This is a genomic window from Salinimicrobium maris, from assembly GCF_049680855.1.
In the GTDB taxonomy this organism is placed as follows: Bacteria; Bacteroidota; Bacteroidia; order Flavobacteriales; family Flavobacteriaceae; genus Salinimicrobium.
Map to the genome: position 1 here is coordinate 57,672 of NZ_JBMPGS010000005.1, position 57,671 is coordinate 115,342.

The window sequence follows — 57,671 nt, forward strand, 5'->3', positions numbered from 1 at the left end:
TTTATATTTCAAATAATATAAGTTGCCCTGCTGCTCCTGGTGGATCACTTCTTCATCGGAAAGTGTAGTTTTCGCCTCTGGATCCCAGTTCACCATTCGATAGCCGCGATAGATCATCCCTTTGTTGTAAAGATCTACAAACACCTTGATTACCGAGGCCGACATGTTTTCATCCATGGTGAATTTTGTACGATCCCAATCGCAGGAAGCACCAAGCTTTTTTAGCTGTTCAAGGATAATTCCGCCGTGCTTATGCGTCCACTCCCATGCGTGTTCCAGAAATTCCTCCCGGCTAAGGCTGTTCTTATCAATACCTTCACTCTTCAACTTCGCTACCACTTTCGCTTCCGTAGCAATAGAAGCATGGTCTGTTCCCGGCACCCAGCAGGCATTATATCCCTTTAACCTGGCTCGTCTAATTAAAACATCCTGAATGGTATTATTGAGCATATGCCCCATGTGCAGTACACCCGTTACGTTTGGCGGCGGAATCACGATCGTATACGGCTCTCTTTCATCAACTTCTGAATGAAAATAGCCATTTTCCATCCAGTATTTATACCATTTATCTTCAACTTCCTGAGCGATGTATTTTGATGCTGTAGCCATTCTTTGGTGCGATTTTTGAATAATTTGAGCAAAAGTAATTATAACTGCAGGATTAAAAAAGGCAATGAATTCAAAACTATTAATTTGCCCCTTTAAAGAAACCAACTATCTTTACAATCCTGTAAAAACCAAAAAAGTATGAAAAAATTAGTAGCAATTGCCATTTTTATTTTTGCCGGTTTCGCCGTTCAGGCACAGGAGACTGCAAAAATGGAATTTAAGTCTGAAGTAATAGACTATGGCGAAATAGAAAAAGGAAGCGACGGGTTACGGACATTTCAATTTACCAACACCGGAGATATACCTCTAGTGATCACCAATGTGCGTTCCAGCTGTGGCTGTACAGTTCCAAAGAAGCCTGAAGAACCCATACAACCCGGGAAAACCGGCGAGATCCAGGTAAAATACAATACTACAATAGTTGGCCCTATTAGAAAAACCATTACTGTATACTCCAACGCTGAAGAGCCTGCAAAATCTCTTAAGATCAAAGGAACCGTGGTAGAAACTAACGGGTAAGATTAGAAACTATACAGATTGCAGCTGCCTGAAGGTTGAGAAACTTTCAGGCAGCTTTTTTATTTCAGGCTCATCTTGTTACAGCATAGAGTTTAGAATAGCTTCCAAAAATGCCATTTTAGAAACTTTTTTCTGCAATTCATAGGCTTCAAAAACAACAATGTGCCAGCTCAAAAAGTGCCGGAAATAGCCTTTTAGCTTAGTTTATTTTTGCAACTTTGCAGCTCTAAAAAACAGTATTTATGCCGAGTATTTCACAAAAGGGGCAGGCAATGCCGGAATCCCCTATAAGAAAATTAGTTCCTTACGCGGAAGCAGCTATTAAAAAAGGACGCACCATATATCAATTGAACATTGGTCAACCAGATATTAAAACTCCGCCGAAAGCCATTGCAGCTGTCAAGAATAATGACATTGAAGTGTTATCTTACAGCCACTCGGCCGGTTTTGAGAGTTACCGTGAAAAACTTGCTGAATATTATACTAAGCATGACATCAATGTTTCTGCCAATGAATTGATTATAACCACCGGTGGTTCTGAAGCATTGCTGTTTACAATGGGAAGCATTTGCGATGCCGGTGATGAAGTCATTATTCCGGAACCATTTTACGCGAATTACAACGGTTTTGCAACCTCATCGGGAGTGAAAGTTGTGCCCGTAAAATCGAAGTTTGAAGAAGGATTTGCCCTTCCTCCTATTTCTGAATTCGAGGACCTCATCACACCAAGAACGAAAGCAATCCTCATTTGTAACCCCGGAAATCCAACCGGATATCTTTATACACAGGAAGAAATTCAGCAGCTGGCAGAGATCGTAAAGAAACATGACCTTTTTCTTGTTGCTGACGAAGTTTACCGCGAATTCGCTTACGAAGGGGCTAAACATTATTCGGTAATGAGCATTCCGGGCCTTGAGCAACATGCCATTATGATTGATTCTGTTTCCAAGAGGTACAGCATGTGTGGCGCTCGAATTGGGTGTCTTGCTTCCAAAAATAAAGAGGTGATGACTACGGCCATGAAGTTTGCACAGGCAAGACTTAGCCCGCCTACCTTTGCGCAAATTGCCAGTGAAGCTGCCTTAGATACTCCGCAATCTTATTTTGATGAAGTAAATGAAGAATATACTTCCCGAAGAAATACGCTAATCGCCGGTCTCGAAGAAATTGAAGGAGTACGCGTGGCAAAACCAATGGGAGCATTTTATTGTATTGCAGAACTTCCCATTCAGGACGCCGAAGATTTCGCAAAATGGCTGCTCGAAAGTTTTCAATTGAACAATGAAACTGTAATGGTAGCTCCTGCCGCAGGATTTTATTCTACTCCCAATACCGGCATGAACCAGGTAAGGATCGCTTACGTGCTTAAGGAAGAAGATCTTTTACGAGCTATTGAAATTATTAAGGCAGCGTTGATAGAATACAAGGGCTAATGCAAAGCTTTTCCAATAAATCTCTAAAAGAACATAATACTTTTGGCATAGATGTGAAGGCAAAGACCTTCATTTCTATAACAACTGTTGAAGAATTAAAAGCTGTTCTTAAAAAACAATATGCTTCGGAAGTTTTTATCCTTGGAGGTGGCAGCAACATGCTGCTCACCAGGGATATCAACAAAACCGTGCTGCACATTAATCTCAAAGGCAAAGAGATTGTAAATGAGACTGAAGAAGAGGTTTATGTAAAAGCCATGGCCGGAGAAACCTGGCATGAATTTGTGCTGTATTGTATCTCCAGGAACTTTGGCGGACTGGAAAATCTTTCCCTTATTCCGGGGAATGTGGGCACGACGCCCATTCAAAATATTGGCGCTTATGGGGTTGAAATAAAAGATACTTTTGAATCCTGTACCGCATTGAATGTACAGACTTTAGAGCTTCAGGAATTCAGCCTTTTTGACTGTGAGTTCGGTTATAGAGATTCAGTTTTTAAAAACGCGCTAAAAGGGCAGTATATTATCACGAGTGTCACCTTTAGACTTACAAAGAAGAATCACAGGTTGAACACGAGTTACGGCCCCATTGAACAGCATTTAGCTGAAAAAGGGGTTCAAGAGCCGCAAATAAAGGACATTTCTGACGCTGTTATTTCAATTAGACAGTCGAAACTTCCCGACCCTAAAGAATTAGGAAACAGCGGAAGCTTTTTTAAGAATCCAGTAATTAGCATGCGCGAATTTGAGGAACTCCAGGAGAATTATCCTGAATTGCCTGGATATAAAATTTCAGAAGATGAAATAAAGGTGCCCGCTGGATGGCTAATTGATAAAGCAGGGCTGAAAGGTTTCAGAAAAGGTGATGCGGGGGTGCATACAAAGCAGGCACTGGTACTGGTGAACTATGGAAATGCAACGGGACAGGATATTCTTAATCTTTCAACGCATATTCAGGAGGAGATTTACCGGCTTTTTAGAATCAGGCTTCAACCTGAAGTAAATATTCTTTAATCCACTAAAAAAGGATTCAAAAATGACATTTTTTGAAGCCTTTTTATTTTTTCCTTTCTCTTTAACTCCTATTGTATTGCAGTCGTGTCTTCAGGAATATCTGTAAGAATCACTTCCTTTTCTACATCTGATGGCAGCAATACGCCGTCAATGATATGCACCACACCATTACTGGCCTCAATATTTTCTTCCAGGATTTTCGCGGTAACTCCTGAAGGTCCTCTAAGTATGATTTCTTTATCTTCCATGGCAGCAATCAGATTTTCACCCTGAGCAGTGGTTAAAACAAAATTACCACTCCCTTGTTCGATCTGTTGTTTTAAAGCATCGGTCGTAAATTCTCCTTCAACAATTAAGAAATAAACCTCGGTACTGTTCTCTACATTTAATACTTCGCTCCCCTGCTCTCTGTAAAGGTAACTGTACGCATTATTATTGGGCGCGAAGATTGTGTAAGCTTTACCTTCTGGCAATTGAACATTTGCTGCGTTTAATCTTAGCGCAAAGGTGGATAGCTCAGGGTTTCCTTCGGTCGTTACTATCACAGTATTCACCATCTCATCCTGGTTTTGTTCAAAAGATTGGGCCTCTGGTTCTTCGTTCATATCCACCTCTTCAGCTTCATTCTTCTTGTTATTATCCTGGCATGACATTACCGCCACAAGGCTTAAAATCATGCTCAATGTTATAATTGTCTTTCCTAATTTCATAGTTTTTAATTATTTGATTATCTGAACTTTAATATAAGATTATTTCCCCTAGACACCTAAAATGAGGTTTTAAACTTACGTTAAAGACAAATCAAAAGAAGAAAGGCTGAAGAAGATTCAGCTTTTTTATCTTTAGAATTCTTTAAACCTATTACTGCACGGTATCTAAGGTTTCCTCCGAAAAATCAATTCTGTCGAGGTCCTGTGGTCTTAAAATTCCATCAATGATATGAACTACCCCGTTTGATGCATTTCGATCTGGCTGCGTGATGGTAGCAGTATTGCCTAATCCATCTTTTAAGACAATTTTTTCACCTTCAATGGAAGCAATTAGTCGCTCCCCCTGCATAGTGATGAGTTCCATATCTCCTCCCACATCATTAATAGCCTGCCTTAGCTCTGCAGCCGGCAGTTCTCTCTCAACCACTAGATAATACATTCTGGCAAGATTCGCTCGCACATTATCGCTGTCCTGATATTCTCCTTTCTCTGCTTCGGCAAGGCCATCGAATGCCACATTTGCCGGCGCAAAAATTGTAAAGGGTCCTTCTCCCTCGCTAAAATCATCAGAAAGCCCGGCTCGTGTCATTCCTGCAGAGAATTCTCTTAAATCCTCTTCCTCGCTGAGTCTTTGATAGACATTATCTTCTACTTCATTTGTTTCTATCTCATCCATCCTCACTCCACCTTCTTCTTCAACCATTTCATTCTTGCTATTTTTATCCTGGCAAGAAGTCAACACAAAAATAGCAAAACAAAAAGTAAAGACATATTTCAAATTTTTCATACCATATTGACTTTAAGTTATTTACAAAAATAACCCGGAATAAAAACCTCTAATAATTCTACACATTAAACTTTCGTTAAAGAGTGCGAAAAGAACTGAAAAATGAAACCCAAACGCTCCGTTCTACTGGTCAGATGTACTACTGGTTGAATTGTTGCCGCTCCTGTTCCCCGTATTATTATTTCCGTTTCCATTAGAATTTTCATCACCTTCCTCCCAGTCCATCTGGTCGTTACGAGTATTCCAGTCCCGCGGGGGATTAGCATTTTTAGTAAGATCTTTAGGATGAAGTACGCGGTCTATAATGTGAACGATTCCGTTTGTAGCGTTCATATCGCTTTCCAGAATTTTTGCCTGCTTTCCGGAAGGATCGGTAACTACTAGATTACCATCTCTCATTGAAACCCTCAAGGTTTCACCCTGCAGGCTGGTAAGTTGCAAAGTCCCGTCAGTGTTTTCCATTTGCTGCTTTAAATCAGCAGCGGTAAGTTTTCCCTTTACCACCAAATAGTGCATTCCCGCACCTGTTTTTTTGATTTCACTGGCATTCTCAAACTGATTTCGCTCATCCTGGGAAAGTTCATCATAAGCAATGTTTGAAGGGGCAAAAATTGTGTAAGGTCCTTCCCCTCTTGAAAAATCATCATCAATACCAGCGCGAGTCATTCCTTCAGAAAAGGTCTTCAAATCTTTATTTCTGGATATCGTGCCTGTAATGGCATTGGTATCCTCCCCCTGAGAGGAAGAACTTGAAGCGTTATCCTCCCCCTGTATCATCAAGTCCTGATCACTTTCTTCTTCGTTGAAGTCTTCCAAATTGACTTCACTGTTCTCCCCGCGGTTATTGTCCTGGCAGGAAGTGTAGGCAAACATTCCAAAGGAACATGCCAGTACCAGCAACGCTCTTCTCGTTTTCATAAATTAAATTTAATTGGTTACTCTATGCAATTTATTTAGAAATAAACATGCCGCCTAGAACAGGCATATAAACTTTAGTTAAACAGTGTAAAGGCTTCATTAATTCCGTAAATATATTGGCCGTCATTTTAGCTTATCCGTTTTAATCCTTATTTTTGCAGAAAATTTGACCTATGAAACTCTTGATAATCACAATAGTACTTTTAGCCCTTGCTTTTGCAGGAATTGCAATTAAAATTTGGGGGAAGAAAGATGGGAAATTTAGTGGCACCTGTGCCAGCCAGAACCCTTACCTCAACAAGGAAGGCGAAGCCTGCAGTTTTTGCGGTAAATTACCCGATGAAGCTAAAGATTGTAACGAACCCCAGGTCGCTAAATAATCCCCTCCCAATATAGATGCTGGTTATTTTTATTGCCCTCCTCAGCGTTGGCCTGCTTAATCTCTGCTATTATTCTGCGTTTTTTAAATTTGCCTTTGCACCTGTCAGGGAAATTAAACCAGCCGCTTCAAAGCCTGTCTCTGTCATCATTTGTGCAAAAAATGAAGCTGAAAACCTTCGGAAATTTGTACCGGCTATTCTCTCCCAGGATCACCCAGATTTTGAAGTAATTCTTATTAATGATGCCTCTTCCGACGACACTCTGGAAGTAATTGAGGAATTTCAGCAGCAGGATTCAAGGGTGAAACTGGTAAATGTTCAGAATAACGAAGCATTTTGGGCGAACAAAAAATATGCGCTTACCCTGGGCATCAAAAAAGCCGTAAATCCTTACCTTCTTTTTACCGATGCCGATTGCCAACCAGAATCAGATCACTGGATCAATGAAATGTCTGCCCATTTTGAAGGGAATAGAAGTATTGTGCTGGGCTATGGGGGATACTTTATCAATAAACGCTCTTTACTAAATAAGATCGTTAGGTTTGAAACCCTGCTTACCGCAATCCAGTATTTCTCTTATGCGAGCTGGGGGCAACCTTACATGGGCGTAGGACGGAATATGGCTTATACTTCAGAAGAATTTTATAAGCAAAGTGGATTTGCCAGTCACCTTCATATTCGAGCTGGAGATGACGATCTTTTTGTAAATGCTGCTGCAAATGCTCAAAATACTGCATTAGCCTATCATCAATCATCGATAACACGTAGTGTTCCAAAAAAGGCATTTAAGGAATGGTTTCTTCAGAAGAGAAGACACGTTTCCATTGCGCGACATTACAAGAAGTACCACCAATTTTTGCTGGGACTTTTTTACGTGAGTCAGTTACTTTTTTGGATCCTCTTTACGCTCACCCTATTCACTACTTTTTGGAAATTTGGCTTAATCGTTCTTGCTGCCAGACTGTTGGTCCAGGGGATCGTATATTATAATTCTGCAAGAAAATTAGGAGAAACTGATGTTTTTTGGATATTTCCCTTTCTTGAGTTGTTCCTCTTATGCGCGCAATTTGGTATCTTTATTTCCAATCTCATCTCAAAACCGACTCATTGGAAGTAAATCCAGATCTCCTGAAAAAGCAGATTGAGAGCGCCCGTAAAGGCAATCAAATGGCTTTCAATTACTTACTGGATCACTTCTGGAATGATGTGTATGGCTTTCAGCTAAAAAGAACAAAGAATGAATATGATGCCGAGGACGTAACTATTCAGACTTTTTCAAGGGCTTTTGATAAAATTACCAGCTTTGACCCTTCCTATTCGTTTAAAACCTGGCTAATTACAATTTCAAAAAACATACACGTTGATCTTATTCGGAAGAAAAATGCTTCCATTCGCGCGAAAACTACCGATGAAGAAGATGCACGGGTTTACCGGATTGCTGACGAAACTCCGTCTATTGAAGATTCCCTGATTACGGAACAAAATCTTGCACAGCTGTTGCGCGACATTAAAAAATTGCAGCCGCATTACCAGGAAGTGATCAACCTTAGGTATTTTCAGGAAATGAGCTATAAAGAAATTGCCAAAAACCTGGACGAGCCTATGAACAACATAAAAGTAAAGTTGTTACGAGCAAAAAAACTACTGGCTCAAATTATCAAAAACAGGACTCCTTAAAAATACCATTTTTGAACCTTTTTATACTGAAACCACAGTATTCATGAAGGTTGGAAAATTATGCTTTTCAGCGAATTATTGTATCTTTGCTGGTAAGAAAATTTTCTATGGAAACACAAACCCTTCCTACTAAAAGAACACCCAAACCCAAATGGTTGCGGGTAAAATTACCTACCGGAAAAAAATATACCGAACTGCGCAGCCTCGTTGATAAATACGACCTGCACACAATTTGTACTTCCGGAAGTTGCCCAAACATGGGGGAATGCTGGGGCGAAGGAACCGCCACTTTTATGATCCTTGGGAATGTATGCACCCGTTCCTGCGGATTTTGCGGTGTTAAAACCGGAAGACCCGAAACCATAGATTGGGACGAGCCCGAGAAGGTAGCACGTTCTATAAAACTCATGCAAATAAAACATGCGGTTATCACCAGTGTAGACCGGGATGATTTGAAAGACATGGGTTCCATTATTTGGGCAGAAACCGTAAAGGCCATTCGAAGAATGAGTCCGGGGACTACGCTTGAAACATTAATTCCTGATTTTCAGGGAGTGGAAAGGAACATTGACCGTATTATAGAAGTCAATCCTGAAATTGTCTCCCACAACATGGAAACCGTCAAAAGATTGACCCGGGAAGTTAGAATCCAGGCAAAATATGAACGCAGCCTGGAGGTTTTAAAATATCTTAAGGAAAGCGGGATTAACAGGACAAAATCGGGCATCATGCTAGGGCTGGGCGAAACAGAAGATGAGGTGATCCAGACGCTTAAAGACCTTCGCGCCGTAGACCTTGACGTGGTAACCATAGGCCAATATCTTCAGCCAAGTAAGCAACACCTGCCGGTAAAAGAATTCATCACCCCAGATCAATTCAAGAAATATGAAACTATAGGTCTTGACCTGGGTTTTAGACATGTGGAAAGTGGGGCTTTGGTAAGATCTTCCTATAAAGCTCAAAAACACCTTACCTAGAGTGAATATTTCAACTTCCGAAGAATTCTTGAAAGATAAAATAAGAGTTGGCATTAATGGCTTTGGGCGCATTGGCCGTAATCTTTTCAGGCTGTTGCTTGACCATCCACATATTGAAGTAACAGCCATTAATGATGTGGCAGATGCCCAAACACTCGCACACCTCTTAAAATATGATAGTATTCACGGTGTGCTTCACAGGGATATATCAACAACCGGGTCAACCATTGTTATCGATGCAATGGAATTTTTGGTTTCTGCTGCCAAACATCCTTCAGAAATCGACTGGTCTGGCAGGAAAGTGGACATTGTGATTGAAAGTACCGGGAAATTTAGAACCCGGGATCTCCTGGAGCCACATCTCCAAAAAGGGGTGATAAAAGTGATTCTTTCTGTCCCGCCACAAGATGATTCCATAAAGATGGTAGTGCAGGGAGTGAATGATCATATACTCGATGGGACGGAAGACATCATTTCAAATGCATCCTGCACCACTAATAATGCCGCACCAATGATGAAAGTGGTTCATGAACTGTGCGAAATTGAACAGGCGTACATAACCACTGTACACTCATATACTACAGATCAAAGCTTGCATGACCAACCACATAAAGACCTAAGGCGTGCCAGGGCGGCTACCCAATCTATTGTTCCTACCACAACAGGTGCAGCCAAAGCCCTTACCAGCATTTTTCCAGAATTGAGCGAAGTAATAGGAGGCTGTGGAATTCGGGTTCCGGTTCCCAATGGCTCTCTAACAGATATGACCCTACGGGTGAAAAGAACCACTTCCATAGAAGAGGTGAATGCAGCTTTTAAAAAAGCTTCAGAAAATTCTCTGAAAAGGTATCTGCAATATACTGAAGATCCCATTGTTTCAATGGATATAAAAGATAATCCACATTCCTGCATTTTTGATGCACAAATGACTTCTGTAATTGGTGGTAATTTTATAAAAATAATTGGCTGGTATGATAATGAAATTGGGTATTCCAGCAGACTAATAGATTTAATTTCCCTTGTTAGTAATAAATAATTATATTTAGCCTCAGTTAGTTAACCCCAATGAAAAATATCAGCATATGTGTTGCGCTTTTTCTCTGCCTTTTTTCTGTTCGTGCAAATCAGGAAAACCCGGTACAGGAAAAGGACGAGATTAATGCCACTATTGAACAATTCCTTAGTAATGCTGAAGAATCTATTAATGAAATGGATTTTGACCGGGCACTTAATCAACTCAACACTGCACTGGAACTTTCTCACAGCATAAACCATCAGAAATATATTGCCCTTTCCAGCAGCCTGCTCGCACAAATGTACTATGTAAGGTATGAAACCGACCAGGCAGCCACAGAGATTCAGCGGGCAGTTTCAATTCAGCGGGAAATAGGAGATGAATTAGGCCTAGCTCACAGTTATGTAACTTACGGGAAGATCTTTCATGTAAAACAGGATACAGATAGGGCCTTACAATATTTTGACCTTGCTGAAGAGCTTTTTGAAAAGAACGAAGATATAGAAGGACTGGGAATTGTAGATATCAACCGTGCTGTTGCCCTTCTTAGAATCCAGGAATTTCAGGAGGCCCGGCAGCTGCTGGAAAGAGCAAAAAAGCGATTAAAAAGCAGTCCAAATCAATACGAAAAATCCAGGGCACTTTATTTTAATGCCCGAGCTAACCAATTGCTTGGCAACCTTGATGTAGCATTAGCGCTTGCAAAGGAATGTCTTTCTCTTTCAAATAAGAACAATTTTGGAAGCATGATCTTGAGTTCAAGAATTCTCATGAGCGATATTTACGCTTTAAAAGGTGACTTTGAAAAATCCTTGAATTTCCTGCGCCTCAGCAACAAAACCAGAGATTCCATTCACAGCCTTAATAAAGAAGCCATTGCCTCAGATGCCTCAGCGAGATATGGACTGGATGCCATGCAGAACAAGTTTAACGAACTAAGCAGACAAAATGAAGCTCACGAACGGTCGTTAAAAGTAAATAAACTCACCACAATTCTTAGCGTGGCGCTTATTACAATACTGTCGTTGTTAACACTTTCTCTTTACAAGAATAATAATTTAAGGGCCAGGGCGAATGATCTTCTTCAAAAAAAGAATTCGGAACTTATAACCGCCAAAGAAAATGCCGAAAAAGCTTCCACTGCCAAAGCTCAATTCCTTTCCACTATTACCCATGAGCTGCGTACTCCTCTGTATGCAGTTACAGGATTAACGCACCTGCTGCTGGAAGAAAGTCCTACAGAAAACCAGAAAGAACATCTAAACTCCCTAAAATTCTCGGGAGAATATCTGCTTTCTCTAATCAATAATATCCTCGACCTGAATAAGCTGGAAGCCAATAAAGTAGAACTTCTGGAAACCTCATTTAATTTAAAGAAAAGGATTTCTGACGTACTCGTGGCACTTAAGAATTCAGCAGAAGACAAGAATACCAAGTTACACCTGGATTTTGAAAATAGTATTCCGAAGAAATTAAAAGGAGATCCGCTCAAGATTTCCCAAATCCTCATCAACCTGATTGGAAATTCCATCAAGTTCACAGAAGAAGGACATATTTGGGTAAGAGTGAAGAAAGTAAGCCAAACCGGAAACCAGGTCGTGCTTAAATTCGAAGTTCAGGACGACGGTGAAGGGATCTCAAAGGAGAAGCAAAAAGCCATTTTTGACAGTTTCACACAAGGCTCTCTTCAGATTAACAGGAAATTTGGTGGCACCGGTCTAGGGCTTTCCATTGTGAAAAACCTCCTCAACCTTATGGATAGTGAAATCCACCTGGAAAGTGAATTGGGAGAAGGTTCCATATTTTACTTCGAAATGCCATTTGAAGCACTTGAGTTAACTCCAACCATTGCCGCAGGAGAGGTTGAAAAGGAACCTGAAAAACTCACCAATGACATTATGCACCACAAGAAGATCCTCGTTGTAGAAGACAACAAAATAAACCAGATGATCACCCGTAAGATCCTGGAAAAGCACCAGGTTAATTGCGATGTGGCAGATAATGGGACCACTGCTATTGAAAAGGTGAAAAACAATGCATTTGATCTCATCTTAATGGATATCCACATGCCGGGAATAAGCGGGATTGAGGCAACCATAGCAATTAGAAAATTTAATGCAGAGATTCCCATTATTGCACTTACAGCAGTAACACTTGATGAAAACCTGGATGAATTCTATCTTAACGGGTTTAATGATATTATTCCGAAGCCTTATAAAACAGAGGAGTTCTTTTTAAAGATCAATAAATATTTAGCACAAACCAAAGCTTCAGTTTAGTTTTGGCACACGCTTTGATGACATTGGTAGAACAGATTATTTGGAAAGAAGAATAGTTTGAATTAGCCAAATAGTAAAAAATGAGACTCTCCACGGTCTCATTTTTTAATTGCCTTACTTTTGATCAATTGATCAAACTTTGTGTGATCATCCAAAAATGCGGTTTTAATAGGCAGATAAAAAAGTTTCGCCTCATCAACCTCCCCTTTTAATCTCATATAATCCTTTTCAGTAGTCAGCAGTAAATTCTGTTCGTTGATCCTTTCAAGTTCTGCGGAAGTAAAATTATGATGATCGGGAAATTCGAGATGCTCAAACTTTAAGTCCAGATCTTTAAGATGATTAACTAGCGGTGCTGGATTTGCAATCCCGGTTACCAGGCAAAACTCTTTGTTTCTAAAGCTTTCAATATCTACACTTGAATCCTGATTCACTGCCTGCTCCCCATAAAGCACTTTTGAAAAATACAATTGTTGCCCCTGCTTAATATCAAGTTTTTCCCTGATCTTATTCCTTTCCCCTTCGGACAAACTCTCAGGACATTTTGTAACCACGATGACCTGCGCACGGTTTGCTCCACTAACAGGTTCTCTTAAATTTCCTGCCGGCAGCACCAGGTCATCACTGTAGAGGTTATGATAAGGAGTCAGCAGGATATTCAAATCTGCGGAAACTTTCCGGTGTTGAAAAGCATCATCCAGAAGAATGACACTTGGCGGCATGTTCAGCTGAAGAAGTATATTAATACCACGACTGCGCTTTTCATCTACCGCCACTATCACGTTAGGAAATTTGGTTTTAAATTGTAAAGGTTCATCCCCGGTTTCAGCAGCAGATTCTTGTCCACTTAAAAGATGAAATCCGCTGGTGGATCTTTTATATCCGCGACTCAATGTTGCAACCTTTAGTTCATCTTTTAGCAATGTAATAAGATACTCTACCATTGGACTTTTCCCTGTACCACCCACGCTCAAATTACCAACACAAATCACCGGAACCTCAAAACTGTGACTGTCGAATAGCCTCCGGTCATAGAAGTTATTACGAAGCCGCATGATACCACCATATAAAAGTGAAACCGGATAGAGTAGTTTTCTTGCTTTGCCCATTTCAGCGAAAGTATAATATTTATCTTTGAAATGGAAAAAAGGTTCAAGGTTTAAGGTTCAAGGCTGTAGGCTGTAAAATCAAGATATTTTCCCGCTGGTCCATTCCTGAAACTAACCATTCAATCACATCCAAACTTATAAACTGGTTTTTGTAAATTGCAGTTCAGGGTTTTTATATTTGGATTTCACTTTCTACACCTCAAGATATGCAGATAAAGGACATCACCAAAGCTATAGAACAATTGGCTCCCCTGCCCTACGCAGAAGGATTTGACAACGTAGGCTTGCTTACCGGTACCATTGACACTGAAGTGACAGGAGTACTGGTCACCTTGGATACACTGGAAACTGTGGTAGACGAAGCAATTGAGAAAAATTGCAACCTCATCGTGAGCTTTCACCCCATCATATTCTCCGGACTCAAAAAGCTAACAGGTTCAAATTATGTGGAACGCACGGTACTAAAAGCGATCAAGAATGACATTGCCATCTACGCTATCCATACCGCGCTAGATAATAGTTTTAATGGCGTAAATGACATGATTTGTGAGCAACTGAATCTCAAGAACAGAAAAATTCTTATCCCGCAGCAGGAGAGTATCAAAAAACTTGTCACTTATGTTCCGAAAAATGAAGCCACCAAAGTAAGAGAAGCTCTTTTCGCTGTAGGAGCAGGCAGTATCGGCAATTACGACCACTGCAGTTTTAATTTGGAGGGACTTGGATCTTTCCGCGGGAATGAAGATTCCAATCCCAGCATTGGCGAAAAAGGAAGCACCCATTTTGAGCAGGAAACTCAGCTGAATATCACCTTTCCAAAGCATCTCCAAAAGCTCATTTTAAAGACACTTTTTGAAAACCATTCTTATGAAGAGGTAGCCTATGAGATCACGACCTTAGAAAATACCAATCAGCATATAGGTATAGGGATGACGGGCGAATTGGAAGAAAGGATGGAAGAAACGGCATTTTTGGAGCTTCTGAAGAAAACTTTTCATACCGGGTGTATAAGACACTCAAAACTGCTGAATAAACCCATTAAAAAAATAGCCGTACTTGGCGGCAGCGGAAGTTTTGCGATTGAACATGCCAAAAAAGCTGATGCCGACATGTACATAACAGCAGATCTTAAGTACCACGATTTCTATAAAGCTGAGGAAAAGCTGGTGCTCGCAGACATTGGGCATTTTGAAAGTGAACAGTTCACAAAAAGCCTCTTAGTTTCTTATCTTAAGAAAAAATTTGCTAATTTTGCAGTCGTTTTATCAAACACAGATACCAATCCTATCAAGTATTTTTAACTATGGCAAAAAAAACCGATGTTACTGTAGAAGAGAAGTTAAGAGCATTGTACGATCTTCAACTAATCGATTCCCGCGTGGATGAAATAAGAAACGTACGAGGTGAACTTCCGCTAGAGGTAGAAGATTTAGAAGATGAAGTAGCCGGTCTTAATACCCGCTTAGACAAGTTAGATGCCGATTTAGAAGTAATCGATAATGACATCGCCGATAAGAAAAACCTTATTGAAGAAGCCAAAGCAGCTATAAAGAAATATACAGAACAACAAAAGAATGTTCGTAACAACCGCGAATTCAATGCCCTTTCTAAAGAAATTGAATTTCAGGAGCTGGAAATAGAACTTGCCGAAAAGCAAATCAAAGAGCACCGTGCTCAAATAGAGCAGAAAAATCAGGTGATCGAAGACACCAAGCAACGTCTTGAAGAGCGTAAAAAACACCTGAACCACAAAAAAGGAGAACTTAACGAGATCCTAGCCGAAACTGAAAAAGAGGAACAGGCACTTATTAAAAAGTCTGAAGAATTTGAACAGCAAATAGAAGAGCGTCTTGTTACTGCTTACAAAAGAATTCGTGGCAGTGTAAAAAATGGATTGGCAGTAGTGCCAATTGAACGTGGCGCATCTGGAGGTTCCTTCTTTACCATTCCGCCGCAGGTGATCATGGAGATCGCAGGTCGCAGAAAAGTGATTACAGATGAGCACAGTGGGCGAATTCTCGTAGATGAAGAACTGGCACAGGAAGAAAGAGAGAAAATGAACGAACTTTTTGCAAGCTTCTAAAAAAGCAGCAAAATTATATTTAAAGAACCCTTCACGATTGTGAAGGGTTTTTTGTTTTCCTCTCCCCCGCCCTCTCCAAAAGAGAGGGAGCTATTTTGTTTCTCTGAAATCTTACAGTCGGATTTGAGATTTAGAATTTGTTCATTTAAGATTTGGAGATTGGAATTTGGAATTAGAGAATTTGAAAATTCTGCTTAACATCTCTTTCACAACAACTTATTTTGTAAGCCTTATCTTTATAAAAACATAACTTATGAAAAAGGGCATTTTTGGTATACTTTCTGTTTTTCTTCTTGCAGGTTGCGTAGAAGAAAAAAAAGCCAGCCGGGAGGGCGAACCGGTATTAAAAGGTGAAGATACAGTACAAAGCGATTTCACTCTGGACGACATTGATGAAGATCGGGACAATGTAAGAGTTCAGGAGGAAGCTACAAAGACCAGAAAGGAATCTGTGAATTATGAATTCACAGGCACTTACCAGCGACAAGACACAGAAGCTACCGGGGAAAGCTGTGGCTTACTCGAGATTTCCTTTGCCACTACTTCAGAAGTATGCATCGTCCCCGGCGAGATTTATATCTCGGTTGATTTTGAAAAGACAGATTCTAACCATGCCGATATCTTTTTGGTGGAACCCACAAATATTGAAAATGCACAGAACAAACTTCCGTGGGATGAATTCGACAGAGACACACCAATTGCCACTTTAGAACTTCAATCTAACGGAACTCTGGAGCTAGACTGGAAAGGATTTCACATCAATAAGGAATTGGCAACAGATTATGCTATTTTAGGAAAAAAAACATTAGAAGGAACATATGAAAGAAAATAAAATAAACCTGCTACTCATTTTATCATTCATTTTTACGGTCACTACCGGTTGTGGAAATAATTCTGAACAACATGCCACCCGTGCTGAAATAGCAAACGCCGAACCGGTGAAGGTACCCGCTCAAAATGGTCTTGAAAGGGCCTATTTTGCCAGCGGTTGCTTCTGGTGCGTGGAAGCTGTTTATGAAAGCGTAAAAGGCGTAAAAGAAGTGATTTCCGGATATTCGGGAGGGCACACGAAGAACCCCACTTACGAAGAGAGTAACACTGGCCGCACCGGGCATGCCGAAGCTGTAGAAGTGATCTATGACCCCGAAGTAATTGATTTTGCCACGCTGGTAGATGTTTATTTTGGTTCGCAGGACCCAACCCAGAAAAATGGCCAGGGTCCGGATATTGGATCACAGTACCGTTCCATTATTTTTTACCAGAATGAAGAGCAAAAGAAGGTCATTCAGCAGAAAAAAGAAGCGCTAGCGAGCAAACTTAACGAAGAGATTGCCGCAGAGATCTTACCGTTTCAGAAGTTTTGGAAAGCAGAAGAATACCACCAGGATTACGAGGCTCGAAATCCTTACAACTCCTATATTCAGAATGTTTCAATTCCGCGTATCAACAGGTTTAAAGAAAAATTTCCCGAACTCCTGAAAGAAAACAGTCACTATAAATAAGGATCCAAAAATGGCATTTTAAGCCAGGTTTTATTTACGTATTTTCGCCTACTTAAAAGCCTCTGCTCACAATGGATATCACCACTGAAAATGTTTTGCTGGTTGGATCCCTGCTACTGCTCATAAGCATTCTGGCAGGAAAAACCTCCTACAGGTTTGGCGTACCAACTCTTATCCTTTTTCTTGCGGTGGGAATCCTTGCAGGTTCAGAAGGTATTGGCGGGATCAATTTTGACAGTCCGCAGCTGGCGCAATTCGTGGGTATTGTTTCGCTCAATTTCATTCTCTTTTCCGGAGGGCTTGATACGAGCTGGAAAACCATCAAACCCGTGCTGTGGCAGGGAATAGCTCTTTCCACTTTAGGAGTTCTTTTTACCGCTGTTGGAGTCGGCACCTTTGTCTGGGCGATTACAGATTTCAGCATTTATGAAGGCTTGCTCCTCGGCGCCATTGTTTCTTCTACAGATGCAGCTGCAGTTTTCTCCATTCTACGAGGTAAAAATCTTGCTCTAAAGAAAAATCTTCGACCCACGCTAGAGCTGGAAAGCGGTAGTAATGATCCTATGGCCTATTTTCTAACCATTGCTTTCCTGGGGCTTGTAGTGAATCAGGATGAAGGGATCCTTTCCATTGTACCGTTGTTTTTCCAGCAGATCCTTATAGGGCTCGCGCTGGGATTCATCTTCGGAAAAATGAGTAAAATGATCATTAACCGTATTCGGCTGGATTTCGACGGATTATATCCTGTACTGGCCATTGCCCTCATGTTCATTGTCTTTTCGGCTACAGATGCTCTGGGCGGAAATGGTTTTTTGGCGGTTTACATCAGCGGAGTTTACCTCGGAAATCAAGACCTGATCCACAAAAAGACCATCATGCGATTCTTCGACGGACTTGCATGGCTCATGCAAATCGTACTTTTCCTCACCCTTGGTTTACTGGTTTTTCCCAGTGGGGTGGTAGAAGTTCTGGGACTGGGAGTTTTAATTTCAGTGTTTCTCATCCTGGTTGCAAGGCCAATCGGCGTAATGCTCAGCCTCTCTCCTTTTAAAATGAAAATGAGAAGACGCTGGTATATTTCCTGGGTGGGACTACGTGGAGCGGTACCTATTGTGTTTGCGACTTACCCGCTCTTAGCAGGAATTGAAAAAGCAGAAATGATCTTTAATATCGTGTTTTTTGTTTCCCTCTCCTCGGTGCTAATACAAGGCACCACCCTATCTACTGTGGCCAAATGGCTGCATGTCGCACTTCCGGGAAAAGTAAAGCCAAAATCTCCCGTAGACACTTTCCTCTCTGACAGCACAAAATCATTGATTAGAGAAATCACCATTCCGCCAGATAATTTCTCCGTCGGAAAAAGAATTGTAGACCTGCATTTCCCCAGAAAGGCCATTATTGCCATGATTTCGCGGGAAGATAAATTCCTCACTCCAAATGGTGCCACTCAAATAGAGGAAAATGACACCTTGATCGTCCTTATGGAAGATAAAAGGAACCTGGAAGGCGTTTATGAAAGCCTGTTTATGAATCCGAAAGAATATTTGGAAGAGGAAAATTGATATAATAAGCCGGCCAATCCTTTAATCTTCTTTCAAGAGCGCCAGGATCTTCTCTTCCACTTCTTTAGAATCCCATTTTTGAGATAAATCCTGCATTTTCATCACCTCATCCATAATTGCGGCCTGCCGGTCTCCAATTTGCAGCGCTTCGGAATAAGATTTATCTGAAAAGGTGACGCGGGAGTAGACAGGAATCCATTCTTCGGGATGTTTTTCAGCAAACCTGCTTTCAATTTTCTTCCGAAGCAAAAATTTCTCATCGGCAGTTTTACTGCTCATTTCAACAAAATTCCTGAAGCTTAGTTCGGCAATAGCATCGGCATTGGGTTTTCTCATTTTTTGATATTCCTTAAAAATAGCTTCCCAATCCCCTTTTTGAGACTCCAGCAATTCCATCATTCGGGTAATATCTTCAAATCCTGCGTTCATACCCTGCCCGTAGAAAGGCACAATGGCATGGGCGGCATCGCCAACAAGAGCTACTTTATCTCCATACGTCCATGGGAAACACTTGATGGTCACCAGCGCACTGGTTGGGTTTTTAAAGAAATCTCGCATCAAATTAGAGATTTCATCTTTAATATCGGGAAAGAAGGAGTTAAAGAATTCTTCCGCTTTTTCTTCAGTAGAAATAGCTTCAAAGGAATGTTCTCCTTCAAAAGGCATAAATAAGGTACAGGTAAAACTGCCGTCAAGATTGGGCATTGCAATAAGCATAAACCTGCCGCGCGGCCAGATGTGAAAAGAATTTTTATCCAGTTTATGACTGCCGTCGCTGTTTGCCGGGATGTTTAGTTCTTTATAGCCAACCTCCAGAAAATGCTGAGAATAGTTGAACCTGCTTTGACGCTGCATTTTGTGCCGAACCCTTGAAAAAGCACCATCGGCTCCAAAAATGAGGTCAAAAGTATACTCTTCCAGTTGTCCCTGTTCAGATTTACCGGTGTAAAGTTTTGCTTCAGCAAGATCTACATCCCACACTTTTTCCTCAAACCTGAATTCCACTCCGGCAGCTTCAGCAAGATCGATCATTTTTCGGTTTAGTACTCCTCGGGAAATAGAATATATCGCCTCTTCCTTCTTTCCATATTTTTGAAAATAGGTTGGTTTCTCGTTGACGTGCATGGCACGCTGGAAAAGTGGAATTGCCAGTTTTCTTACTTCTTCTTCTATTCCTGCCTTCCGCAGCGCTTTCCAGCCCCTGTTAGACATTGCCAGATTGATGGAGCGACCAGAGAATTCTACCGTACGAACATCTGGGCGACGGTCAAAAACAGTGACCCGGTGACCGGATTTTCTAAGATGAATTGCCAGAAGGGAACCAACAAGCCCGGAACCAACAATGGCTATATTTTTTAAATTAGGCATTCATTTTCTTTAGGTTGGGTGCAAATTTAACTAAAAGAAGTGAGAATGCTCCTTCCCGCCTTCAGCTTCAATACATAAAGCAGCATTCAAAATTGGGTTTTTTGGTTTCACTTCTAAAGCCTTAACTTCTAAAAAAAATACGTCTCAAACATGTAAAGGATGTTTATACCTTATGGCAGCTGCTATTGCTGAAACTTAAAATTGCGTAAGTTGATTTTCCTGCCAAATATTTTAGTCGCCATCCTCTTTCTGAGCGTTAAACCTGCGTTAAAGACCATAACACGAGAATTACATTCTTTATCTTTAATTATTCATAAGGTCTAAAACAGGCACATTTCTGCATAAATTTTACTGCTGAAGGAGCCGCGAAAACCTGGTGAAACCAAATTATAGGATCTAACCCGCGGCCGAAAGGCTGCAAAAAACAATAACCATGAGAGATTTAGTTTGGCTTATCGTAGTATTATTAATCATTGGATGGTTAGTAGGATTTTTTGCCTTCCCAGATTTGGGCAGCATCATTCACATCCTAATCGTTATCGCAGTGATTTTAATATTATATAAACTGCTTACTGGCAGGAATTTGTAATTCAATAACTTAAATTCAAAAAAGCTGCTTGAAATCCTGCTTTTCCTGTGCACGGAAATAGGGTTTCGGGCAGCTTTTTTTGTAATTTTTAAATCAATTTAAATGTGGAACTTGAAAGGACAAACCGCCGTGGTGACAGGCGGTTCTAAGGGAATTGGCAAGGCTACCGTAGAAGAGCTCCTAGAGTTAGGTTGTAAGGTCATGTTTACCGCCCGAGATCCTGAAGCTATCAAAATTTGCGAAGAAGAACTTCAGAAAAAAGGTTTTAACGTAGAAGGATTTGTTGCAGATGTTTCAAAAGAGGAAGATCTTGACAAAATTCTCACCCAGGTTAATGAGAAATGGAGTTCACTTCATATTCTGGTTAACAACGCCGGGATCAATATCAGGAAAAAGGCGTTGGAATATTCTGAAGAGGAGTTTAGAAAAGTACTTGAAATAAATCTAACCGCACCTTTTAAACTTAGCCGAAAATTACATTCTGCCTTAAAAGCATCTGGGAATGGAAAGGTGATCAATGTATCATCTGTCGCGGCCGCACAGGATGTGGGAACAGGTACGCCTTATGCCATGTCTAAAGCCGGACTCCTACAGCAAACCCGTAGCCTGGCCGTGGAATGGGCGCATGATAATATCCGGGTGAATGCGGTTTCCCCCTGGTTTACAAAAACACCTTTAACCGATGGGCTTTTGATGCAGGAAGAAAGGATGCAACCCATTCTGCAGGGCACGCCTTTAAAAAGAGTAGCCGAATCTTCAGAAATAGCTTCCATAATAGCATTTTTGGCAATGGATAAAAGTTCCTACATCACGGGGCAAAATATCGTAGCCGATGGCGGAATGAGTGTAAATGCTGTCTAAGTGATGCTGCGATGGTGTATTTTTGGAAAGAAAAAAACATTTCAAGATTCTGTCATTCTGAACTCGTTTCACAATCTCCAATTTGACATCTCCAATTTTTGAGCCATTTCAGAAAAATTTGCGCTTCCCTATGAAATTGAAACTGTTTTAATTCTTTTAAGTACCTTTATTTAAACATCTGCTTAAAATGAAAAAATCATTCCTCCTTCTGCTTTTCGTAATTGCTCTGGTTTCCTGTAATTCTTCCGGGGAAAAGGATCAAAGAATCGTGGATCAAATTGCACAGGCCCATGGCCTCAATGCCTTTCAGGATGCCGAAGAAATCCGCTATACCTTCAATGTAAGGGTAAACGATACTTTGAGGACCAGCAGAGCCTGGACCTGGCGACCAAAGGAAAAAACCGCTACGCTCACAACGGCAGACAGCACCGTAACATACAACTACGAAACTGAAGCAGCAAAGCATGAAACAACAGATCAGCGTTTTATAAATGACAAATACTGGCTTTTATATCCTTTTCAGTTAGCGTGGGATGATATGGAGTACACTCATGAAAAACAAGCACCTGCTCCCATAAGCGGGGAAATTATGCAGAAGGTCACCGTTACCTATTCTGAAGGTGCCGGTTATACCCCCGGAGATATGTATGAAATTTATTTTGGAGAGGATCTAATTTTGCGAGAATGGGTCTATATACCGGGAGGAGAAAAAGAACGTGCTTTTGCCACCACCTGGGAATCTTATAATGATTTGAACGGACTTAAAATCGCAACCATGCACCGCAGTGGAGATGGCAGCTTCGAACTCTTTATTACAGACCTACAAGTGAAAAGATGATCAAAAATATCATTTTTGAGTGGCATTCTTTTTCGGCATCTTATATTTTAAAATTTATTAACTTCTTTGCTACAATAATTAAATGTTTCCTCTCTAACTTGGAAAAGGAAAAGGAAGTAAAAGCTCCTTTATTTCCTGCTTCTTTTTCTTAAAACATTTGCTATTTTTGCGTGACAAAGGAAGAACTCCTTTTCTTTTTCCGGCATATTACATGCAACCCCTACCGAGAAAAATGACAAACAAAGTAACGGAAAGTAATTTCTATGCAATGGTACGTGTTGTACACAAAACCGCGTTGGGAACAAAAGGTAGCGAGGGAATTGGAAGAAATGGGGATTGAAACTTACTGTCCTCTCATTACGGAAGTAAAGCAATGGAGTGACCGAAAAAAGAAGGTTAGAAGTCCGCTTTTTAAATCCTATGTTTTTGTAAAACTGGAAGACAGGGAACGCAGCCGCGTTTTTGATGTGCCAGGAGTATTATATTATTTATATTGGTTGAGGAAACCGGCTGTGGTAAGGGAAATTGAACTTGACACCATCAAATCATGGCTTCAGGATGAGCGTATGGAAGAGGTCGAGGTAAGTCATCTCTCTACAGGCGACCAACTTACCATCGCCAATGGTACTTTTCAGGGAAAAGAAGCTATTATTCAAAAGGTAGGGAAAAAGCGCCTGCGGCTTATTTTAAAATCCCTCGATTGTGTGGTGAACGTAAAGGTGCGGGATGCTCTTAATAAATAATCCTCTTTTTAAAGTGAAGGAGTAATTTTGGATTCAGGTAAATTCGCCTGTCATTCAAAAATTGTTTTTGATTCTTGTCCTCAAAATTTCTTTAGTTTAAGCTCCTCATGCCTGGGTAAGGATTCTTAGCCTTAAACCCCAATCTTAAACTACAAATTGTTAGTTTTGTGTTTAAAGGAACTTTCGTTGTAAAAAGTCGCCTCAAAAAACCCCTTTTTGCCTCGCAATTTAATGAAGGACTCGTCCCACAAAAGACACATTGCAAAAGCGCTCACTTGGAGGTTCGTAGGAACTTTGGACACTACTTTGCTGTCATGGTTCGTTACAGGAGATGCATTTGTGGGATTGCAAATTGGTTTGGCCGAGGTCATTACAAAAATTCTGCTCTATTACCTGCATGAGCGCATTTGGTTCAACGTAAATTTTAAAGGAAGATCTTCAAACTGGAGACATATCACCAAAACCTTAAGCTGGAGAACAGTAGGAACCATAGATACTATTCTACTGGCCTGGATCATATCTGGAGATCCCACGGTAGGATTGCAAATAGGAATGATAGAAGTTGTGACTAAAATGCTGCTTTATTACCTTCATGAAAGAACCTGGTACAGGATCAATTTTGGATTAGAAAACAGAGATCGGAAAAAAGAAAATGAAACAAATGAATAATATCATTCCCCAGGATTTCCACATTGACTGCAGTTTGCGCAGTGAATTAAAAGGCCATAAGCCCCTATTGCTCTGGTTCATCGGATTGTCAGGTTCGGGAAAATCAACTTTGGCAAATCTTATTGAAAAATCCCTTTTTGAAAGGAACATCCATACTTATACGTTAGATGGAGATAATATTCGATGCGGACTTAGCAGTAACCTTGGTTTTTCTGAAAATGAACGCACAGAAAACCTTAGACGTACTGCCGAAGTAGCAAAATTGTTCCTCGATGCAGGAACAGTGGTACTGGCCTCATTTATCACTCCGAAAAAAAGCGATCGCTCTCTCATTAAGAACATTGTAGGAAAGGAGAGTTACGTTGAGATTTATATCAACACCAGTTTTAAGGAATGTGAAAAAAGGGACATCAAAGGACTTTATAAAAAGGCCCGGGAGGGAAAAATTGAGAATTTTACCGGCGTGGACTCCCCTTTTGAAGCTCCCGAAAATGCTGATATTGAAATAAAAACAGAACAACAAACAATAGAAGAATCTGCAAAACAGATTCTGAAAAACATATTACCTAAATTAAAAGCAGAAGTCCATGAATAAATATTATTTAAATTATCTGGATGAACTGGAATCTGAAGCTATTTATATCCTAAGAGAAGTATGGGCTCAATTTGAAAATCCAGTAATACTTTTCTCCGGAGGAAAAGATTCCATCCTGGTCACACACCTGGCAAAAAAGGCATTCTGGCCTTCCAAAATTCCTTTTGCACTTATGCACGTAGACACTGGGCACAATTTCCCCGAAACAATTCAGTTTCGAGATGATCTTATTGAAGAACTAGGAGTGAAACTTATAGTAGGATCTGTACAGGAATCGATTGACCAGGGAAGAGTGGCCGAAGAGAAAGGCAAAAATGCCACCCGTAATGCCTTACAAATAACCACCCTGCTGGATGCCATTGAGGCGAACAATGTTGATTGTGCGATTGGCGGCGGAAGAAGAGATGAAGAAAAAGCACGGGCTAAAGAACGTTTTTTCTCTCATCGCAACGATTTTGGGGAATGGGATCCCAAAAACCAGCGACCGGAGTTATGGAATCTGCTGAACGGTAAACATTTTGAAGGCGAGCATTTTCGGGCCTTTCCAATAAGTAACTGGACAGAAATGGATGTATGGAATTATATCAAAAGGGAGAACATAAGCATTCCTTCTTTATATTTTGCGCACGAGCGGGAGGTTGTTAGAAGAAGCAATTCCTGGATCCCTGTTTCAGAATTCCTGAAACTGGAAGAAGGCGAGAAAGTAGAGAAAAAGAAGATTAGATTTAGGACCCTGGGAGATATCACCATCACCGGCGGAATTGAATCTGAAGCCGATACTTTAGAAAAGATCGCCCTGGAAGTTTCTGCTATAAAAAAAACCGAAAGAGGTGACCGCTCTGACGACAAGCGAAGTGAAACAGCTATGGAGGACAGGAAGAAGCAAGGTTACTTCTAATTAACCCGAATTTAATCGCATTTACACGAATGCCTGCTCAAGATAAAATACTTGACAAAGAACAAAGCTATAAAATTATAGGAGCCTGTATGAAAATTCACCGTGCACTGGGACCAGGATTTTTAGAAGCAGTCTACGAAGAAGCTCTCGCCAAAGAATTCGTTAATTTACATTTACCATATAAGAAACAGGTGAAGCTAAATATATTTTACGAAGATCAAAAGTTAAACAAATTTTATATAGCAGATTTTATATGTTATGAGAAAATAATTCTGGAAATAAAATCAGTAAAACATATACCTGTTGCTTTCTATTCTCAACTGAACAATTATTTAACAGCAACAAAAAAAGAACTGGGGATCCTGATTAATTTCGGAACCCCATCTTTAACATATAAACGAGTAATAAACACGAAAAATAATTCGCAATAATTCGCAATAATTCGAAAAAATAATTCGCGGCAATTCGCAAAACAATGGAACTAAACAACAACCAATTATTACGATTCACGACTGCGGGTAGCGTGGACGACGGAAAAAGCACTTTGATCGGCAGACTATTATACGATTCAAAATCAATATTTGAAGATCAGCTAGATTCTGTTACCGCAACCAGTGCAAAAAAGGGACACGAAGGAGTAGACCTTGCGCTATTCACCGATGGGTTGAGAGATGAACGGGAACAGGGAATCACGATAGATGTGGCCTACCGGTACTTTACCACTCCCAAAAGAAAATTCATCATTGCAGATACACCTGGTCATATTCAGTACACCCGGAACATGGTTACAGGTGCTTCCACGGCAAATGCTGCGGTGATCCTGATTGATGCCCGCCACGGAGTGATCGAGCAGACCAAACGTCATGCATTTATCGCGTCGCTACTAAACATTCCTCACCTCATCGTTTGTATCAATAAAATGGACCTGGTGAATTATTCCGAAGAAGTTTACCAGGAGATCATCGTTCAGTTTGAAGTATTTTCTTCAAAGCTTTTAACGAAAGACGTACGCTTTATTCCTATAAGTGCTTTACTGGGGGACAACGTGGTAAATCGTTCAGAAAAAATGCAATGGTACCAGAACGGAACCCTTTTAAGCACACTTGAAACACTACACATTAGCAGCGACATCAATAAAATAGATGCCCGCTTTGCAGTGCAAACGGTCATACGACCACAAAACAGTGAACATGTTGATTACAGAGGCTACGCAGGAAGAATTGCCAGCGGGATATACCGCAAAGGAGATGAAATAACTGTTTTACCCTCAGGCTTTACCTCGACTATAAAGTCAATAAATGCAGGCGAGCAGGAATTGAAAGAAGCCTATGCTCCTATGTCTGTCGCAATGACCCTGGAAGATGATATTGACATTAGTCGCGGCGATATGATCGTAAAGAAGAACAATCAGCCGGAAGCTTCCCAGGAATTTGATGTCATGTTATGCTGGTTAAATAATGAGGCTGCCAAACCAAGAGCAAAATATACGGTGATGCACACCTCGAACCAGCAACGGGCTATGATCAAGGAAGTAGTTTATAAGATGGATATTAACACCTATAATCGTGATAACGAAGACAAGGAGCTAAAGATGAACGACATTTCACGAGTAAAGATCCGCACTACCCGACCATTGATGATCGACTCCTACCGTGACAACCGAAACACCGGAAGCATTATATTAATTGACGAAAACACCAACGAAACGGTGGCAGCGGGAATGATTGTATAATCCGCTGATTATCGCAAATTAGGCCGAATTAAGCGAATTAAAATAGAATTTATGGAAAGATCTACAGGCATTATTTACAAGGAAGAAAGTTATCGTATAATCGGTGCCTGCATGAAAGTTCATCGAAATTTAGGTCCAGGTTTCTTAGAGTCGGTTTATGAGGAAGCAATTCAACGAGAGTTTCAGAATCAGGGAATACCTTTTGAAAGACAGGTGAAACTTAACGTGTTTTACGAAGGAAAGCAACTTGGTAAATTTTTTAAAGCAGATTTCCTGTGTTTCGAGAAAATTATTCTGGAAATAAAGGCAGTTAATTTTCTTCCTCAAAATTCCTGGCTCCAGTTAAGAAATTACTTAGCAACTACAAATATGCACTTGGGAATACTTATCAATTTTGGAGAAGCCTCTTTGCAGTACAAAAGAATAGCCAATACACAGCATTAGCGAAATTCGCCGAAACTCGCGTTAATTTGATAATATGACCAACCTACTCCCCACCGCAATAAAAGCTTCCCTCGCCGCCGGGGAACGGATCATGGAGATCTACGACAACGAAGATTTTGAGGTGGAAGCAAAAGGAGATGATTCTCCGCTGACGAAAGCCGACATAGCTTCACACGTAATCATTATGGAATATCTGAAGGAAACTGACATTCCGGTGCTCTCTGAAGAAGGCAAACATCTGCCTTATGAGGTTCGGAAAACCTGGAAGAAACTATGGATTATTGATCCTATAGACGGAACAAAGGAGTTTATCAAGAAGAATGGAGAATTCACTGTGAATATTGCCCTGGTGGAAGACCAGGTGCCGGTGCTGGGTGTGATCTATGTACCTGCACTCGGGCAGTTGTATTTTGCCGAAAAGCAGAACGGCTCTTTCAAGATTGAAAATATCAGGAATTTTATTTCTATGGAATCTGTTTGGAGTGAAGTCGAAAGATTACCCTTAAACATTTCCAAAGATTGCTATACAGTGGTAGCCAGCAAATCTCATCTTTCTCCGGAAACAGAGGAATATATAAATAGACTGAAAGAAGAAAATGGGCAGGTAAACACCATTTCCAAGGGTAGCTCTTTAAAATTATGTATGGTAGCCGAAGGACAGGCAGATTGTTACCCCCGTTTCGCCCCCACCATGGAATGGGATACCGCCGCCGGACAAGCCATCTGCATGTATGCAGGAAAAAAAGTGATTGATTACACCACAAAAAAATCTATGCTTTATAACCGGGAGCAGCTTTTGAATAACTGGTTTTTGGTTTCTTGAAAATTGTGATGCAGTGATGCTGTGATGCGGTAACGGAGTGATCATGTAATGCAGTGATTCTGGGACAGAATTAAATTGTTAAAGGCTAATGGTTCCTTGCCACGTCATTCTGAACTTGTTTCAGAATCTTATCTTGCTATCCCTAAACCTACAGCTTATCGGATTTAAGTGATTCAGTAATGGTGTCATGCCTTTGATTTAAAAAAAAGCCTAATTTAAAGCGTTGCAGCTTAGGCTGTTCCAACTTCAGTAACAAAGAAGAGTTCAAAAAGGCGAATCAGCTCACAAATATTGAGGAAGAATCTAAGGTATTTATTGAAAATGCCAGTGAATTCCGCAACCGTCAACTGGAAGTGGAAACTCAGCTGGAACTCGCCAACACCATGATCGATTATTTAAAATCTGATGATGAGGGGCTGTTGCCTTCCAACCTTGGGTTTCAGGAAGAAGGCGTGGTAAATGTGATCCAGTCATACAACCAGCTTGTGCTGGAGCGGGACCGTATTCTCGCAGGTTCTACAGAGATGAACCCGGTGATCATAAACCTCAACAGCCAGATAAAACAGATCAAAGCCAACGTACTGCAGAGCCTTAATAACATGCGTACTTCGCTACGCATTGCCCGTGATGATCTTAACATCCAGGAAGCAAAAATCGATTCCCAGATCGCCAAAGTACCTTCCAAAGAAAAACAGTTCAGGAACATTGAAAGGCAACAAAATATTAAGGAAGCGCTTTACCTCTTCCTGCTTCAGAAAAGGGAAGAAACTTCTCTTTCTCTTGCTGTAACAGCCCCAAAAGCAAAGATCGTAGATGCCGCATACAGTTCCAAAGAACCGGTGTCACCAAAATCGAAAATTGTATTACTGGCAGCGCTTATCCTGGGAATATTGATCCCTTTCATGATCATTTATATCAAAAATCTCCTGAACAACAAAGTAAGAAGCAGGGCAGATATTGAAGACGTGACCAAAGAAATTCCTATTGTAGGAGAAATTCCACGAGTGCATCGAAAAGAAAGCGATATGATTGTGGAAAATGACAGATCTGTACTGGCGGAATCTTTCAGGATCCTACATACCAATTTGCAATACCTGTTGATCAACGCAGCCGAAAAGTCTGCCGGAAACACCATTTTTGTCACTTCTACCGTGAAAGGCGAAGGAAAAACCTTTGTAGCTTTCAACTTTGCGCTCACCCTTGCAAATTCGGGAAAGAAAGTTCTCATTGTAGGAGCCGATCTTCGCAACCCGCAACTTCAGCGCTATGAGACCGATGCACGCCAGCATCTGGGAGTGAGCGATTACTTAGTTAGCAACGACCTTAACTTGAAAAAAATGATCAAGACTTCCAGCTTCCATAAGAATATGGATCTTTTGGCCTCCGGGACCATTCCTCCTAACCCTTCGGAACTATGGAGACAGAAAAAAACAGCTAACCTCTTCTCTGAACTGGAAACTATGTACGACTACATTGTAGTGGATACTGCACCTTCCATGCTCGTGACAGATACGTTTCTTATCAACAAGTTTGCAGACCTAATCCTGTATGTAACTCGTGCCGGCTACTCTGAAAAGAAACTGCTCAATTTTGCTGTAGACGCAAAGAACGAAGGAAAGCTGCATGATGTAAGTTTTGTACTAAACGACGTACAAGCTGCCAATTTTGGCTACGGAAATAAATACGGTTATGCTTATGGCGAGGAAACCACCGGTTTCTGGCAAAAAATAAGAAGCAGAGCGGCTTTTTGGAGCCTGTAATCCTTATGTAAAAAGGTAAATTACACAATGCTTTATTTATAGAAATTTGATTAAAAACACAAGCCGCTCTTTCTGGTTGTCCGGACAAAGCGGCCTTTTTCTTTTCCCTCACTCCCATTGTTCTAGATACTACAAGAACATTCAGCATTTTAGCAATATTCAACTACGAACCTGTTCTCCTCTTTTACAGGATAGGCTGAAGGTAAGGTAGCTTTCCTTCTTCATGAACTTCACCATATCATCAATCAAAAAGTCATAGCATTTCTTCTTCTGAAGCAGTAGACAATGACCGATGAAATTTTTCTTCACAAGTCAGCCATATTACCTACTTTTGCCGAACAAATTCCTGCCTAAACCCAATGAACCTGAAATATCTCCCTCTTTTACTAATTAGCATTTTCTTCTCTACAGGGATGTGCGCCCAGCTCACGGAAAGTGAAGAGGAATTACTGGCTCCTTCATTGGGTTATCCTTCTGGTTTGGGCTACTCTCTGGAACTTAACGTCAAAGGACTGGCTGCTACCGGGAAAAAGCTGCCCTTCTGGCTACATAACAACCAAAGAGGACGTGTTTCAAAGGATTCTAATATCTCCTCCTGGGTTTCAGCAAAAAAAGCGCTCTTTTTAAGCGACAACAGCTACCTGATTTTTGGGGCAGGCGCTTTGTTTCAAGATGGAGCTGGGGAAGGCTTAGTAATTGATGAACTTTATGGGCATTTTCAAAATTCCTGGATGTATGCTACGTTGGGGCGAAAACAGCGTCCTGAAGTTTATAACGGAATAAGTTCTTCAAATGCCAGCTTATTATGGTCACTGAATACACGCCCAATGCCCGGAATTCAACTCGGCACAACCAGGCCTGTATTTTTATTTGGAGAACAGGGAATTGGTTTTGAAGGCTCCTGGAATGAATATTTGCTTGGAAACAACCGTGTAGTTGAAGGTGCGAGGCTGCATCATAAAAATATTCGATTTGTGGTCCGAGTAGGAACATGGCAGATGAAAGCTGGAATCCAACATTTTGTGCAATGGGCGGGGGAATCCCCCAGATATGGTGTACAACCCGATAGTTTCCAGGATTACCTCACTATCATCACCGGTGGCGCAGGAGGTGAAGACGCTGTAATCGGAGATCAACAAAACGCCCTGGGAAATACAGTAGGAGGATATGAATTTTATTTAAGTAAGGCCTTTAGGGATTTTAAACTGGAATTCTTCTACAACCACCTTTTTGAAGACGGAACGGGAACGAGATTTGTCAACAAACCAGATGGCCGTTACGGACTCTATTATGAAGATGAAGATAAATTTCTGAATTCCTTCATCTATGAATTTACCTATACGGAAAACCAGAGTTATAAAACCCTTGGTGTTCATAAATACGACAATTATTTTAACAATGGCATATATGCTTCGGGTTGGACTTATAACGGAAAAACAATTGGTTCTCCTTTTTTCATTCCTAATGAAAATGGTATAGGTATAAGAAATAATAAATTTACCGCACATCATATTGGTATAGGAGGACAGATATCCAACTACTTTAATATTTATCCATACAAACTCCTTTTAAGCTACTCCAGAAATGATGGCCGCTACCATGACCGTTTTCGCCCTAAACAGGATGTTTTTTACGGCTTTTTAGATGTTCGATTACTCCAGATGACTTTTGATGTTAACTTGCAGCTCGGGATAGAATATAATAGTTTTACTTCTCCCTCATACGGTGGCGGAGTGCATGTGGTGTATAAACTATGATGAAGTGAAGGAGTGACAAAGTGAAGGAGCTAAGCAGTGCAGTGATGAAGTTAAAAATGCTCCCTTCCAATTCCTTTTTTCACAGAAAACCTTCACCTCGAACGGAGTCGAGAGGTCTTTGCATAACATGCTCTTGTAGTTAGAACGCCGTACCCCCACAACAGCAAATGGTTCCTTCGTTACAGCATCACAGGATCACATCATTTCCCGAAATATGACCTCAACACCTGTCCAAACCTGTACATATCCTCATAGGAGCAATAGAAAGGTGCCGGGGCTAACCTTATGACATTTGGCTCCCTCCAGTCTGTGATCACGCCGTTTTCCATAAGATAATTGAACAGCTCTTTTCCCTGTCCATGCAGGAAAACCGATAACTGGGTTCCTCTTTCCTCCTGTTTTGCCGGAGTAATAATTTCGAAATTTGACTTCACTTCCGTGGCGATTTCCTTTAAAACAAATTCCAAATAAGAAACAATCCTATTCCTTTTTTCAATAAGTGCCGGCATTCCCACTTCTGCAAACATTTCCAATGAAGCAAGGTAAGGCGCAAGCGCCAGCACAGGAGCATTGCTTATCTGCCAGGCATTGACATTAAGTTCCGGTTGAAATTCGGGCTCCATGAGAAACCTTCTTTTCTTATTATGTCCCCACCAGCCCTCAAAGCGCGGAATGTCCTTTCTTCCATGATATTTCTCATGAACAAAACATCCCGAAGCATTTCCGGGTCCTGAATTCATGTACTTATAACTGCACCACGCAGCAAAATCCACCCCCCAATCGTGAAGATTCAGCTCCACATTTCCTGCAGCATGGGCAAGATCCCATCCTACAAAGGCACCAGCTTCTTTTCCGGCTTTAGTAATAGATTCCATATCCAGCACCTGCCCGCTGTAATAATTTACTCCGCCAATTAAGACCAAAGCACACTCCTCTCCTACTTCCCCTATCTTTTCAAGAACATCTTCGGTTCGAAAATGATGTTCTCCTTCCCTTTTTTTCACTTCCACAACAGCATCATCAGGAGTGAAACCATGAAACCTCACCTGACTCGCGATCATGTATTGATCGCTGGGAAATGCCTTTTCCTCACATATAATCTTATACCTCTTCTGCGTTGGTCGATAAAAAGAGACCATTAAAAGGTGCAAATTGACCGTTAAAGTATTCATGACAGTCACTTCAGAAGGTTTTGCACCTACTACAGGAGCTAATTTTTCAGCAAAGCGTTCATGATAGTCCCACCAGGATTTTTCGGCCTTGAAATGTCCTTCCACAGCCAGTTCGGCCCAATCTGTCATGATCTCATCAACATATTTCTTCGCCGACTTTGGCTGAAGCCCGAGGGAATTTCCGGTGAAATAGATGGCATCCTTTCCATTGATTTTCGGAAAATGAAATTGATTGCGATATGTTCGCAACGGATCTTCGGAATCTAATTTTTGAGCAAATGAAAGGCTGTTCTGAAATGTCATTTTTGGAACTTTAGGTAATAAAATGTTCTGAAGCGAAAATACAAATTTGGAGTGAGTAATGGGATGAGGAATTGATGATGCTTTAAGACTGTAGGTTTTAGGCTGTAAGCTGTAAATTAAAGTATAAAATATTCCGTCAGTTCGAGTAATCCGAAATTGCAGTTGCATTTGAGAATTGTATCGAGAACAAGGAGAGTAGAATGATCTCATTAGCCTGTATGGAAACCTAAATACCAGCAGAAAAAAAGGAATAGCATAAACTATCTAATACAAGCTGCCAACAGCAAGAGGCTAAAAGCCAAAATCTTATTTCCTGCGGCTAATGGTGAGTCCGTCGCGAATGGGAAGCATCACCGTTTCGAGCCTTTCGTCTTCAGCTAGCAGACGGTTGTATTCCAAAAGTGCTTTCGTAGAAATATCATCTTCTTTTAACCTTTTCACCACTTTTCCGCTCCACAGAACATTATCAGAAATTATAATTCCGCCGGAATTCAGCTTTTCCAGAATAAGATCAAAATACAGCGGATAATTCGGCTTATCGGCATCAATAAAAACTAAGTCAAAGTGACTTTCCAGAGTCGGGATGATCTTTGTTGCATCTCCCAGATGCTGCTTTATTTGATCCGAATAGGAAGAGGCCTCAAAATACCTTTTTTGGAGGTCATACAATTCTTCATTTACATCTATGGTGTGTAAGATTCCTCCCGGTTTTAATCCTTCGGCTAGACAAAGTGCAGAATAACCTGTATATGTACCAATTTCCAGAATATTTTCTGGCTGAACAAGTTTCGAGATCATGCTTAAAACCCGCCCCTGGTAATGCCCGCTCATCATCCTGGGTTGTAGGACTTTTTGATTGGTTTCCCTGTTTAATTTCTGAAGTAACTCCGGCTCCTTCGCAGAATGTAGTACTACGTAATCGTCAATCTCTTGGGGAAGGAAATGCATGGTTATTTAAATAAAATTAGCGATTTATTTCTGAGATGCTAAATAGAAGCGATAATGAAGTATTAGAAACAAAATAATAACATAAAGATGAAAGCGGGGAGCAGCCTTTTTAAAACCTTCTCTTCACAGAGCCTGTGATCTCTTCGATGTCTTCCTTAACCTTGTCTATTTCCTTAGTGACATCTTCTTTGATCCCTTTACTATCCATACCATGTTTGTCGGCGCTTTTCATCACTTCAGCTTTGATGTCATTGGTGGCATTTTTAATGCTGCGCATTCCCTGCCCAAGTCCACGAGCGATTTCAGGAACTTTATCGGCGCCAAATACCATCACCAGTATAAACACGATGAAGGCTATTTCACCACCACTTATAAAAAAAGGAATTGTTCCCATAGGCTGCAAATATAATCACAAAATGATTCATTAAAAAAGCCGACCTGTTAAAGTCGGCTATAATTTCTATTATTTGACAAACGCAGGTTTTATCCCCGGTTATTAGCTTTGAATTCTTCGAATTCGCTCATTTGCTCTGTCTGTGGCCAGGTGTTGTTATCAACATTTACATCGGCGGTTTCTAGATCTGGATCTATAACGATCTTTGTGATCTCCTTATCTGTGGCCAAAGCTCTGCTTACCTGACTATCGTTCTTACGCCAGATTTGAACCGGATATTTCACTTTTTCTGAAGTTCCGTCGGCATAAGTATATTCAACTATGATAGGCATTACTAATCCTCCCGGTTTATTGAAGGTCACTTCATAGAAATATTTAGGCATTTTCATTTCCTGACGCTCGGCCTGAGTAAAATTGTCCATCAAATATTCGTTGAGCGTAGGTGCATTTTCAGCAGGAGTTTTTCCTTTCATTCCTTCCTGCATCTCGTCACTTCCTTCTTCCACTACGTAGAGAGCATCCAAAGAACCTGGATCAGAAATCCCATAACGCTTTAAGAGCTCGGTTCCTTCTTTTGTAGGTTTATCTGTAATGTAATACTTCTTCACATCACCAAGGGCAATGTCAACATAATCTGTGGTATAGAACCAACCTCTCCAGAACCAGTCAAGATCTACTGCTGAAGCATCTTCCATTGTTCTGAAGAAATCTTCAGGAGTTGGATGTTTGAACATCCAGCGTTGTGCATAGGTTTTAAATGAGTAGTCAAAAAGCTCTTTTCCCATCACAGTTTCACGAAGTATATTCAGCGCAGTTGCAGGTTTCCCATAGGCATTATTTCCTAACTGGTATACATTTTCAGGATTCGACATAATTGGTGCGATATAATCCTGCTCCCCTTTCATGTAATCTACTATTTTTGCGGGCTCGCCTCTTCGAGAAGGGTATTTCTCATTTGGCGCAATATCTTCAGGATATCTTTCACCATATTCCTGCTCTGCAATGTACTGCATGAAAGTATCAAGACCTTCATCCATCCAGCCCCACTGCCGCTCATCACTATTTACGATCATTGGGAAAAAGTTATGCCCTACCTCATGAATGATCACACTCATCATTCCATATTTTACGCGGTCACTGTAATTACCGTCTTCATCGGGACGACCATAATTCCAGCAAATCATTGGATATTCCATCCCCTGGTTCTTTGCGTGTACAGAAATCGCCTTGTGATATGGATATTCAAAAGTATGATCTGAATATGATTGCAAAGTATGCGCAACTACTTTAGTAGAATAATCTTCCCAAAGCGGGTTTCCTTCTTTAGGATATAGCGAAACTGCCATCACATCTTTGTTTCCTACTTTCACAGCCATCATGTCCCAGATGAATTTTCTGGAGGTTGCAAAAGCAAAATCACGAACCATATCAGCCTTCAGCTTCCATGTTTTCTTTTTATCTGAAAAACCTTTTTCAGCTGCTTCGGCTTCTTCCTGCGTTACGATCATGACAGGCTTATCGTAAGTTTTCTGCGCTCGCTCATATCTTCTCATCATTTCTTTAGAGAAAACCTCTTTTCTGTTCTGAAGTTCTCCCGTTCCATCGAGAATATGATCTGCAGGAACTGTGATGTTTACTTCATAATTTCCAAAGGGAAGAGCGAATTCACCATTCCCCCAAAATTGATAGTTCTGCCATCCTTCAACATCGTTGTAGACTGCCATACGAGGAAAAAATTGTGCGATCACATAAGCATTGTTCCCATCTTCTTCAAAATGCTCGTATCCTGAACGGCCGCGATCTACTGTGTGCTCATTAACATTGTACCACCATTTAATATCAAAAGAATAACTTTCCCCTGCTTTTAATGGCTGGGCAAGATCGATTCTCATCATGGTGTTATTAATAAGATGCTTAAGCGGCTTGCCGTCTTTACTGACTTCAGTAATATTAAAACCGCCATCAAAGCTCTCTTCCATATATTCTGATACAAAACTTCCCGGCCGAGTAACAGGTGCAATTCCGTTTCCATCTTTTAATAGAGCAGGTGAATCGCTTGCCCTGATGTTTTGATCAAGCTGAACCCAAAGATATTCCAGGTCATTTGGAGAGTTATTGTGGTAGGTAATTCTTTCGCTCCCCGTTATTTTCTTATTGCGGTCATCTAATTCGATGTCCATTTTATAATCTGCCTGGTTTTGATAATAAGCCGGGCCGGGCGCTCCCGAGGCCGTCCTGTACTGGTTTGGAGTAGAAAACTCCTGGTACAGTTGCCGGAATTTATTTTGATTGATGTGTCCGGCTTGCCTAACTTCTTCCTGAGTTTCGGCCTCAGTTTCCTGGGCAAAAAGCCCGGCCGAAAAGAGGAAAAAAACAGCCGTTAATGCAGTTTTAAATGTTCTCATACGTCTATTCTTGATTTTTGATTGCTAAAAATACTTATTTCTGGAGGTTTAGCAACTTTTAGTTTCCGAATTTTATTCTTCCACTTTTATTATTGCGGGTCAAAATAAGGCTTCTGGTAATATCGTTGCGCGTTACATGCACCACATTCTTTTGTTCTGGAAATAGATCTGTTAAAACCTCATTTTTAACTGTTACTTCAGGTGGTGAAGCCAATTTCTCTACTTCCAGGAAAAGCACCAGTTGATCGTTTTCATATTTCTTCCCAATGTAATTCACCTGCTTCAGCTCCCCTTTTATGCTCACCTGCAACTTATCTTCATAATATTTCTGCAAAAAACCATCGGCTGCAGGATGCTCGTCGTTTTTATCAAGATAAAGTTCATCACTGTATCGGGCCTTAAGGAGCTTTTCCATATCATCAATAAAGACCCGGGAAATAATTTGTAAGGATTGGCTTTCATCATTGTAAACCATATCGGTCACACTCACGTAAAATTTATGAGCAGAATTAAAAGAAAGTAAGGGAAATAATAAGAGTAGTAGCAGTAATTTTTTCATAAGTATTCGCTGAAGATAGCAAAAGTAGGAAATCAAAAAGCATTCCACATTAAAAGCAGAAAATTTAGGGTCTCAAAAAGGGCAAAAATGAACCTTATTTCTGAAGAAAATATAAGAAGCTCATTTCTAGCATGATATTTGACATATGCTCTATGTTTCTGAAGGAATTATCCTGTGTCTCTTCCAGATTATTAATTACTTTTATCCCATAAAATATATTATGAGTGTTTTTAAAAAGCTGAATCCCGTTAGAAGAAAGGTAATGCATTCCCTTACCCGAAATATTGGTAAGTCTAGTTTTCCACCCGTTTCCGGAGCACTGAAAAAAGGAGAAATCAAGCGGATTCTCATTATCCGACCCAACCACCGGCTGGGAAATCTGCTCCTGGTAACACCTCTTATCCAGGAGATAGAACAAACTTTTCCAAAATGTAAGATCGACGTCTTTTTAAAAGGTAATTTAGGCCCAATTGTTCTTCAGAATTACAAAAGCGTGGACAAAATACCAAAGCTGCCACGAAAGCCGTTCAAACAACTTTTTCAATATGGGAAAAGCTGGGTAGATCTCAAGAAGCATCGCTATGACATTGTGGTGAATATCGACAAAGGTTCTTCCTCCGGCACGCTTGCTACAAAATTTGCAAATGCAGATTTGAAATTCTTTGGGAATATGGAAGAGGACAGGCCTTTTGAAGCCGAAAAGTTTCACATGGCTAAATTTCCCGTATACCACTTTAGGGAATGCATTAGCAGGTTAGGATATTCTAAAAATAAGAAGCCGGTTCCTTCTTTAAATCTTGAATTAAGTACTTCTGAAATTGCAGCAGGAAAGAAGATTTTGGACGAGCTTGTAAAAAACAATAAAAAGACCATTGCAATTTTCACTTTTGCAACCGGTAGAAAAAGACATTCCGAAGAATGGTGGAAAGAAGTGTATGGCAGCCTACTTAAGAAATTCGCTGATGAATACAACATTGTAGAAGTCTTGCCGGTAGAAAATGTTTCCAGAATTGATTTTAAAGCGCCTTCTTTTTATAGTAAAGACATTAGGGAAATTGGAGCTTTTATTCATAATACGGCTGTTTTCATTGGCGCCGATAGTGGCATCATGCACCTCGCCAGCGCCTCGGGCACCCCAACCCTGGGGCTGTTCTCCTGCACCAATCCAGATAGGTATGCGCCTTACAACCATGGCAGCATGGCGGTAAATACTAACACTACCAGCACAGAAGAGTTAATCAAATTGGTCGGTAAAGCGCTTACGGAAACCCAGAAAGAAAAAATTCTATTCTCCTAATTTTCGCTGATTATAAACCTTACTCTGCTCGATAAGAAACTGCAGCAGGTCCATTTCTTTTTCCTTCTGCATCAGTTGAGCGTTTAAACCATTTTCTTCAGCAAAAAAGATGAAGTCATTGATCTCTTCAGATTTTAATTCAAGGGTAGATTTAAAAAATTCATCAGGATATCTTCTGCGAAGTTCGCGGTCTAAAAAGTCATAGCTAATCTTCACCTCTTCCTTTTTGGTTTTCTTAGGAAACAGGTGGCGAACAAGCCCCAATATGGCCAGAATGTCAAGGGAGGCGGGAGCCATTGCCCCTGTCTCTCCTAGGGCCGCATTCTTTGGCACCGTTTGAGAATCGGGTGCAAAATGAAGGTCTTTTACATTTTTGTATACGAATTGTGAAGATTGAATCTCCTCTACTTCTATCTTTTTTAAATCTTCGGTAATCACGCCGGAAAGATTATGCGGCCGTATTACTATTTCGGGTAATTCATTTATTTCTTCAGAAATTTCCACTACCAGGTTTCCCGATTCTACTATTTTTCTACTCACCACCACCAAAAGCTGCTGAAAATGGACCGCCGAAAAACGTAGTGAATCTCCTTCCTTTACAGGTAAGTTAAATGCACCTTTTTCCCCTGAAACCGCTCCGCGATTTGCATTTTCATTATAAATGGTGATTCCTTCAGCCTCAAAACCAGGCGGAACCATGATCTCTCCCTGTATTTCAATTCTTCCTGAAGTTTGCCCAACGCAATGCCCAAATACGAGTAGAAAACAGGCGAAAAAGAGGTTTTTCATCAGAGAATTTTGCCTAAAGAAACAAATTTTTCTGTTAAACCTGGAAAAAGAGTCTTGCCAAATAAGATTCTGGAATTGATTCAGAAAGAAACGTATACACTAAATATCTAAAAAATGACATTTTTATCGCTCTTTATATTTTTCACTTTGAGCTACAAGGAATTTTATAAGATCGAGTTCATTTTCTTCCTCCAACATTTCTTCCCGCAGACCGTTATCCTGAGCAAAATAGATAAATTCATAAATGTTTTCCCTTTTGATGCCTAAATAATTGATAAAAAATTCGTCATCATAGAGTTCTTCAACTACTTTATCCACTTCCGGAAGGCGGCGTTTTTTCAAATCTCTGGTCCAGCTCACCGCATCACCGCTTTTTGGAGTAAAAATGCGTCTAAAGATATCTGCGATTTGGGTTCCGCTGTAGATCATACTGCTCCTCATGGCCGCATTTGCAGGTGACGTAAGATCATCGGGTCTAAAATCATAGTCCGTATCCTCAATCTCGGCTGCCGTCATTTGGGGCAAATCTACTTTCTCTACGGGGATTCGCGCCACATCCACCTCAACATACCCCGATAGGTCCACCGGACTTACGACCACTTCGGGCAGCTCATAGATCGTTTCGGAAATATCTACTATAAGCTCTCCGGAATCTACTACACCTTCATCAACGATTACAGAAAACTTCTGGTATTGCACAGCCGAAAATTGTAAGGTATCCCCTTGGGCCACACGAATGCTGAAGGTTCCCGCTTCTGAAGAAACTGTACCACTACCCGTTTGCTGATTAATAATTGTAATTCCTTCAGGACTATCTCCCGTAGGAACAGAAATTTTTCCGTAAATGACATTTCTCTTCGTTTCCTGGGCAGAAACAAAACTGAAAATGAGTAAAAAAGAGATTATAAATAGACGTTTCATGTTGCTGCTTTTCTTAAAGTAACGAAATGTTCTCTTATCAAAAATGTAATTCCCGACTAAACTTTCGTTAAAATCCCGCACAAAACGGGCTCAAAAATTCTCCATTTCCAACCAAAACCTCATTTTTCTCTAACTTTACAAATAAAAATTTCTTTTTATGAAAAATCTTTTGCTGGCAAGCACTTCCACTCTTCACGAACAAAAATATCTTGAATATCTTTTACCCGAGATCAGGAAGCATTTCTCTTGCTGTTCAGAAATTCTCTTTATTCCCTACGCGCGGCCCGGTGGGATTTCTCATGAAGATTATACAGGCCTTGCCGCATCTGCCCTTGAAAGAATAAACATAAAAGTGCGTGGATTACATGAATTCACTGATCCCGCAAAGGCCATACAAAATGCGGAAGCCATTTTTACCGGCGGCGGAAATACTTTTCTCCTGGTACAACAGCTTTACAGCCATAAATTACTGCCCGTTCTCAAGGAAACTCTTCTTAACGATACGCCTTACCTGGGCACCAGTGCAGGTACAAATATTGCCGGCCTCACCATGAGGACCACGAATGACATGCCTATTGTTTATCCTCCAAACTTCACCACCCTTGGACTGGTGCCATTTAATTTCAACGCCCATTATCTTGATCCCGATCCCAATTCCACGCATAAGGGAGAAACTCGGGAAACAAGAATTAAAGAATTCCACCATTTCAATTCACAGCCGGTGGTTGGATTACGTGAAGGAAGCTGGCTGGAGGTAAAAGGAGAGGAAATAACGTTAAAAGGAGGTAAAAGCGCCCGAATTTTCGAGGCAGAAAAGTTACCTTACGAAATAGAAAACGAAAGCTCTCTCAAGGATCTAAACTAAATGGAATACCAAACAATTTTAAACCAGATTGAAAACGAATTTAAAGACAGCAAAGTTTCGGGGAAAGTAGCCTCTTACATTCCAGAACTTGCTAAGGTTCCTGCGGATAAATTTGGCATGCACCTTTATGATCTTAATGAGGGACATTTCAACTTTGGCGACAGCAACGAACGCTTTTCCATTCAAAGTATTTCCAAAGTCTTTTCCCTTGCTCTTGCAATGAAAGTTATTGGTGATGATCTTTGGAACCGGGTTGACGTGGAACCTTCGGGAGATCCTTTCAATTCACTTTCTTCTTTGGAAAATGAAGGAGGTATCCCAAGGAATCCTTTTATAAATGCAGGAGCATTGGTTGTTGCCGATGTACTCGTTTCCTATTTCACGAATCCAAAAGCAGCACTGCTTACATTTTTGCACGAGATCACAGGAGATCCCAGCATTTGCTATGATGAAACAGTGGCAGCTTCAGAAAGGTCTGAAGGTTATCGAAACTATGCACTGGTAAATTACATGAAATCCTTTGGCAATATAGAGAACGACGTAGATGATGTGCTAGATTTTTACTTTCATCAATGTTCGCTTGCCATGTCCTGCAAAGAACTGGCCCAGGCTTTTATTGTCTTTGCAAACGAAGGTACCACTCTGGAATCGGAAAGGGAGATCCTTTCTGCTCAACAAGTAAAACGTATAAATGCGCTTATGCAAACCTGTGGATTTTACGATGAAGCGGGAGAATTTAGTTTTGAAGTTGGGTTACCCGGCAAAAGTGGCGTTGGTGGTGGAATCGTGGCCGTGCATCCCGATCATTATTCGGTTGCAGTTTGGAGTCCGCCTTTGAACCCAAAAGGAAATTCTGCCCTGGGAATGGCGGCTTTAGAAAGACTTACCACGCTTACCGGTTATTCCATTTTTTAAAAAAGCGAACGAAAAATGCCCTTTTTGGAATAAACTTCAGCTCTCCCTCTTATTCTTTACAAATTTTCCATAGTCCGGAATTGCTAATTCTTCAAAATTTTCCATAAGATATTGAAGTCCGTTTTGAAGTTCTTCTCCTTCCATGGCAGTACCGTGACCTGTAACTGCAGTTTCCGGATGCAAAGCATCTAGTTTGCGTACAGAATCCCAGGCAGCACTCCAATTGGTGGTTAAGTATCGTGGCGGTCCATGAATCTCTTTCTTCTGAACCAAAACCTTGTACAGGGAATCCTGCTTTACCGTCACAAAAGCGTCGCCTGCAACCAGCATTCTGTCTTTTTCTCTGAAGAAGGAAACATGACCCGGAGAATGACCGGGCGTGTGCAACCACTTCCAGTCCGGCAGCCCAGGCACTGATTGATCTGCAGGAAGTTCCTTCAAAGTTTTTGAGATATCAATTGGTTCATGAGGATAAACCTTAGAAATTTTGGCTAATGTTCCACCCTCCACAGACGCGTCGGGTTCAGGATATGCTTTTTCGCCAGTGAGATAAGGAAATTCCAGCGGATGGGCATAAACCGGTACCTCCCATTTTTTTATGAGTTCAATGAGCGAGCCGGTATGATCGAAATGCCCATGAGTGAGCAGAATAGCAGAAGGTTTGCGGTCTTTTCCGAAGCGATCTTCTGCGACCTTTACTATTTTCTCTGCAGATTTTGGCATTCCCGCATCAACAAGAACCCAATCCTGAGAATTTGGTTTCCCAATGAAGATCACATTTACAATTTGATTGGTGTAGTAAAGAACGTCTTCTGAAAGTGCTCTTTCTTTTCCTCCGGAAACGGAGGTCATAGGAATAAATTTATTATCCTCATTCTTTTTCAATTCCTCAGACATAGCTTTTTCTTTTAATCGTAGAATAATAATTACTCTAAATTATACAATATCACATTCTTAATGTAATAAAGATATGTGAAGCTTTTCCGAAAAAATGTTTTAGAAGAAGCTAAACTATTTTGAACAGAAGCGTCAAAAATGCCATTTCAGAAGCCTCTTTAAATTTAAAGAAAGTACTTCTATACAGTAGATTTTAAATCAAGCAGAAACCTGCTGATTTCTTTTCCTTTTGATCATTATTGTGGTTCCAATAATAAGAAAAACTGCAAAAACGAAATAAAGGAAGGCAGAAGTGGTGTCAATAAACTCTTCTGAAAGAAAACTTCCTATTAAGATATGCAAGGAAGAATTTGCAGCCATCCCGAAGGTTCCAATCAAGAAATACTTGTTGATTTTTGACATTTTTTCCGTTTTTAGATTTACCTTCAGGTAAGTTAGCTTTAAAAAACAGGAGAAAAATGACATTTATAAGATTGTTAACAAAGCCCTCCTTATCCCTTTCCATGATGGATGGATTTACATTTGGAAAAAGACCGTAATTAGCGAAGAAAATTTAATCTTCAGCTAGGGTCATTATTTAAAGTACAAAAAAAGATGCCATTAAAAGAAGCCAGACCAACAGCGCCAGGAGAACCCTCCAGGTCCATTTTACAAGAAGTTTAAGAAAAGCATTCAAACCAGATTTCCGCTTATTTCCAGATATGAATTCACCCGTATACGGTTGCGATTTATTCATTGCCCCAGACTTTATAGGTTCAGTGTAAATATACGACGTATCCTTAGGGACTATATTACGCAGGTTTTAAATATTTGTAAAGAGATCTATTCATAACGAAAATTATTAAGTACAAATGAATTCTATGATAATAGATCTTTTACCGGAAAAAGGCTTTTTGAAGAGATTTTAATGCATAAAAAATGCCTTCTGTTGTTACAGAAGGCACTCCCTATATAAATTGAACACTATTTAATTAAAGCGCTGCTACGTGCTTAGCTAACTTAGATTTAATGTTAGAAGCCTTATTATCGTGAATGATGTTCTTCTTAGCTAATTTATCAATCATCCCAACTACTGTAGGGAATAAAGTCTCAGCCTCCTGCTTCTCTGCCTCACGTAACTTCTTAATCGCGTTCCTTGTCGTCTTGTGCTGGTAGCGATTTCTAAGACGCTTCGTCTCATTGCTACGGATTCTCTTTAACGCTGACTTATGATTTGCCATTACACTTATGTTTTATTAATTCTCTTATAGTAGTCCGTAGGGGAATCGAACCCCTGTTACCAGGATGAAAACCTGGCGTCCTAACCCCTAGACGAACGGACCAAAATTCATTATTTCAAATCGACTTACCGACTGTAAATCTTTAGTAGTCCGTAGGGGAATCGAACCCCTGTTACCAGGATGAAAACCTGGCGTCCTAACCCCTAGACGAACGGACCAATTATTTCTTAATTGCGGATGCAAAAATACAACTATTTTTCAATGCCGCAAATGTTGAGATAATTTTTTTAAAAATTTTAATAGGCCTTAGCGAAAAGGACACGCTGAGAAGACGGTTTTCCTGTGTAAACACAGGCTCCTTCTTCCTTTTTCCCGTCAAAAGGAATACATCGTATAGTCGCCTTTGTCTGCTCTTTTATTTTCGTTTCGGTCTCTGCTGTACCATCCCAGTGCGCTGAAATAAACCCTCCTTTTTCTTTCAGCACTTTCTTAAATTCTTCAAAATCATCTACTTCAGTAATATGCGTGTCCCGAAAATTCAGTGCACGTGTATGTAGGTTCTCCTGAATTTCAATCATAAGCCCTTTCACCTTCTCTACCACGTCACCCTGTGATACAAATTCTTTGCTCAAGGTATCCCTTCGCGCCAGCTCCACAGATCCCTTTTCAAGATCCTTTGGCCCAATAGCGATTCTTACGGGTACTCCCTGCAATTCATACTGCGCAAATTTCCATCCCGGTTTTTGGGTATCTCTATTGTCGTACTTAACAGAAATGCCCTGCCCTCTAAGTTCATCAACCAGCCTATTGGCAACTTCAGAAATCTGGTTCAACTGCTCTTCCCCTTTGTAAATTGGAACGATCACCACCTGAATTGGGGCCAGGTTTGGCGGCAGCACGAGACCTTTATCATCACTATGAGTCATGATCAAAGCTCCCATGAGCCGTGTGGAAACTCCCCAGGAAGTCGCCCAAACATGCTCCAAATTTCCTTCTTTTGAAGCAAATTTCACATCAAAAGCCTTAGCAAAATTCTGCCCCAGGAAATGAGAAGTTCCTGCCTGCAACGCTTTTCCATCTTGCATAAGCGCTTCAATACAATAAGTTTCCTCGGCTCCTGCAAAACGTTCACTTTCGGTTTTAAGTCCTTTTATTACCGGAATCGCCATAAAATTCTCAGCAAATTCGGCATAGATATTATTCATTTGTTCCGCTTCGGCTAAAGCTTCATCTTTGGTAGCGTGAGCGGTATGTCCTTCCTGCCATAAAAATTCGGCCGTTCGAAGAAACAAGCGGGTTCTCATTTCCCATCGCACTACATTTGCCCATTGGTTAATAAGAATTGGCAGGTCACGATAAGATTGCACCCAGCCTTTATAAGTGTTCCAAATTATAGCTTCGGAAGTTGGCCTCACAATCAATTCTTCCTCCAGCTTGGCTTCAGGATCTACTATGAGTTTACTGCTATCGTCAGGATCTGTTTTTAACCTGTAATGAGTTACTACGGCGCATTCTTTAGCAAAACCTTCAGCATTCTTTTCTTCTGCTTCAAAAAGACTTTTAGGCACAAACAAAGGAAAATAGGCATTTTCATGACCCGTTTCCTTAAACATTTTATCGAGCTGCGCCTGCATCTTCTCCCATATTGCATAGCCATAAGGTTTAATCACCATACAGCCTCTCACTGCAGAGTTTTCAGCAAGATTTGCTTTCACCACTAATTCATTGTACCACCGCGAATAATCCTCTTCACGGGTCGTTAAATTCTTTGCCATCTACCTGTGTTTTGGCACAAATGTTGCGCCTTATTATATAAATAAAAATGTCTAGCGCAAAACTAACTATTTTTATACATTGTTCAATATTAAAAAACCGAAGCCATGAAACTATTTTACCTATTAAGTTTTAAGCAAAGGGCACTTCTCTTTGCTCCAGTTCTTTTATTATTGGCTTCCTGTGGTTCGTACCAGTATTCCGGCTACGGCAGTGACGGGATATACTCTTCTTCTGAAAAGAAGGAGGCGGTAACAGCCGATGATTACGTCGAATCTTATGAAGAATCGCTATATTATAAGCAGCTTTTTGCAGAAAGTGCAGAAAGATTTGGAAACGTACCCACAGAAGGTGCGATTTTCACTGATATAGATGGATATACTTCCACCGGCGCGTATGATAATGAAATGTTTGTACAGGAAGACCTTCAATATCGTGGAGGCAGTGCACCATGGGGAGCAGACCCAGATGAAATAGCTATTAATATCTACGGCAACAACTATCCGTATGCTCCATATTTTGATCCATACAACCCATACATGGGATATGTAGGTTTTTACAATTATAACTACAATCCATTTTTTGGAAGAGACTTTGGGCGCGGATATGGATTTGGATACGGTTATGGCTATGGCTACGCAACCAGTCCATGGTATGGATACCCATGGAGATATAGCTATGGTTATTACAATAGCTGGGGATGGAACTACTGGAATTCAGGTTGGAACAGGCACCCGTACTATTATGACTATGGCTACCCCTATAGCACACCTTACTATTTTAGAAGAAATGTAGCATACAATGAAGGCAGAAGAAATTCTTACATGGATTTCAGGTCTGAAGGTAGAAGTAATGCAGATGCTCGATCTTCTCGAATTCAGTCTTATTCAAATTCTAGAGGAGTTCGTGCAGACCGTAGTTCTTTGTTACTAAGAAGTAACAGGACTGCGAGCCAAAATAGGACTTACAGCACCAGAGCTTCCAGAGTAGAAACTGCTGATAGCCGCTCAAGAGGCCGAAGTAATTCTGCTTACAGATCTTCTTCTAATACCAGATCTTACGAAAGGAGCACCGAAGCGAGAACAACGCGTCGAAGCAATACTTATAACAACAACTCTTCAAGAGAAGTGCGAAGATCAACTTCTAATTCAAGAAGCTCAGGAACTGTTAGATCTTCTTCCAGCTCAAGATCTTCGGGAACTTCAAGATCGTCAGGTGGGTCATCAAGATCCAGTAGAGGAAGAGGAAATTAATATCACAAATAATTATTATTAGATGAAAAGATTAATTTTTGCCTTCATTGCCATGACCAGCATGGTAGTGGAGGCTCAAAATATTACCGATGCCGTACGCTATTCAAGGTCAGATTTGAATGGAACGGCAAGATACAGGGCAATGAGCGGAGCCTTTGGAGCCCTGGGAGGCGATCTCTCCTCTCTTAATGTAAACCCAGCCGGTTCTGCGGTGTTCCTTAATAGCTTTGCAGGATTTTCACTTGGAGTTAATAATCTCGAAAATGATACACAGTATTTCAATGGTTCTAGCAGCAGCTCCAACAGCAATATTGACCTTGGCCAGGCGGGTGGAGTTTTTGTTTTCAACAGCTATAATGAAGAAAATGACTGGAGAAAATTTACAGTCGGCTTTAACTACACAAAATCTTCAGATTATGAAGATCAGTTCCTGGCAGCGGGCACAAATCAAAGACGCTCTATAGACAGCTACTATCTTGGATATGCCAATGGAGTTCCTTTAGATCTATTAATACCCGTAGAAGGCGAAACAGTAGCAGAGTTATACTCATGGCTAGGAGAAAACCGCGGCTTTGGTGCTCAACAGGCGCTTTTAGGCTATCAGGCGTATTTAATTAATGCAAATGATCCTGAAAACTTCGAAAACACGCTTTACTCTTCCAATATAGCCCCGGGAAATTTTGAACAGGAATATGCCTATGCAACTACCGGCCTTAACGGAAAATTTTCATTTAATTTTGCTACTCAATATAAAGACGACTGGTATTTAGGATTAAATCTAAATACCCACTTTATAAATTACGATCGAATCACTACGCTCTTTGAGACAAACAATAACCCTGGAAGTGGCATTAATGAAGTGTATCTCGAAGATCGTCTTAGCACCCTCGGAAGTGGATTTTCCTTTCAACTCGGTGCAATAGGAAAAATTGGTAAAAATCTTCGTATCGGAGGTTCCTATGAATCTCCTACCTGGTACTCCATTTCGGAAGAAACTACTCAGTATCTTGAAACCTATAGTGAAGCCGAAGGAGAAGCCATCGTAGATCCACAGATACTAAACATTTATCCTGAATACACATTGCAAACTCCTTCAAAATATACCGGAAGTGTTGCACTTCTTCTTGGCGGGCGGGGATTAGTTAGTTTTGATTACAGCTACAAAGATTATTCAAGCACTAAATTCAAGCCTGCAGGTGACCCGGAATTTACTTTTCAGAATGACCTGATGGCGCAGGAATTAAAAGCGGCGTCTTCTTACAGAATAGGCGGGGAATATCGTCTCATGGCCTGGAGTTTAAGAGGTGGCTACAGGCTTGAAGAAAGCCCCTACCACAATGAATCCACTATAGGTGATCTTCACGGATATTCTTTTGGCCTTGGGTATAACTTCGGAAATGCTCGCTTAGATTTAGCATACGACGCATTTGAACAGGAAAATAATCCGCAGTTGTTCCAGGTTGGCTTGACAGATACTGCTCAAATAAACCGAAATAATTCGAATTACACCCTTACGTTGAGTTTCGGGATTTAAAATCTTACTGACCTCTTAAAAAGCAGCTTTTGGGCTGCTTTTTTATTTTGTAAAAGTATAGAGAATTGCAATGCAGCTGAATTGCCAAAAAAGGGTTTTAATATGTATCTTTGCAAGCCTAAACTGAAGTCTTCAACTTCTTTAAAATGAATTATGAAAAAAGATAATATAGACGAGACCATTGATGAAATGGGCGATGCATTTGTAAGTCCGAATACAGATACACCTATGAGGAAGGACGCATTTGATAAATCTGATGCCGAAAAAATCGAAATCATTCAGCAGAATGTAAAGGAGATTATGAACACTTTAGGTTTAGATCTTAGCGATGACAGTCTCAAGGGCACCCCAAAAAGAGTAGCGAAGATGTTTGTCAATGAAATCTTTAGCGGCCTTCATCCTGATGAAAAGCCGAAAGCATCTACTTTTCAAAATAAATATAAATACGGTGAAATGCTGGTTGAGAAAAATATTACGCTTTACTCTACCTGTGAACACCACCTGCTTCCTATCGTGGGCCGGGCTCATGTGGGTTATATATCCAATGGTACAGTAGTTGGGCTTTCAAAAATGAACAGGATTGTAGATTATTATGCAAAGCGTCCCCAGGTTCAGGAAAGACTCACGATGCAAATCGTGAAAGAACTTCAGGAAGTTTTAGGAACCGAAGATGTAGCTTGCGTGATCGACGCAAAACACCTGTGTGTGAACAGCCGCGGAATTCGTGATATTGAAAGCAGCACAGTCACTAGTGAATACGGCGGAAGATTTAAAGATCCCGAAGCCAGAAGGGATTTCCTGGATTACATAAATCTTGATACCGAATTTTAAGTATCTTCATCTAAACCTGAAGTAAAACTTCTATTTTATGGCACTTTACCAGCAGCAGGAATTAAAGATCTATAATTCCATTTCAAAGGAGAAAGAAACCTTTAAACCCCTTACCGAAGGAAACATTGGAATGTATGTTTGCGGTCCTACGGTTTACAGCAATGTGCACCTGGGCAACTGCCGTACTTTCATTTCTTTTGACCTGGTTTTTAGATACCTCAAGCACCTGGGCTATAAAGTGCGCTATGTTAGAAATATCACTGATGCCGGACATTTAGAAAATGATGCCGATTCGGGTGAAGACCGAATTGCTAAGAAAGCAAGGCTTGAGCAAATCGAGCCTATGGAAGTGGTTCAGAAATATACCGTCGATTTTCATAACATTCTACAAAAATTCAACAACCTTCCACCCAGCATAGAGCCTACGGCAACAGGCCATATTGTGGAACAAATTGAGATCATAAAAGAAATTTTTGAGAAAGGATTTGCTTATGAAGTAAATGGTTCGGTCTATTTTGATGTTATTAAGTTCAACGAAACTCATGAATACGGGAAACTTAGCGGCCGAAAGCTGGAAGACATGATCCCCAACACCAGGGAGCTTACCGCGCAAAGCGATAAAAGGAATCCGCAAGATTTTGCCCTCTGGAAAAAGGCAGAACCACAGCATATTATGAGATGGCCTTCCCCGTGGAGTGATGGCTTTCCTGGCTGGCACCTGGAATGTACAGTAATGAGCTCAAAATATTTGGGAGAAGAATTTGATATTCACGGCGGCGGAATGGATCTTAAATTCCCTCACCACGAATGTGAAATCGCCCAGGGAGAAGCTGCAACTGGGAAAAGCCCTGTGAATTACTGGATGCACGCCAATATGCTTACTCTTAACGGCAAGAAAATGGCCAAAAGTACCGGCAACAATATTCTTCCTACAGAAATTTTCACGGGAGACAATCCAAACCTTGAAAAAGGCTTTGCTCCTGCCGTTGCCCGTTTCTTCATGTTGCAGGCACATTACAGGAGTATTCTTGACTTTTCAAATGAAGCCCTTTTGGCAAGTGAAAAAGGTTTTTACAGGTTAATGGACGCCTATCATTTGCTGAATGAATTACCAGCTTCAGAAAAAAGTTCTTTTGATGTCACTGCATGGAAACAAAAATGCTACGATGCAATGAATGATGATTTCAACAGCCCTATCCTTATCGCAAATCTTTTTGAGGCCGTGAAACACATCAACAGCACAAAAGAAGGCAAAGAAATCATTTCCGGAGAAGATCTTGAAGTATTGAAAACAACCATGAGCGATTTCCTTTTTGACGTCCTGGGACTGGTAGATATACACGAAACCGCCGATGATTCCAGTGCAAAACTTTCGGGAGCTGTAGAACTTTTAATACGCTTGAGAGCAGAAGCCAGAGCGAATAAAGATTTTGCCACCAGCGATCAAATACGTGACGAATTACAAAAAATGGGAATTCAGCTGAAAGATGGAAAGGAAGGAACTACTTTTTCCTTAAATTAGATTTCCAAAAAAGGGAAAATAATGCTGAAGAAATGGTTATCATATCCATTGATTGGGCTGGTGAAATTTTACCAGCAGGCCATTTCCCCGTTTACTCCCGCCACCTGCAGGTTTACGCCCACCTGTTCCCAATACACTTTAGAAGCCATTCAAAAACATGGCCCTTTCCGCGGAACCTGGCTTGGCATGAAACGTATTGCAAAATGCCAGCCCTGGGGAAGTTCAGGATATGACCCTGTTCCGGAGAAACTTCAGAAGGAAAAATAATTCCCGAAAAGCAACAAATACGTATATTTACCTCTAAATATAAAATCGCTGCATGCTTTTCAATAAAATCTACTGGGATCCCTCAGAAGGAATAGACCTTGGTTTTTTCACCATTCATTTTTACAGTTTAATGTTTGTCGTAGCCTTTACTCTTGGCTGGTACCTCATGAAAAGGATCTACGAAAAAGAAGGTGTATCCCTTGAAAAGCTTGATTCCCTGTTCATTTACACCGTTTTAGCAACTCTAATTGGAGCCAGACTTGGGCATGTGATTTTTTATGACTGGGATTATTTTCAGGATCATTTACTGGAAATTTTTCTTCCCGTTCGTTTTGAACCTGAATTCGAATTCACAGGTTTTCGCGGACTCGCAAGCCACGGAGCGGCAATCGGGATCATTACAGCCATGTACCTATACTGCAAAAATGTGCTTCATAAACCGGTTTTATGGGTGCTGGATCGCATCGTAATTCCCGTAGCCTGCGGTGGAATTTTTGTGCGAATAGGAAACTTTATGAACTCTGAAATTATAGGTAAACCAACGAACAGTGACTTCGGAGTTGTTTTTGTTCAGTTGGGCGAAAATTTTCCCCGTCATCCCGCACAATTGTATGAAGCATTTTGTTATCTTTTCGTATTCCTAATTCTATGGCTTACCTATTGGAAGACCAGGAAAAGTGAAAAATTGGGTTATATCTTCGGGTTGTTCCTGGTATTGCTGTGGACGGTTCGATTCTTTGTTGAGTTCATGAAAGAACCACAAGTTGGTGAACGCGCTACCTGGGCATTAAATACCGGGCAATGGCTTAGTATACCGTTTATTTTAGCCGGATTTTATTTTATGTTCAGGCCCTCCACAAAAGATCGTGTAAAATGAGGAAAAGACATGCACTTCTAGCCTTTATTCTTGGTGGTTTCCTTTTGGGTTGCAGCGACGACCCTGAAGCCGAAAAAATCATTGAACCCGAACCAGTTGTCTTTGAAAAAGAAGGGGAACTTTACCTCGTTAAAGCCTCGGGTGACACCATTCAAAAGCTGGATATCGAGATCGCCGATGATTCTTATGAACGACAAACCGGGCTTATGTACCGCGAAAGCATGGAAGACAGCCAGGGCATGTTGTTCATCTATCCAGAAGCAGCCCAGCGCTCCTTTTACATGAAGAACACGTACATTTCGTTAGATATTTTGTTCTTCGGAAGTGACAGTACAGCCGTAAGTTTCCAGGAGAATGCAAAGCCTATGGATGAAACACCACTTCCTTCGGGCCAGCCTGCTCAATTTATTCTTGAAATTAACGGTGGACTCGTGCAGGAGTGGAACATTGAAGAAGGTGATAAAATAGATTTCGAAAGGATGGACTAAAATGCTTTTTTAGGAAGCATATTAGCCATTTCATCTGCGCACTAGCAGTTATTTATTGAATCTACTGACTTATTAAGAAAACCTCCTCAAATCCCCTTTTTGAGCCACCTTCGGATGATTCTTTTGGAAGAGAAAAAAGTTTGCCTTACCGCCCGCAATGACAGGAGTAGCCGAATCCACTAGGACCAACTTCAGAAAAGCTTCTTAAAACATCATTTTTGACAGCTTACCGGTATGCTCTTTCCGAAAACGCTGCTTTTCCTACTTCTTCTACTGTTTCAATTTATAACCTTTTAACTCCGCAGAAAAATGGCTCACAAATGCCATTTTAAGAACATATCCTGAAGAATACTTCCTACTACCGAAGATTCCACCATCGAAAAATTTCCAGTCCCGAAGAAAGTGCGGCAGACATGCCATTTTTTACTTATTAATCCTTGGTTTCCGAATAAACTTCAAAGCTGCTGAAATGTATTTCCCTAAATCCTTCTGAAAATATTGGCTTCAGAAAAGAAAGAAACTGACAGCGTTTTCGCACAAAAAAAGCCATCTTTTCAGATGGCTTTGATATACTTTAAGAGTGAATGAAAAGCTTATGCAGCTTCTTCTGTCACCTTTTTACTTGCTTTTCTCTTGTTCATCGTATCATAAGTTACCGGAGTAGCAATAAATACAGATGAGTAAGTACCTACAATGACACCTACGATTAAGGCAAACATAAACCCTCTAATACTTTCCCCTCCAAAAATGAAGATGGCAAGTAATACGATTAAAGTAGTCAAAGAGGTGTTTAACGTACGGCTTATCGTTCTATTTACTGCTGCATTGATAGTATCATTTGCAGCCCAACTAGTGTGCTCATTAAAGAATTCCCTAATGCGGTCATAGATTACCACCGTATCATTCAGCGAGTAACCCACTACGGTAAGAATCGCGGCGATAAACGCCTGGTCAATCTCCATGTTGAAAGGCATGAATTTGTAAGTAAGTGAGAATATTCCCAAAACAATTAAAACATCATGTGTTACCGCAGCAACTGCACCCAAACTAAACTGCCATTTTCTAAACCTTAATAGGATGTAAAGGAAGATTACCAAAAGTGAGCCTAATACAGCCCAGATCGAAGCCTGTTTTATATCATCTGCGATAGACGGCCCTACTTTAAGAGACTGCATTATTCCAAATTCTCTTTCACCTTCTCCTACAGAGAAATTCTCATAAGACAAGTCTGCTGGAAGATTCGGTTGAAGTGCGTCGTATAATTTTCTTCGAATCTCATTATCTACCTCTGTTCCTTCTTCCTCAACCTTATATTTTGTAGTTACTTTTATTTGATTGGCAGCTCCAAATGTTTTGGCATTAGCACTTCCAAATTCAGCAACAAGATCTCTTTCTATCTCAGTTGGGTTTACTGCGTGTTCAAATCTTACCGTATAACTTCTTCCTCCTACAAAATCAACTCCCTGGTTAAGTCCTTGTGTTAAGAGAGAAATAAGACTCACTACTACCAATATTCCGGAGATGGTGTATCCAATTTTTCTTTTCCCGAGGAAATTAATGTTCATTCCGGTGAAAAGGCCTTTGGTTGCTCCTGTTGCGAAATCAAGAGATTTTCCATTTTTACCATATCCGTCAATAAACAACCTGGTAATGAAAATCGCTGTGAACAAAGATGTTGCAATACCAATTAGTAAGGTAGTGGCGAAACCTTTAATTGGCCCTGTTCCAAGAACAAGCAGTATAAAACCTGTAAGACCTGTGGTAATGTTCGCATCAAGAATTGATGAAAGTGCATTATTAAAACCATCTTTAATGGCATCTTTCTGCACCTTGCCTTTCGCTAGTTCTTCGCGGATACGCTCAAAGATAAGAACGTTCGCATCTACCGAAATACCAATGGTCAACACAATACCCGCAATACCAGGTAAGGTAAGTACAGCACCAAGACCCGCAAGTACTCCAAAGATAAATAAGATGTTTACCACAAGTGCGATATCTGCATAGAAACCGGCTTTTCCATAATAGAAAATCATCCAAAGAAGCACGAGAACCAATGCAATTCCAAAGGACATGATACCACTATCAATCGCTTCCTGTCCCAGAGATGGCCCTACCACTTCACTCTGAATAATATCTGCTGAAGCAGGAAGTGCACCCGCTCTTAAAACGTTTGCTAAATCCTGACCTTCGGTAATGCTGAAATTACCTGTAATTTCACTACGCCCGCCCGGAATAGGCCCCGTGGAAACTCCCGGTGCAGAATAAACGATATTGTCAAGAACAATTGCAATAGAAGTTTGGTTTGCTGAAGCCTCCCCGGTCATTTCTTCCCAGATCTTTGCTCCTCTTCCATTCATTTGCATGCTTACAGCAACCCTACCCAGCTGGTCGTAGGTTTGCGTCGCATCTGTAATTACACTTCCGCTAAGCGGTGGTTCATTTTGCCTGTTTCCTCTTAATGCATAAAGAGGAACTGTATTAGTATCTTCATCTGTAACTCCCCAAACGAATTTTACTTCACGAAGTTCTGCCGGAAGTAAAGAACGAATTTGAGACATTTTAAGGTAACTGTTCACTTCAGATGTATCTGCAGCTCTAAAAGTTGCTAATACTGGTCCACCCTGAAAACCTGGTTGTACCATGGCGTCAAATAATGGATTTACCTGTGAAGCAACTTCAGTAGAATCTTCGGCTGCCTCAAGAAGAGCATCAATCTCATCTTCTTCAGCGGCTGTAGTATCAGCTTCCTGTTCAGTATCTTCAGCAACAATATTTTTTAGAGTATTGTTTGCCTGTACAAAGAAATTTTGAAATTGATTGCTGTTGTAGACATGCCAGAATTCAAGTTCAGCAGTACTTTGAAGCAGGTCTTGTATACGATCAATTTCCCGTGCACCAGGCAGCTCTACAAGAATTCTTCCTGAATTCCCCAAACGCTGAATGTTTGGTTGAGTAACTCCAAATTTATCAATACGCTTTCGCAGTACCTCAAACGCCGAACCAATAGATTCATCTATTTTTCTACGAATGATCGGTTTTACCTCCTCATTCGTCATTTCATAATTGATCTCGTCACTCAGCGTTTTATTGGCGAAAATATCTGGAGAAGCAAGTTGTGCATTCGGGATATTTTCGAAAGCTTCAAAAAAGAGATCAATATAATTTTCCTGGCTATCTGTACGAGCCTGGTCTGCTTCTGCAAGGGCCTGATTAAAAGCAGGATCATTTGTATTATTCGCAAGACCTCTTAAGATGTCTTTAACGGAAACCTGAAGAATCACGTTAATCCCACCTTTAAGGTCAAGACCTTTATTTAGCTCCTTATCTTTTGCCGACTCGTAAGTTATGCCTGCAAATATTTCCTGATTTGCAATAGAGTCAAGATATCTTTGTTCTACGGTTTCTCGTATTTGAGGATAATTTTCTACATCCTCTCCAACTCTTTGTTCCGCAAACGCTTCGGCATCATTCTCAATGTTATTCGTAATAAATGTAAAGGAAAGCTGATAAATACATACCAACCCGAATAAAATTGCAAATACCTTAATTAATCCCTTGTTCTGCATTATTATTAATTTATGGTCATTTTTTTAAAACGGACAAATATAGGCTTTCGATTAAGAAATCCCAATTATTTTTTTTTGAAAAATTTAACTCTTATAGGTTTCCTACATGCTCCTAAGAACCTGTATATAACTTACTTCCACGGCTATTCAAAAAGGTGATTTTCCTTTCATTTTATGGCCGGCATAAAACAACAAAACCCGCTGTTTTATAAGCGGGTTTTTAACTTATTTATAGCATGTTTCTTTTAAGAAAAGATAGGACTACTTAAGATCCAGAAGGTTATTCGTTTTGGAAACTCCTTCGGCACTTTCTTTTAGCTTCGCTTTTTCAGCCTCATCAAGTTCAATCTCTACAATCTCTTCAATTCCATTTTTACTAAGAATCACAGGAACACCTATACAAAGATCTTCAAGGCCATACTCCCCTTCCAATAAAGCTGAACATGGGAACATCTTTTTTTGATCACAGGCGATAGCCTGAACAAGTGAAGAAACTGCAGCTCCCGGCGCATACCAGGCACTGGTTCCAAGCATTTTCGTCAAGGTTGCTCCACCAACTTTGGTATCTTCAGATATTTGATTCATCCTATCTTCAGACAAGAATTTAGAAACCGGAACACTGTTCCTGGTAGCCAATCTTGTTAAAGGAACCATTCCCGTATCACTATGTCCTCCAATCACCATTCCGTCAACATCTGAAGACGGACATTCAAGCGCTTCGCTGATCCTGTATTTAAAACGGGCGCTATCAAGGGCTCCACCCATTCCAATAATCTTGTTCTTTGGAAGTTTTGTAGTCTTATGCACCAGGTAAGTCATGGTATCCATAGGATTACTTACCACAATGATTGTTACGTTAGGAGAATGTTCAATTAGACTAGAAGAAACAGATTTTACGATATCAGCATTGATCCCTATAAGTTCCTCACGAGTCATTCCCGGTTTACGTGGTATCCCACTGGTAATTACGGCGACATCACTCCCAGCTGTTTTTGAATAATCGTTTGTACTTCCGGTTATTTTTGTATCGAATCCAAGCAATGAGGAAGTCTGCATGAGATCCATTGCTTTTCCTTCGGCATAGTTTTCCTTGATATCTATTAGCACCACTTCCGAAGCAAAGTTTTTAATTGCAACATATTCTGCGCAGCTGGCTCCAACGGCTCCGGCTCCTACTATAGTAACTTTCATTTTATATGGTTTTTGTAAAGATTAGTAATAGTTG

Annotated in this window: 56 protein-coding genes and 2 tRNA genes (1 of these 58 only partly in view); 37 read left to right on the top strand and 21 right to left on the bottom strand. The window is 40.6% G+C overall.

Features of this window, described 5'->3' with window-relative positions; genetic code table 11:
* Positions 1-609, bottom strand: partial view of a valine--tRNA ligase gene (locus tag ACOV1Q_RS13875; protein ID WP_424495004.1) — the 5' end (the start) only. It extends 2,025 nt beyond the left edge of the window; the window shows 609 of its 2,634 coding nt (coding positions 1-609); its start codon is at positions 607-609; its stop codon lies off the left edge, out of view.
* A 138-nt stretch (positions 610-747) separates the two neighbouring features.
* Between ACOV1Q_RS13875 and ACOV1Q_RS13880 the strand changes: the two genes are divergently transcribed.
* The 3 genes from ACOV1Q_RS13880 (at position 748) to murB (ending at position 3,574) form a co-directional block, all read left to right on the top strand.
* Positions 748-1,128, top strand: coding sequence for a DUF1573 domain-containing protein (locus ACOV1Q_RS13880; RefSeq protein ID WP_424495005.1), 381 nt, complete (start codon positions 748-750; stop codon positions 1,126-1,128).
* Positions 1,129-1,370: 242 nt separating this feature from the next.
* The gene (locus tag ACOV1Q_RS13885) at positions 1,371-2,561 is read left to right on the top strand and encodes a pyridoxal phosphate-dependent aminotransferase (protein ID WP_424495006.1); all 1,191 of its coding nucleotides are present in this window, start codon (positions 1,371-1,373) and stop codon (positions 2,559-2,561) included.
* Positions 2,561-3,574 (top strand): UDP-N-acetylmuramate dehydrogenase, encoded by a 1,014-nt coding sequence (gene murB, locus ACOV1Q_RS13890; RefSeq protein ID WP_424495007.1) that lies wholly within the window; start codon positions 2,561-2,563, stop codon positions 3,572-3,574. Before ACOV1Q_RS13885 ends, murB begins: the two co-directional genes overlap by 1 nt.
* Before the next feature lie 68 nt (positions 3,575-3,642).
* On the opposite strand, the gene ACOV1Q_RS13895 is transcribed toward murB, so the two are convergent.
* From ACOV1Q_RS13895 to ACOV1Q_RS13905, 3 genes are all read right to left on the bottom strand, one after another.
* Complete coding sequence (locus ACOV1Q_RS13895) at positions 3,643-4,284, bottom strand: fasciclin domain-containing protein (RefSeq protein ID WP_424495008.1); 642 nt, start codon at positions 4,282-4,284, stop codon at positions 3,643-3,645.
* 151 nt (positions 4,285-4,435) lie between these two features.
* Positions 4,436-5,071: a fasciclin domain-containing protein gene (locus tag ACOV1Q_RS13900; RefSeq protein WP_424495009.1), complete on the bottom strand. Its 636-nt coding sequence runs from the start codon at positions 5,069-5,071 to the stop codon at positions 4,436-4,438.
* A 123-nt stretch (positions 5,072-5,194) separates the two neighbouring features.
* Complete coding sequence (locus ACOV1Q_RS13905; RefSeq protein ID WP_424495010.1) at positions 5,195-5,989, bottom strand: fasciclin domain-containing protein; 795 nt, start codon at positions 5,987-5,989, stop codon at positions 5,195-5,197.
* Between the two features lie 173 nt (positions 5,990-6,162).
* Here ACOV1Q_RS13905 and ACOV1Q_RS13910 point away from each other — a divergent pair, with 173 nt between their 5' ends.
* The 6 genes from ACOV1Q_RS13910 (at position 6,163) to ACOV1Q_RS13935 (ending at position 12,317) form a co-directional block, all read left to right on the top strand.
* Positions 6,163-6,369 (top strand): membrane or secreted protein, encoded by a 207-nt coding sequence (locus ACOV1Q_RS13910; protein WP_424495011.1) that lies wholly within the window; start codon positions 6,163-6,165, stop codon positions 6,367-6,369.
* 16 nt (positions 6,370-6,385) lie between these two features.
* Positions 6,386-7,486, top strand: coding sequence for a glycosyltransferase (locus tag ACOV1Q_RS13915; RefSeq protein WP_424495012.1), 1,101 nt, complete (start codon positions 6,386-6,388; stop codon positions 7,484-7,486).
* Positions 7,477-8,046, top strand: a complete 570-nt coding sequence (locus ACOV1Q_RS13920) for an RNA polymerase sigma factor (RefSeq protein ID WP_424495013.1) — start codon at positions 7,477-7,479, stop codon at positions 8,044-8,046. Before ACOV1Q_RS13915 ends, ACOV1Q_RS13920 begins: the two co-directional genes overlap by 10 nt.
* 107 nt (positions 8,047-8,153) lie before the next feature.
* On the top strand, positions 8,154-9,023 hold the full coding sequence (lipA, locus tag ACOV1Q_RS13925; protein WP_424495014.1) for a lipoyl synthase: 870 nt from the start codon (positions 8,154-8,156) through the stop codon (positions 9,021-9,023).
* 1 nt (position 9,024) lies between these two features.
* Positions 9,025-10,059, top strand: coding sequence for a type I glyceraldehyde-3-phosphate dehydrogenase (gene gap, locus ACOV1Q_RS13930; protein WP_424495015.1), 1,035 nt, complete (start codon positions 9,025-9,027; stop codon positions 10,057-10,059).
* Between the two features lie 29 nt (positions 10,060-10,088).
* Positions 10,089-12,317: a hybrid sensor histidine kinase/response regulator gene (locus ACOV1Q_RS13935; protein WP_424495016.1), complete on the top strand. Its 2,229-nt coding sequence runs from the start codon at positions 10,089-10,091 to the stop codon at positions 12,315-12,317.
* Between the two features lie 98 nt (positions 12,318-12,415).
* On the opposite strand, the gene lpxK is transcribed toward ACOV1Q_RS13935, so the two are convergent.
* On the bottom strand, positions 12,416-13,426 hold the full coding sequence (gene lpxK, locus ACOV1Q_RS13940) for a tetraacyldisaccharide 4'-kinase (protein ID WP_424495017.1): 1,011 nt from the start codon (positions 13,424-13,426) through the stop codon (positions 12,416-12,418).
* Between the two features lie 206 nt (positions 13,427-13,632).
* Between lpxK and ACOV1Q_RS13945 the strand changes: the two genes are divergently transcribed.
* The 5 genes from ACOV1Q_RS13945 (at position 13,633) to ACOV1Q_RS13965 (ending at position 18,573) form a co-directional block, all read left to right on the top strand.
* Positions 13,633-14,727, top strand: coding sequence for a Nif3-like dinuclear metal center hexameric protein (locus ACOV1Q_RS13945; RefSeq protein WP_424495018.1), 1,095 nt, complete (start codon positions 13,633-13,635; stop codon positions 14,725-14,727).
* Between the two features lie 2 nt (positions 14,728-14,729).
* The gene (locus ACOV1Q_RS13950) at positions 14,730-15,509 is read left to right on the top strand and encodes a zinc ribbon domain-containing protein (RefSeq protein ID WP_424495019.1); all 780 of its coding nucleotides are present in this window, start codon (positions 14,730-14,732) and stop codon (positions 15,507-15,509) included.
* A 253-nt stretch (positions 15,510-15,762) separates the two neighbouring features.
* Complete coding sequence (locus ACOV1Q_RS13955) at positions 15,763-16,341, top strand: hypothetical protein (RefSeq protein ID WP_424495020.1); 579 nt, start codon at positions 15,763-15,765, stop codon at positions 16,339-16,341.
* Positions 16,328-17,011, top strand: coding sequence for a peptide-methionine (S)-S-oxide reductase MsrA (gene msrA / locus ACOV1Q_RS13960; protein ID WP_424495021.1), 684 nt, complete (start codon positions 16,328-16,330; stop codon positions 17,009-17,011). The genes ACOV1Q_RS13955 and msrA overlap by 14 nt, the downstream gene beginning before the upstream one ends.
* A 71-nt stretch (positions 17,012-17,082) precedes the next feature.
* A complete protein-coding gene (locus ACOV1Q_RS13965; RefSeq protein WP_424495022.1) occupies positions 17,083-18,573 on the top strand; it encodes a potassium/proton antiporter in 1,491 nt (496 codons plus the stop codon).
* A 21-nt stretch (positions 18,574-18,594) separates the two neighbouring features.
* Here ACOV1Q_RS13965 and ACOV1Q_RS13970 read toward each other — a convergent pair whose 3' ends face one another.
* Positions 18,595-19,941 carry an FAD-dependent oxidoreductase gene (locus ACOV1Q_RS13970; RefSeq protein WP_424495023.1) on the bottom strand — a complete coding sequence of 449 codons (1,347 nt, stop codon included), beginning with the start codon at positions 19,939-19,941 and terminating at the stop codon, positions 18,595-18,597.
* A 433-nt stretch (positions 19,942-20,374) separates the two neighbouring features.
* On the opposite strand from ACOV1Q_RS13970, the gene ACOV1Q_RS13975 reads away from it, so the two are divergent.
* The 13 genes from ACOV1Q_RS13975 (at position 20,375) to ACOV1Q_RS14035 (ending at position 31,650) form a co-directional block, all read left to right on the top strand.
* Positions 20,375-20,530 carry a lmo0937 family membrane protein gene (locus tag ACOV1Q_RS13975; RefSeq protein ID WP_424495024.1) on the top strand — a complete coding sequence of 52 codons (156 nt, stop codon included), beginning with the start codon at positions 20,375-20,377 and terminating at the stop codon, positions 20,528-20,530.
* A gap of 102 nt (positions 20,531-20,632) precedes the next feature.
* Positions 20,633-21,391, top strand: coding sequence for an SDR family oxidoreductase (locus ACOV1Q_RS13980; protein WP_424495025.1), 759 nt, complete (start codon positions 20,633-20,635; stop codon positions 21,389-21,391).
* Positions 21,392-21,578: 187 nt separating this feature from the next.
* Positions 21,579-22,229, top strand: coding sequence for a hypothetical protein (locus ACOV1Q_RS13985; RefSeq protein WP_424495026.1), 651 nt, complete (start codon positions 21,579-21,581; stop codon positions 22,227-22,229).
* A 263-nt stretch (positions 22,230-22,492) separates the two neighbouring features.
* The gene (locus ACOV1Q_RS13990; RefSeq protein ID WP_424495027.1) at positions 22,493-22,972 is read left to right on the top strand and encodes a UpxY family transcription antiterminator; all 480 of its coding nucleotides are present in this window, start codon (positions 22,493-22,495) and stop codon (positions 22,970-22,972) included.
* Between the two features lie 231 nt (positions 22,973-23,203).
* On the top strand, positions 23,204-23,641 hold the full coding sequence (locus ACOV1Q_RS13995) for a DUF2061 domain-containing protein (RefSeq protein WP_424495159.1): 438 nt from the start codon (positions 23,204-23,206) through the stop codon (positions 23,639-23,641).
* The gene (gene cysC, locus ACOV1Q_RS14000; RefSeq protein WP_424495028.1) at positions 23,634-24,236 is read left to right on the top strand and encodes an adenylyl-sulfate kinase; all 603 of its coding nucleotides are present in this window, start codon (positions 23,634-23,636) and stop codon (positions 24,234-24,236) included. The genes ACOV1Q_RS13995 and cysC overlap by 8 nt, the downstream gene beginning before the upstream one ends.
* Positions 24,229-25,134 (top strand): sulfate adenylyltransferase subunit CysD, encoded by a 906-nt coding sequence (gene cysD, locus ACOV1Q_RS14005; protein ID WP_424495029.1) that lies wholly within the window; start codon positions 24,229-24,231, stop codon positions 25,132-25,134. Before cysC ends, cysD begins: the two co-directional genes overlap by 8 nt.
* Positions 25,135-25,163: 29 nt before the next feature.
* Positions 25,164-25,565, top strand: a complete 402-nt coding sequence (locus ACOV1Q_RS14010) for a GxxExxY protein (protein WP_424495030.1) — start codon at positions 25,164-25,166, stop codon at positions 25,563-25,565.
* A gap of 44 nt (positions 25,566-25,609) precedes the next feature.
* Positions 25,610-26,866: a sulfate adenylyltransferase subunit 1 gene (locus tag ACOV1Q_RS14015; protein ID WP_424495031.1), complete on the top strand. Its 1,257-nt coding sequence runs from the start codon at positions 25,610-25,612 to the stop codon at positions 26,864-26,866.
* A 51-nt stretch (positions 26,867-26,917) separates the two neighbouring features.
* The gene (locus tag ACOV1Q_RS14020) at positions 26,918-27,310 is read left to right on the top strand and encodes a GxxExxY protein (RefSeq protein ID WP_424495032.1); all 393 of its coding nucleotides are present in this window, start codon (positions 26,918-26,920) and stop codon (positions 27,308-27,310) included.
* Positions 27,311-27,344: 34 nt separating this feature from the next.
* The gene (cysQ, locus tag ACOV1Q_RS14025) at positions 27,345-28,133 is read left to right on the top strand and encodes a 3'(2'),5'-bisphosphate nucleotidase CysQ (protein ID WP_424495033.1); all 789 of its coding nucleotides are present in this window, start codon (positions 27,345-27,347) and stop codon (positions 28,131-28,133) included.
* Positions 28,134-28,486: 353 nt separating this feature from the next.
* Positions 28,487-29,893: an exopolysaccharide transport family protein gene (locus ACOV1Q_RS14030; RefSeq protein ID WP_424495034.1), complete on the top strand. Its 1,407-nt coding sequence runs from the start codon at positions 28,487-28,489 to the stop codon at positions 29,891-29,893.
* 359 nt (positions 29,894-30,252) lie between these two features.
* Positions 30,253-31,650, top strand: coding sequence for a capsule assembly Wzi family protein (locus ACOV1Q_RS14035; protein WP_424495035.1), 1,398 nt, complete (start codon positions 30,253-30,255; stop codon positions 31,648-31,650).
* Positions 31,651-31,850: 200 nt separating this feature from the next.
* Here ACOV1Q_RS14035 and kynU read toward each other — a convergent pair whose 3' ends face one another.
* From kynU to ACOV1Q_RS14060, 5 genes are all read right to left on the bottom strand, one after another.
* Complete coding sequence (kynU, locus tag ACOV1Q_RS14040) at positions 31,851-33,125, bottom strand: kynureninase (RefSeq protein ID WP_424495036.1); 1,275 nt, start codon at positions 33,123-33,125, stop codon at positions 31,851-31,853.
* A 306-nt stretch (positions 33,126-33,431) separates the two neighbouring features.
* Positions 33,432-34,073, bottom strand: a complete 642-nt coding sequence (locus tag ACOV1Q_RS14045; protein ID WP_424495037.1) for an O-methyltransferase — start codon at positions 34,071-34,073, stop codon at positions 33,432-33,434.
* Positions 34,074-34,182: 109 nt separating this feature from the next.
* A complete protein-coding gene (locus tag ACOV1Q_RS14050) occupies positions 34,183-34,467 on the bottom strand; it encodes a Sec-independent protein translocase subunit TatA/TatB (RefSeq protein WP_424495038.1) in 285 nt (94 codons plus the stop codon).
* 89 nt (positions 34,468-34,556) lie between these two features.
* Entirely contained in the window at positions 34,557-36,872 is a 2,316-nt protein-coding gene (locus ACOV1Q_RS14055; protein WP_424495039.1) for a M1 family metallopeptidase, read from the bottom strand.
* A gap of 58 nt (positions 36,873-36,930) precedes the next feature.
* On the bottom strand, positions 36,931-37,431 hold the full coding sequence (locus tag ACOV1Q_RS14060) for a DUF6702 family protein (RefSeq protein WP_424495040.1): 501 nt from the start codon (positions 37,429-37,431) through the stop codon (positions 36,931-36,933).
* Positions 37,432-37,651: 220 nt separating this feature from the next.
* Between ACOV1Q_RS14060 and ACOV1Q_RS14065 the strand changes: the two genes are divergently transcribed.
* On the top strand, positions 37,652-38,728 hold the full coding sequence (locus tag ACOV1Q_RS14065) for a glycosyltransferase family 9 protein (protein ID WP_424495041.1): 1,077 nt from the start codon (positions 37,652-37,654) through the stop codon (positions 38,726-38,728).
* Here ACOV1Q_RS14065 and ACOV1Q_RS14070 read toward each other — a convergent pair.
* Positions 38,717-39,517 carry a peptidase associated/transthyretin-like domain-containing protein gene (locus ACOV1Q_RS14070; RefSeq protein ID WP_424495042.1) on the bottom strand — a complete coding sequence of 267 codons (801 nt, stop codon included), beginning with the start codon at positions 39,515-39,517 and terminating at the stop codon, positions 38,717-38,719. The two genes, ACOV1Q_RS14065 and ACOV1Q_RS14070, sit on opposite strands and share 12 nt — an antisense overlap.
* 123 nt (positions 39,518-39,640) lie before the next feature.
* Entirely contained in the window at positions 39,641-40,438 is a 798-nt protein-coding gene (locus ACOV1Q_RS14075) for a peptidase associated/transthyretin-like domain-containing protein (protein ID WP_424495043.1), read from the bottom strand.
* Between the two features lie 157 nt (positions 40,439-40,595).
* Between ACOV1Q_RS14075 and pepE the strand changes: the two genes are divergently transcribed.
* Both pepE and ACOV1Q_RS14085 read left to right on the top strand, forming a co-directional pair.
* Positions 40,596-41,303: a dipeptidase PepE gene (pepE, locus tag ACOV1Q_RS14080; RefSeq protein WP_424495044.1), complete on the top strand. Its 708-nt coding sequence runs from the start codon at positions 40,596-40,598 to the stop codon at positions 41,301-41,303.
* Positions 41,304-42,218, top strand: coding sequence for a glutaminase (locus ACOV1Q_RS14085; protein WP_424495045.1), 915 nt, complete (start codon positions 41,304-41,306; stop codon positions 42,216-42,218). It begins immediately after the preceding gene.
* Between the two features lie 36 nt (positions 42,219-42,254).
* Here the strand turns inward: ACOV1Q_RS14085 and ACOV1Q_RS14090 are convergent, their stop codons facing one another.
* The 6 genes from ACOV1Q_RS14090 to proS all read right to left on the bottom strand — a co-directional run bounded on the left by ACOV1Q_RS14090 (position 42,255) and on the right by proS (position 46,110).
* Positions 42,255-43,115 (bottom strand): MBL fold metallo-hydrolase, encoded by an 861-nt coding sequence (locus ACOV1Q_RS14090; protein WP_424495046.1) that lies wholly within the window; start codon positions 43,113-43,115, stop codon positions 42,255-42,257.
* Positions 43,116-43,313: 198 nt separating this feature from the next.
* Positions 43,314-43,517 (bottom strand): hypothetical protein, encoded by a 204-nt coding sequence (locus ACOV1Q_RS14095; RefSeq protein WP_424495047.1) that lies wholly within the window; start codon positions 43,515-43,517, stop codon positions 43,314-43,316.
* A 569-nt stretch (positions 43,518-44,086) separates the two neighbouring features.
* Positions 44,087-44,335 carry a 30S ribosomal protein S20 gene (gene rpsT, locus ACOV1Q_RS14100; protein ID WP_424495048.1) on the bottom strand — a complete coding sequence of 83 codons (249 nt, stop codon included), beginning with the start codon at positions 44,333-44,335 and terminating at the stop codon, positions 44,087-44,089.
* Between the two features lie 30 nt (positions 44,336-44,365).
* A tRNA-Glu gene (locus ACOV1Q_RS14105) sits at positions 44,366-44,437 on the bottom strand.
* A gap of 44 nt (positions 44,438-44,481) precedes the next feature.
* Positions 44,482-44,553, bottom strand: a tRNA-Glu gene (locus ACOV1Q_RS14110).
* Positions 44,554-44,631: 78 nt separating this feature from the next.
* On the bottom strand, positions 44,632-46,110 hold the full coding sequence (gene proS, locus ACOV1Q_RS14115; RefSeq protein WP_424495049.1) for a proline--tRNA ligase: 1,479 nt from the start codon (positions 46,108-46,110) through the stop codon (positions 44,632-44,634).
* 105 nt (positions 46,111-46,215) lie between these two features.
* Between proS and ACOV1Q_RS14120 the strand changes: the two genes are divergently transcribed.
* The 7 genes from ACOV1Q_RS14120 (at position 46,216) to ACOV1Q_RS14150 (ending at position 52,880) form a co-directional block, all read left to right on the top strand.
* A complete protein-coding gene (locus ACOV1Q_RS14120) occupies positions 46,216-47,361 on the top strand; it encodes a hypothetical protein (protein ID WP_424495050.1) in 1,146 nt (381 codons plus the stop codon).
* Between the two features lie 22 nt (positions 47,362-47,383).
* Entirely contained in the window at positions 47,384-48,895 is a 1,512-nt protein-coding gene (locus tag ACOV1Q_RS14125; RefSeq protein WP_424495051.1) for an OmpP1/FadL family transporter, read from the top strand.
* Positions 48,896-49,048: 153 nt separating this feature from the next.
* Complete coding sequence (folE, locus tag ACOV1Q_RS14130) at positions 49,049-49,726, top strand: GTP cyclohydrolase I FolE (protein WP_424495052.1); 678 nt, start codon at positions 49,049-49,051, stop codon at positions 49,724-49,726.
* A 37-nt stretch (positions 49,727-49,763) separates the two neighbouring features.
* The gene (cysS, locus tag ACOV1Q_RS14135; protein ID WP_424495053.1) at positions 49,764-51,248 is read left to right on the top strand and encodes a cysteine--tRNA ligase; all 1,485 of its coding nucleotides are present in this window, start codon (positions 49,764-49,766) and stop codon (positions 51,246-51,248) included.
* A gap of 21 nt (positions 51,249-51,269) precedes the next feature.
* Positions 51,270-51,515 (top strand): membrane protein insertion efficiency factor YidD, encoded by a 246-nt coding sequence (gene yidD / locus ACOV1Q_RS14140; protein ID WP_424495054.1) that lies wholly within the window; start codon positions 51,270-51,272, stop codon positions 51,513-51,515.
* Between the two features lie 52 nt (positions 51,516-51,567).
* Positions 51,568-52,392, top strand: a complete 825-nt coding sequence (gene lgt / locus ACOV1Q_RS14145) for a prolipoprotein diacylglyceryl transferase (protein ID WP_424495055.1) — start codon at positions 51,568-51,570, stop codon at positions 52,390-52,392.
* Entirely contained in the window at positions 52,389-52,880 is a 492-nt protein-coding gene (locus ACOV1Q_RS14150) for a DUF192 domain-containing protein (protein ID WP_424495056.1), read from the top strand. Before lgt ends, ACOV1Q_RS14150 begins: the two co-directional genes overlap by 4 nt.
* 593 nt (positions 52,881-53,473) lie before the next feature.
* Here the strand turns inward: ACOV1Q_RS14150 and secDF are convergent.
* Positions 53,474-56,446 (bottom strand): protein translocase subunit SecDF, encoded by a 2,973-nt coding sequence (gene secDF, locus ACOV1Q_RS14155; protein ID WP_424495057.1) that lies wholly within the window; start codon positions 56,444-56,446, stop codon positions 53,474-53,476.
* A 261-nt stretch (positions 56,447-56,707) separates the two neighbouring features.
* Positions 56,708-57,637, bottom strand: a complete 930-nt coding sequence (gene mdh / locus ACOV1Q_RS14160; protein ID WP_424495058.1) for a malate dehydrogenase — start codon at positions 57,635-57,637, stop codon at positions 56,708-56,710.
* Positions 57,638-57,671 lie beyond the last annotated feature (34 nt).

What these genes read in the sequence shown, in the direction of transcription:
- ACOV1Q_RS13955 (WP_424495020.1), top strand. Translation starts at nt 15,763, where the DNA reads ATGAAAAAGGGCATTTTTGGTATACTTTCTGTTTTTCTTCTTGCAGGT.
- lpxK (WP_424495017.1), bottom strand. Translation starts at nt 13,426, where the DNA reads ATGGGCAAAGCAAGAAAACTACTCTATCCGGTTTCACTTTTATATGGT.
- ACOV1Q_RS13935 (WP_424495016.1), top strand. Translation starts at nt 10,089, where the DNA reads ATGAAAAATATCAGCATATGTGTTGCGCTTTTTCTCTGCCTTTTTTCT.
- lgt (WP_424495055.1), top strand. Translation starts at nt 51,568, where the DNA reads ATGCTTTTCAATAAAATCTACTGGGATCCCTCAGAAGGAATAGACCTT.
- ACOV1Q_RS13985 (WP_424495026.1), top strand. Translation starts at nt 21,579, where the DNA reads ATGAAAAAATCATTCCTCCTTCTGCTTTTCGTAATTGCTCTGGTTTCC.
- ACOV1Q_RS14095 (WP_424495047.1), bottom strand. Translation starts at nt 43,517, where the DNA reads ATGTCAAAAATCAACAAGTATTTCTTGATTGGAACCTTCGGGATGGCT.
- ACOV1Q_RS13975 (WP_424495024.1), top strand. Translation starts at nt 20,375, where the DNA reads ATGAGAGATTTAGTTTGGCTTATCGTAGTATTATTAATCATTGGATGG.
- ACOV1Q_RS13980 (WP_424495025.1), top strand. Translation starts at nt 20,633, where the DNA reads ATGTGGAACTTGAAAGGACAAACCGCCGTGGTGACAGGCGGTTCTAAG.
- ACOV1Q_RS14060 (WP_424495040.1), bottom strand. Translation starts at nt 37,431, where the DNA reads ATGAAAAAATTACTGCTACTACTCTTATTATTTCCCTTACTTTCTTTT.
- ACOV1Q_RS14015 (WP_424495031.1), top strand. Translation starts at nt 25,610, where the DNA reads ATGGAACTAAACAACAACCAATTATTACGATTCACGACTGCGGGTAGC.
- ACOV1Q_RS13910 (WP_424495011.1), top strand. Translation starts at nt 6,163, where the DNA reads ATGAAACTCTTGATAATCACAATAGTACTTTTAGCCCTTGCTTTTGCA.
- ACOV1Q_RS13905 (WP_424495010.1), bottom strand. Translation starts at nt 5,989, where the DNA reads ATGAAAACGAGAAGAGCGTTGCTGGTACTGGCATGTTCCTTTGGAATG.
- ACOV1Q_RS14120 (WP_424495050.1), top strand. Translation starts at nt 46,216, where the DNA reads ATGAAACTATTTTACCTATTAAGTTTTAAGCAAAGGGCACTTCTCTTT.
- ACOV1Q_RS13965 (WP_424495022.1), top strand. Translation starts at nt 17,083, where the DNA reads ATGGATATCACCACTGAAAATGTTTTGCTGGTTGGATCCCTGCTACTG.
- ACOV1Q_RS13950 (WP_424495019.1), top strand. Translation starts at nt 14,730, where the DNA reads ATGGCAAAAAAAACCGATGTTACTGTAGAAGAGAAGTTAAGAGCATTG.
- ACOV1Q_RS14010 (WP_424495030.1), top strand. Translation starts at nt 25,164, where the DNA reads ATGCCTGCTCAAGATAAAATACTTGACAAAGAACAAAGCTATAAAATT.
- pepE (WP_424495044.1), top strand. Translation starts at nt 40,596, where the DNA reads ATGAAAAATCTTTTGCTGGCAAGCACTTCCACTCTTCACGAACAAAAA.
- cysC (WP_424495028.1), top strand. Translation starts at nt 23,634, where the DNA reads ATGAATAATATCATTCCCCAGGATTTCCACATTGACTGCAGTTTGCGC.
- proS (WP_424495049.1), bottom strand. Translation starts at nt 46,110, where the DNA reads ATGGCAAAGAATTTAACGACCCGTGAAGAGGATTATTCGCGGTGGTAC.
- ACOV1Q_RS14055 (WP_424495039.1), bottom strand. Translation starts at nt 36,872, where the DNA reads ATGAGAACATTTAAAACTGCATTAACGGCTGTTTTTTTCCTCTTTTCG.
- ACOV1Q_RS13915 (WP_424495012.1), top strand. Translation starts at nt 6,386, where the DNA reads ATGCTGGTTATTTTTATTGCCCTCCTCAGCGTTGGCCTGCTTAATCTC.
- ACOV1Q_RS14020 (WP_424495032.1), top strand. Translation starts at nt 26,918, where the DNA reads ATGGAAAGATCTACAGGCATTATTTACAAGGAAGAAAGTTATCGTATA.
- rpsT (WP_424495048.1), bottom strand. Translation starts at nt 44,335, where the DNA reads ATGGCAAATCATAAGTCAGCGTTAAAGAGAATCCGTAGCAATGAGACG.
- ACOV1Q_RS14090 (WP_424495046.1), bottom strand. Translation starts at nt 43,115, where the DNA reads ATGTCTGAGGAATTGAAAAAGAATGAGGATAATAAATTTATTCCTATG.
- murB (WP_424495007.1), top strand. Translation starts at nt 2,561, where the DNA reads ATGCAAAGCTTTTCCAATAAATCTCTAAAAGAACATAATACTTTTGGC.
- ACOV1Q_RS14035 (WP_424495035.1), top strand. Translation starts at nt 30,253, where the DNA reads ATGAACCTGAAATATCTCCCTCTTTTACTAATTAGCATTTTCTTCTCT.
- ACOV1Q_RS14150 (WP_424495056.1), top strand. Translation starts at nt 52,389, where the DNA reads ATGAGGAAAAGACATGCACTTCTAGCCTTTATTCTTGGTGGTTTCCTT.
- lipA (WP_424495014.1), top strand. Translation starts at nt 8,154, where the DNA reads ATGGAAACACAAACCCTTCCTACTAAAAGAACACCCAAACCCAAATGG.
- ACOV1Q_RS14045 (WP_424495037.1), bottom strand. Translation starts at nt 34,073, where the DNA reads ATGCATTTCCTTCCCCAAGAGATTGACGATTACGTAGTACTACATTCT.
- ACOV1Q_RS13945 (WP_424495018.1), top strand. Translation starts at nt 13,633, where the DNA reads ATGCAGATAAAGGACATCACCAAAGCTATAGAACAATTGGCTCCCCTG.
- ACOV1Q_RS14085 (WP_424495045.1), top strand. Translation starts at nt 41,304, where the DNA reads ATGGAATACCAAACAATTTTAAACCAGATTGAAAACGAATTTAAAGAC.
- mdh (WP_424495058.1), bottom strand. Translation starts at nt 57,637, where the DNA reads ATGAAAGTTACTATAGTAGGAGCCGGAGCCGTTGGAGCCAGCTGCGCA.
- cysD (WP_424495029.1), top strand. Translation starts at nt 24,229, where the DNA reads ATGAATAAATATTATTTAAATTATCTGGATGAACTGGAATCTGAAGCT.
- ACOV1Q_RS14075 (WP_424495043.1), bottom strand. Translation starts at nt 40,438, where the DNA reads ATGAAACGTCTATTTATAATCTCTTTTTTACTCATTTTCAGTTTTGTT.
- ACOV1Q_RS14065 (WP_424495041.1), top strand. Translation starts at nt 37,652, where the DNA reads ATGAGTGTTTTTAAAAAGCTGAATCCCGTTAGAAGAAAGGTAATGCAT.
- folE (WP_424495052.1), top strand. Translation starts at nt 49,049, where the DNA reads ATGAAAAAAGATAATATAGACGAGACCATTGATGAAATGGGCGATGCA.
- ACOV1Q_RS13995 (WP_424495159.1), top strand. Translation starts at nt 23,204, where the DNA reads ATGAAGGACTCGTCCCACAAAAGACACATTGCAAAAGCGCTCACTTGG.
- cysQ (WP_424495033.1), top strand. Translation starts at nt 27,345, where the DNA reads ATGACCAACCTACTCCCCACCGCAATAAAAGCTTCCCTCGCCGCCGGG.
- ACOV1Q_RS14050 (WP_424495038.1), bottom strand. Translation starts at nt 34,467, where the DNA reads ATGGGAACAATTCCTTTTTTTATAAGTGGTGGTGAAATAGCCTTCATC.
- ACOV1Q_RS13895 (WP_424495008.1), bottom strand. Translation starts at nt 4,284, where the DNA reads ATGAAATTAGGAAAGACAATTATAACATTGAGCATGATTTTAAGCCTT.
- msrA (WP_424495021.1), top strand. Translation starts at nt 16,328, where the DNA reads ATGAAAGAAAATAAAATAAACCTGCTACTCATTTTATCATTCATTTTT.
- ACOV1Q_RS13885 (WP_424495006.1), top strand. Translation starts at nt 1,371, where the DNA reads ATGCCGAGTATTTCACAAAAGGGGCAGGCAATGCCGGAATCCCCTATA.
- ACOV1Q_RS13880 (WP_424495005.1), top strand. Translation starts at nt 748, where the DNA reads ATGAAAAAATTAGTAGCAATTGCCATTTTTATTTTTGCCGGTTTCGCC.
- kynU (WP_424495036.1), bottom strand. Translation starts at nt 33,125, where the DNA reads ATGACATTTCAGAACAGCCTTTCATTTGCTCAAAAATTAGATTCCGAA.
- yidD (WP_424495054.1), top strand. Translation starts at nt 51,270, where the DNA reads ATGCTGAAGAAATGGTTATCATATCCATTGATTGGGCTGGTGAAATTT.
- ACOV1Q_RS13970 (WP_424495023.1), bottom strand. Translation starts at nt 19,941, where the DNA reads ATGCCTAATTTAAAAAATATAGCCATTGTTGGTTCCGGGCTTGTTGGT.
- cysS (WP_424495053.1), top strand. Translation starts at nt 49,764, where the DNA reads ATGGCACTTTACCAGCAGCAGGAATTAAAGATCTATAATTCCATTTCA.
- ACOV1Q_RS14070 (WP_424495042.1), bottom strand. Translation starts at nt 39,517, where the DNA reads ATGAAAAACCTCTTTTTCGCCTGTTTTCTACTCGTATTTGGGCATTGC.
- ACOV1Q_RS13900 (WP_424495009.1), bottom strand. Translation starts at nt 5,071, where the DNA reads ATGAAAAATTTGAAATATGTCTTTACTTTTTGTTTTGCTATTTTTGTG.
- secDF (WP_424495057.1), bottom strand. Translation starts at nt 56,446, where the DNA reads ATGCAGAACAAGGGATTAATTAAGGTATTTGCAATTTTATTCGGGTTG.
- ACOV1Q_RS13990 (WP_424495027.1), top strand. Translation starts at nt 22,493, where the DNA reads ATGCAATGGTACGTGTTGTACACAAAACCGCGTTGGGAACAAAAGGTA.
- ACOV1Q_RS14125 (WP_424495051.1), top strand. Translation starts at nt 47,384, where the DNA reads ATGAAAAGATTAATTTTTGCCTTCATTGCCATGACCAGCATGGTAGTG.